General features: G+C 48.2%; 57 protein-coding genes and 1 pseudogene (2 of these 58 running past the window's edge). 48 read left to right on the top strand and 10 right to left on the bottom strand.

What is annotated here, in order from left to right:
• A protein-coding gene (locus GO003_RS18015) for a SulP family inorganic anion transporter (RefSeq protein ID WP_159658343.1) crosses the window boundary here: on the bottom strand, positions 1-1,216 show its 5' portion. The gene continues 449 nt to the left of window position 1, outside the view; only the first 1,216 of its 1,665 coding nucleotides appear in the window; it begins with the start codon at positions 1,214-1,216; the stop codon falls past the left edge of the window.
• 405 nt (positions 1,217-1,621) lie between these two features.
• Between GO003_RS18015 and GO003_RS18010 the strand changes: the two genes are divergently transcribed.
• The 15 genes from GO003_RS18010 to GO003_RS17940 all read left to right on the top strand — a co-directional run bounded on the left by GO003_RS18010 (position 1,622) and on the right by GO003_RS17940 (position 15,908).
• Positions 1,622-1,807, top strand: coding sequence for a glycogen/starch/alpha-glucan phosphorylase (locus tag GO003_RS18010; RefSeq protein WP_231089065.1), 186 nt, complete (start codon positions 1,622-1,624; stop codon positions 1,805-1,807).
• 9 nt (positions 1,808-1,816) lie between these two features.
• A complete protein-coding gene (locus tag GO003_RS18005) occupies positions 1,817-2,212 on the top strand; it encodes a glycogen/starch/alpha-glucan phosphorylase (RefSeq protein ID WP_331001667.1) in 396 nt (131 codons plus the stop codon).
• A 65-nt stretch (positions 2,213-2,277) separates the two neighbouring features.
• Positions 2,278-4,266, top strand: a complete 1,989-nt coding sequence (locus GO003_RS18000) for a sigma-54-dependent Fis family transcriptional regulator (RefSeq protein WP_159658342.1) — start codon at positions 2,278-2,280, stop codon at positions 4,264-4,266.
• A 271-nt stretch (positions 4,267-4,537) separates the two neighbouring features.
• Positions 4,538-4,687, top strand: coding sequence for a hypothetical protein (locus GO003_RS17995; protein ID WP_206444746.1), 150 nt, complete (start codon positions 4,538-4,540; stop codon positions 4,685-4,687).
• A gap of 32 nt (positions 4,688-4,719) precedes the next feature.
• Positions 4,720-6,639, top strand: a complete 1,920-nt coding sequence (locus GO003_RS17990) for a DUF3300 domain-containing protein (protein ID WP_159658341.1) — start codon at positions 4,720-4,722, stop codon at positions 6,637-6,639.
• The gene (locus tag GO003_RS17985) at positions 6,636-7,703 is read left to right on the top strand and encodes a DUF2950 domain-containing protein (RefSeq protein WP_159658340.1); all 1,068 of its coding nucleotides are present in this window, start codon (positions 6,636-6,638) and stop codon (positions 7,701-7,703) included. The genes GO003_RS17990 and GO003_RS17985 overlap by 4 nt, the downstream gene beginning before the upstream one ends.
• Before the next feature lie 138 nt (positions 7,704-7,841).
• Complete coding sequence (locus tag GO003_RS17980; RefSeq protein ID WP_159658339.1) at positions 7,842-8,741, top strand: polyphosphate kinase 2 family protein; 900 nt, start codon at positions 7,842-7,844, stop codon at positions 8,739-8,741.
• A 207-nt stretch (positions 8,742-8,948) separates the two neighbouring features.
• Complete coding sequence (locus tag GO003_RS17975) at positions 8,949-9,743, top strand: DUF3313 family protein (protein ID WP_159658338.1); 795 nt, start codon at positions 8,949-8,951, stop codon at positions 9,741-9,743.
• Positions 9,744-9,920: 177 nt separating this feature from the next.
• Entirely contained in the window at positions 9,921-11,219 is a 1,299-nt protein-coding gene (locus tag GO003_RS17970; protein ID WP_231089064.1) for a hypothetical protein, read from the top strand.
• A 208-nt stretch (positions 11,220-11,427) separates the two neighbouring features.
• Positions 11,428-11,760 (top strand): putative quinol monooxygenase, encoded by a 333-nt coding sequence (locus GO003_RS17965; RefSeq protein ID WP_269144422.1) that lies wholly within the window; start codon positions 11,428-11,430, stop codon positions 11,758-11,760.
• Between the two features lie 290 nt (positions 11,761-12,050).
• Entirely contained in the window at positions 12,051-12,668 is a 618-nt protein-coding gene (locus GO003_RS17960) for a lipid-binding SYLF domain-containing protein (RefSeq protein ID WP_159658336.1), read from the top strand.
• A 76-nt stretch (positions 12,669-12,744) separates the two neighbouring features.
• On the top strand, positions 12,745-13,449 hold the full coding sequence (locus GO003_RS17955; protein ID WP_159658335.1) for a DUF3313 domain-containing protein: 705 nt from the start codon (positions 12,745-12,747) through the stop codon (positions 13,447-13,449).
• 238 nt (positions 13,450-13,687) lie between these two features.
• Positions 13,688-14,155, top strand: coding sequence for a glycine zipper family protein (locus tag GO003_RS17950; protein WP_159658334.1), 468 nt, complete (start codon positions 13,688-13,690; stop codon positions 14,153-14,155).
• Between the two features lie 122 nt (positions 14,156-14,277).
• Complete coding sequence (locus tag GO003_RS17945) at positions 14,278-15,129, top strand: DUF2092 domain-containing protein (protein WP_231089063.1); 852 nt, start codon at positions 14,278-14,280, stop codon at positions 15,127-15,129.
• The gene (locus GO003_RS17940; protein ID WP_159658333.1) at positions 15,126-15,908 is read left to right on the top strand and encodes a hypothetical protein; all 783 of its coding nucleotides are present in this window, start codon (positions 15,126-15,128) and stop codon (positions 15,906-15,908) included. Before GO003_RS17945 ends, GO003_RS17940 begins: the two co-directional genes overlap by 4 nt.
• Positions 15,909-15,995: 87 nt before the next feature.
• Here GO003_RS17940 and GO003_RS17935 read toward each other — a convergent pair whose 3' ends face one another.
• Both GO003_RS17935 and GO003_RS17930 read right to left on the bottom strand, forming a co-directional pair.
• Positions 15,996-16,712: a YebC/PmpR family DNA-binding transcriptional regulator gene (locus tag GO003_RS17935; protein WP_159658332.1), complete on the bottom strand. Its 717-nt coding sequence runs from the start codon at positions 16,710-16,712 to the stop codon at positions 15,996-15,998.
• Between the two features lie 586 nt (positions 16,713-17,298).
• A complete protein-coding gene (locus GO003_RS17930) occupies positions 17,299-17,955 on the bottom strand; it encodes a pyridoxamine 5'-phosphate oxidase family protein (protein WP_159658331.1) in 657 nt (218 codons plus the stop codon).
• A 105-nt stretch (positions 17,956-18,060) separates the two neighbouring features.
• On the opposite strand from GO003_RS17930, the gene GO003_RS26780 reads away from it, so the two are divergent.
• The gene (locus GO003_RS26780; protein WP_456238217.1) at positions 18,061-18,624 is read left to right on the top strand and encodes a biotin/lipoyl-binding protein; all 564 of its coding nucleotides are present in this window, start codon (positions 18,061-18,063) and stop codon (positions 18,622-18,624) included.
• A 153-nt stretch (positions 18,625-18,777) separates the two neighbouring features.
• On the opposite strand, the pseudogene GO003_RS17915 reads toward GO003_RS26780, so the two are convergent.
• Positions 18,778-19,560: pseudogene (locus GO003_RS17915) on the bottom strand (IS5 family transposase); the annotation flags it as partial.
• Between the two features lie 578 nt (positions 19,561-20,138).
• On the opposite strand from GO003_RS17915, the gene GO003_RS17910 reads away from it, so the two are divergent.
• From GO003_RS17910 to GO003_RS17855, 12 genes are all read left to right on the top strand, one after another.
• Entirely contained in the window at positions 20,139-22,568 is a 2,430-nt protein-coding gene (locus GO003_RS17910; protein ID WP_159658330.1) for a mechanosensitive ion channel domain-containing protein, read from the top strand.
• Positions 22,569-22,570: 2 nt separating this feature from the next.
• Positions 22,571-23,368, top strand: a complete 798-nt coding sequence (locus tag GO003_RS17905) for a hypothetical protein (RefSeq protein WP_159658329.1) — start codon at positions 22,571-22,573, stop codon at positions 23,366-23,368.
• Positions 23,369-23,460: 92 nt separating this feature from the next.
• Positions 23,461-23,910: a hypothetical protein gene (locus GO003_RS17900; protein WP_159658328.1), complete on the top strand. Its 450-nt coding sequence runs from the start codon at positions 23,461-23,463 to the stop codon at positions 23,908-23,910.
• Between the two features lie 127 nt (positions 23,911-24,037).
• The gene (locus GO003_RS17895; protein ID WP_231089061.1) at positions 24,038-26,422 is read left to right on the top strand and encodes a fatty acid cis/trans isomerase; all 2,385 of its coding nucleotides are present in this window, start codon (positions 24,038-24,040) and stop codon (positions 26,420-26,422) included.
• A 682-nt stretch (positions 26,423-27,104) separates the two neighbouring features.
• Positions 27,105-28,172 (top strand): tyrosine-type recombinase/integrase, encoded by a 1,068-nt coding sequence (locus GO003_RS17890; RefSeq protein ID WP_231089060.1) that lies wholly within the window; start codon positions 27,105-27,107, stop codon positions 28,170-28,172.
• On the top strand, positions 28,172-28,813 hold the full coding sequence (locus GO003_RS17885; protein ID WP_159659122.1) for a hypothetical protein: 642 nt from the start codon (positions 28,172-28,174) through the stop codon (positions 28,811-28,813). Before GO003_RS17890 ends, GO003_RS17885 begins: the two co-directional genes overlap by 1 nt.
• 341 nt (positions 28,814-29,154) lie before the next feature.
• The gene (locus GO003_RS17880) at positions 29,155-29,484 is read left to right on the top strand and encodes a hypothetical protein (protein ID WP_231089059.1); all 330 of its coding nucleotides are present in this window, start codon (positions 29,155-29,157) and stop codon (positions 29,482-29,484) included.
• Positions 29,481-29,837 carry a CHC2 zinc finger domain-containing protein gene (locus tag GO003_RS17875; RefSeq protein ID WP_231089058.1) on the top strand — a complete coding sequence of 119 codons (357 nt, stop codon included), beginning with the start codon at positions 29,481-29,483 and terminating at the stop codon, positions 29,835-29,837. The genes GO003_RS17880 and GO003_RS17875 overlap by 4 nt, the downstream gene beginning before the upstream one ends.
• A complete protein-coding gene (locus GO003_RS17870) occupies positions 29,834-32,062 on the top strand; it encodes a DUF3987 domain-containing protein (protein WP_231089057.1) in 2,229 nt (742 codons plus the stop codon). Before GO003_RS17875 ends, GO003_RS17870 begins: the two co-directional genes overlap by 4 nt.
• 401 nt (positions 32,063-32,463) lie before the next feature.
• Positions 32,464-32,889, top strand: coding sequence for a P27 family phage terminase small subunit (locus GO003_RS17865; RefSeq protein WP_231089056.1), 426 nt, complete (start codon positions 32,464-32,466; stop codon positions 32,887-32,889).
• 756 nt (positions 32,890-33,645) lie between these two features.
• Positions 33,646-34,176, top strand: coding sequence for a DUF4136 domain-containing protein (locus GO003_RS17860; protein ID WP_159658020.1), 531 nt, complete (start codon positions 33,646-33,648; stop codon positions 34,174-34,176).
• A gap of 201 nt (positions 34,177-34,377) precedes the next feature.
• A complete protein-coding gene (locus tag GO003_RS17855; protein WP_159658019.1) occupies positions 34,378-35,172 on the top strand; it encodes a hypothetical protein in 795 nt (264 codons plus the stop codon).
• A gap of 183 nt (positions 35,173-35,355) precedes the next feature.
• Here the strand turns inward: GO003_RS17855 and GO003_RS17850 are convergent, their stop codons facing one another.
• From GO003_RS17850 to GO003_RS17840, 3 genes are all read right to left on the bottom strand, one after another.
• Positions 35,356-36,867: a cbb3-type cytochrome c oxidase subunit I gene (locus GO003_RS17850; protein WP_159658018.1), complete on the bottom strand. Its 1,512-nt coding sequence runs from the start codon at positions 36,865-36,867 to the stop codon at positions 35,356-35,358.
• Positions 36,868-36,869: 2 nt separating this feature from the next.
• Complete coding sequence (locus GO003_RS17845; RefSeq protein WP_159658017.1) at positions 36,870-37,469, bottom strand: c-type cytochrome; 600 nt, start codon at positions 37,467-37,469, stop codon at positions 36,870-36,872.
• A gap of 82 nt (positions 37,470-37,551) precedes the next feature.
• Positions 37,552-37,869 (bottom strand): hypothetical protein, encoded by a 318-nt coding sequence (locus GO003_RS17840; protein ID WP_159658016.1) that lies wholly within the window; start codon positions 37,867-37,869, stop codon positions 37,552-37,554.
• A gap of 304 nt (positions 37,870-38,173) precedes the next feature.
• Between GO003_RS17840 and GO003_RS17835 the strand changes: the two genes are divergently transcribed.
• The 3 genes from GO003_RS17835 to GO003_RS17825 all read left to right on the top strand — a co-directional run bounded on the left by GO003_RS17835 (position 38,174) and on the right by GO003_RS17825 (position 39,502).
• Positions 38,174-38,863 (top strand): Crp/Fnr family transcriptional regulator, encoded by a 690-nt coding sequence (locus tag GO003_RS17835; RefSeq protein ID WP_206444724.1) that lies wholly within the window; start codon positions 38,174-38,176, stop codon positions 38,861-38,863.
• A gap of 131 nt (positions 38,864-38,994) precedes the next feature.
• Positions 38,995-39,276 carry an RNA recognition motif domain-containing protein gene (locus GO003_RS17830; RefSeq protein ID WP_159658015.1) on the top strand — a complete coding sequence of 94 codons (282 nt, stop codon included), beginning with the start codon at positions 38,995-38,997 and terminating at the stop codon, positions 39,274-39,276.
• Entirely contained in the window at positions 39,269-39,502 is a 234-nt protein-coding gene (locus GO003_RS17825) for a VF530 family protein (protein WP_159658014.1), read from the top strand. Before GO003_RS17830 ends, GO003_RS17825 begins: the two co-directional genes overlap by 8 nt.
• Before the next feature lie 590 nt (positions 39,503-40,092).
• Here the strand turns inward: GO003_RS17825 and GO003_RS17820 are convergent.
• A complete protein-coding gene (locus GO003_RS17820; protein ID WP_159658013.1) occupies positions 40,093-40,848 on the bottom strand; it encodes a hypothetical protein in 756 nt (251 codons plus the stop codon).
• A 581-nt stretch (positions 40,849-41,429) separates the two neighbouring features.
• Here GO003_RS17820 and GO003_RS17815 point away from each other — a divergent pair.
• The 8 genes from GO003_RS17815 to GO003_RS17780 all read left to right on the top strand — a co-directional run bounded on the left by GO003_RS17815 (position 41,430) and on the right by GO003_RS17780 (position 46,786).
• Positions 41,430-43,439: a class I SAM-dependent DNA methyltransferase gene (locus GO003_RS17815; RefSeq protein ID WP_159658012.1), complete on the top strand. Its 2,010-nt coding sequence runs from the start codon at positions 41,430-41,432 to the stop codon at positions 43,437-43,439.
• A complete protein-coding gene (locus GO003_RS17810) occupies positions 43,436-43,768 on the top strand; it encodes a hypothetical protein (protein ID WP_159658011.1) in 333 nt (110 codons plus the stop codon). Before GO003_RS17815 ends, GO003_RS17810 begins: the two co-directional genes overlap by 4 nt.
• A 594-nt stretch (positions 43,769-44,362) precedes the next feature.
• Positions 44,363-44,500 carry a hypothetical protein gene (locus tag GO003_RS17805; RefSeq protein ID WP_206444723.1) on the top strand — a complete coding sequence of 46 codons (138 nt, stop codon included), beginning with the start codon at positions 44,363-44,365 and terminating at the stop codon, positions 44,498-44,500.
• On the top strand, positions 44,497-44,646 hold the full coding sequence (locus GO003_RS17800) for a hypothetical protein (RefSeq protein WP_159658010.1): 150 nt from the start codon (positions 44,497-44,499) through the stop codon (positions 44,644-44,646). The genes GO003_RS17805 and GO003_RS17800 overlap by 4 nt, the downstream gene beginning before the upstream one ends.
• On the top strand, positions 44,643-45,776 hold the full coding sequence (locus GO003_RS17795) for a restriction endonuclease subunit S (protein ID WP_159658009.1): 1,134 nt from the start codon (positions 44,643-44,645) through the stop codon (positions 45,774-45,776). The genes GO003_RS17800 and GO003_RS17795 overlap by 4 nt, the downstream gene beginning before the upstream one ends.
• Positions 45,773-46,369, top strand: coding sequence for a zeta toxin family protein (locus GO003_RS17790; RefSeq protein WP_159658008.1), 597 nt, complete (start codon positions 45,773-45,775; stop codon positions 46,367-46,369). Before GO003_RS17795 ends, GO003_RS17790 begins: the two co-directional genes overlap by 4 nt.
• Positions 46,356-46,541, top strand: a complete 186-nt coding sequence (locus tag GO003_RS17785) for a hypothetical protein (RefSeq protein WP_159658007.1) — start codon at positions 46,356-46,358, stop codon at positions 46,539-46,541. Before GO003_RS17790 ends, GO003_RS17785 begins: the two co-directional genes overlap by 14 nt.
• 5 nt (positions 46,542-46,546) lie before the next feature.
• A complete protein-coding gene (locus tag GO003_RS17780) occupies positions 46,547-46,786 on the top strand; it encodes a hypothetical protein (protein WP_206444722.1) in 240 nt (79 codons plus the stop codon).
• Between the two features lie 46 nt (positions 46,787-46,832).
• On the opposite strand, the gene GO003_RS17775 is transcribed toward GO003_RS17780, so the two are convergent.
• A protein-coding gene (locus GO003_RS17775) for an IS3 family transposase (protein ID WP_407942121.1) occupies positions 46,833-48,316 on the bottom strand; the annotation gives its coding sequence in 2 pieces (ribosomal slippage) (positions 46,833-47,905 and positions 47,905-48,316; 1,485 coding nt in all).
• Positions 48,317-48,433: 117 nt separating this feature from the next.
• Between GO003_RS17775 and GO003_RS17770 the strand changes: the two genes are divergently transcribed.
• Complete coding sequence (locus GO003_RS17770; protein ID WP_231089055.1) at positions 48,434-51,382, top strand: type I restriction endonuclease subunit R; 2,949 nt, start codon at positions 48,434-48,436, stop codon at positions 51,380-51,382.
• A gap of 90 nt (positions 51,383-51,472) precedes the next feature.
• Here GO003_RS17770 and GO003_RS17765 read toward each other — a convergent pair whose 3' ends face one another.
• Positions 51,473-52,333, bottom strand: a complete 861-nt coding sequence (locus tag GO003_RS17765) for a hypothetical protein (RefSeq protein WP_159654709.1) — start codon at positions 52,331-52,333, stop codon at positions 51,473-51,475.
• A gap of 719 nt (positions 52,334-53,052) precedes the next feature.
• On the opposite strand from GO003_RS17765, the gene nifV reads away from it, so the two are divergent.
• The 8 genes from nifV to GO003_RS17725 form a co-directional block, all read left to right on the top strand.
• A complete protein-coding gene (gene nifV / locus GO003_RS17760; RefSeq protein ID WP_159654711.1) occupies positions 53,053-54,177 on the top strand; it encodes a homocitrate synthase in 1,125 nt (374 codons plus the stop codon).
• A gap of 8 nt (positions 54,178-54,185) precedes the next feature.
• Complete coding sequence (locus GO003_RS17755; protein WP_164505710.1) at positions 54,186-54,335, top strand: hypothetical protein; 150 nt, start codon at positions 54,186-54,188, stop codon at positions 54,333-54,335.
• Positions 54,335-55,105 (top strand): serine O-acetyltransferase, encoded by a 771-nt coding sequence (gene cysE / locus GO003_RS17750; RefSeq protein ID WP_159654713.1) that lies wholly within the window; start codon positions 54,335-54,337, stop codon positions 55,103-55,105. The genes GO003_RS17755 and cysE overlap by 1 nt, the downstream gene beginning before the upstream one ends.
• A complete protein-coding gene (locus tag GO003_RS17745) occupies positions 55,105-55,605 on the top strand; it encodes a hypothetical protein (RefSeq protein WP_159654715.1) in 501 nt (166 codons plus the stop codon). Before cysE ends, GO003_RS17745 begins: the two co-directional genes overlap by 1 nt.
• Before the next feature lie 71 nt (positions 55,606-55,676).
• Positions 55,677-56,000 carry a (2Fe-2S) ferredoxin domain-containing protein gene (locus tag GO003_RS17740; protein WP_159654717.1) on the top strand — a complete coding sequence of 108 codons (324 nt, stop codon included), beginning with the start codon at positions 55,677-55,679 and terminating at the stop codon, positions 55,998-56,000.
• 3 nt (positions 56,001-56,003) lie between these two features.
• On the top strand, positions 56,004-56,504 hold the full coding sequence (locus GO003_RS17735; RefSeq protein WP_159654719.1) for a tetratricopeptide repeat protein: 501 nt from the start codon (positions 56,004-56,006) through the stop codon (positions 56,502-56,504).
• Between the two features lie 2 nt (positions 56,505-56,506).
• Complete coding sequence (locus tag GO003_RS17730) at positions 56,507-56,881, top strand: hypothetical protein (protein WP_159654721.1); 375 nt, start codon at positions 56,507-56,509, stop codon at positions 56,879-56,881.
• A 3-nt stretch (positions 56,882-56,884) separates the two neighbouring features.
• Positions 56,885-57,671, top strand: the 5' portion of a protein-coding gene (locus GO003_RS17725) for a DUF364 domain-containing protein (protein WP_159654723.1). 191 nt of this gene lie beyond the right edge of the window; the window shows 787 of its 978 coding nt (coding positions 1-787); it begins with the start codon at positions 56,885-56,887; its stop codon lies beyond the right edge, outside the window.

Raw genomic sequence — 57,671 nt, 5'->3', positions numbered from 1 at the left:
CGGCTAATCCGATAACTGACAAAATGATGGCGACAACGATTCCCTGCAGAGTGCCAAAAATTAAAACGCCGAGACAAGCCACGACAGCCCAGCGAAACTCCATCGTGCGAACCTTGAGTATATTGATGAATTCCACAGGCTGGATCAGTCCCGCCGAATAGACGATAACGACGGCAGCAAGCGTTGCGTGGGGCAGTAAACCAATCAACGGCGCAATCAGCAGCATGGTTGCCGCTGCAGTAGCTGCAGTAACCAGTGAGGTTTTTTGCGATTGACCTCCGGCAGCTCGCACAACAGCTGTTTGTGAGGTGCCGCCTCCGGCAGGCATCGCACCTGATAAAGCCCCACCCAGATTAGCCGCACCCAGGGCAAGTAACTCTCGATTTGCATTTATTGGAGGATCTGCGCTGGCGGTAAAGGCACGCGCTGCTGCGATCGACTCGGTAAAGCTCATCAATGCGATCCCCAGCGCGCCCGGCAGCATCTGTTCGATCAGCCCAAGGTCCGGCAACGTCAGTGACGGGAGTCCTTGCGGAATTATGCCTACCGTCGAGACGCCCTGTTCCGGCAGGCCGAAGAACCATGAGGCGGCTATCGCGCCTCCGGCTGCGACCAGAGGTGCCGGTGAATGCGGCCAGCGAAGGTCCATGCCAATCAGCACCAGCAGCGTTGCTGCGGCCACGGCCACTGTGATCAGTGACGTTTCCGGCAGAAGATGCACAATACTGAACAGATCGCGAAAGAAGCCTTGTTTTGTAATATGAATGCCCAGCAGTTTTGGCAACTGGTCAAATACAATTACCAGGCCTATCCCGGCCTTGAAACCGGTCAGTACCGGAGTGGAAATAAAGTTGGCTACAAATCCCAGGCGCAGCAGCGACGCGACTATCAGCAAGATGCCCACCAAAACCGTCAGTGTGGCCGCGGCAGTGATCAATTTCCCTGGATCGCCGTCCGGCACTGCCATCATCAGTTGTGTTCCGGTCAGAATACCCAGGGTGGTGGTGGAACTGACGCTGAGTACTCTTGATGAACCCATCAGCGCATAGATAATCATTGGGATAAAAGCGGTATAAAGCCCCGCTGCAACGGGCAAGCCTGCTACAGTTGCATAGGCCATTGCCTTGGGAAGAATCACTGCGGCGGCGGTGAGGCCCGCTACCACATCGAAGCGAATGGACTGGCTTGCCTCCGGTGTATTCGTATGAAGGTTCATGCGTATTGTCTCCAGTTACAACGCTAAATCAGATGGCTATTGTTGAGCGGGATTATGCAGCCCTTTGATGCCCGGTTCAATGACAATCCATTTTAAGCTTTTAAGGCGATCCTCTGTTATTTTGAGCTGAAGTTTCCCAATAATTTCAAAAACGGACTGTGCCATTAGGCTTGGGCTGCAGGGATTACCTGAGCCGATAGACCGCGTAAGCGAATCCAGTGCACAAGGACGTGCTACAGTCTTTGCCATCCATGGCTTCTGGGTTCCGGTAATTCCTACCGAAACGACGGCAACTATTAATGCAAATACAGTTCCCTAACAAGCTTGGATGTCCCTATTCAAACTTGGAAACTTCTTGAGGAAGATGTAATTAAAGTGGCTTGTAATTTTTCAGCCGAATTTCTGATGGGATCACAATTGGGCAGCAGTCTCGTCAATCTCGGTATCGAACAGGAAGTGCGCGTTGCGGTTGCAGAACTCGCTAAATATCTTGATGACCTGATCATTGTGCTATCTAACCCCAGGCTAAGCGATTTATCTACACGCTCAATGGGCGACACCTGGATAACCCGAACCGAGGCTGGCAAATAAGCATCAGGCATCGGTAAAATGAAATTCACGCAGAATGGTGCGTTGACTATCTCGGTACGCTCAATGGCGAGAATGATCGAGATCAGGGAAGGAGTTGGCGCGGAGGATTTCTTTCTGTTTGGCTTAACGGAGAAAGAGGTCGGTCGAATCCAGCGCGAAGGCTATAATCCATCGGCCAATATCGAAAAAAACCCTCAGTTGTCGGAGATTATTCATCTTATTGCTTCGGGGCATTTTTCTCATGGCGACACCCATGTGTTCCGTCCTTTACTGGATAATCTGTGCCGGCATGATCCTTTTCAGGTGCTGGCCGATTATGTGGCCTCTCAGGTAAACACAGGTCATGCACGGTGTAGTTTGCGGTTAGCGAGAGCCAATCCAACGTTTCAAGGTCACATGGCCTGAATTGTTGGGTTGCGAAAAGCTGGCTACCCAACCTGCGCTGAATAATTACAAAATTGAACTTTTTTATGGACAATCACGATAACCATCAGGCATTAATTCAACTGGAACAGCATTTACAATTTCAGTCTTTGTTAGCTGAGCTTTCAGCCGGTTTTGTCCATGTTTCAGCAGATAGGATCGATCAGGAAATACAGGAAAGCTTACAGCGTATTGCCGAAAATCTGGATTTGGACAGTATCGTGCTGGGATTAATAACCGGCGATGGCCAAGATTTTTACTCCCGATATCAATTCGCAAAACCTTGTAAGAAGGCTTGGCAAGCCGATTCTCTGCTATCTGAAGGACCCTTTCTGACAAGAACGCTGCTGGCCGGCAAACCCTTTATCATGCATGATGTCGATGCTTTGCCTCAGGAGGCATCGACAGACAGGGAAGGTTTTCTTCGCTACGGGACCAGAGCCGCTTTGGTTTTTCCGTTTATCGTCGGCGGAGCGTTGTCCGGGGGCATTGGCTTCGGATCTGTTCGCCCGCGGCAATGGCCGGAGCATGTGATACAGGGTCTGGGTCTTATCGCCGATGTTTATGCCAATGTCCTGGAACGCAAGAGAAACATGAAAGAGCTTCAATGGAAAGAAGAGCAGATGAGACTGGCGGCTGAATCGGCTGACATAGGTCTTTGGGTTTGGAATATTCCTCAGGATACCATCTGGGCGACCGACAGGGCGCGAGCGATTTACGGCGTACCGAATGAGGAAAAGCTGGATTTGCAACGGTTTTTAGCCTGTATTCACGCCGAGGATTGTGAGCGAGTTAAGGTGGGCGTTCAAAAAGCCTTTCAAGAAGTCAGTCATTTTCGGGAAGAATACCGGGTTGTGCATTCCGATGGTACTGAATATTGGGTTTGCGCTACCGGTAAATTACAGCTCGGCGATACCGGTCTCCCTGAACGCATGATGGGAGCCAGCCTGAATATAACCGATGTTCGCCGGACCAAGATTGAGCTTGAACGCGCCAACGATGAACTCAAAACGGCCTTCGAGGAAATTCGCCAACTTAAAGACCAATTTCATCAGGAGAATATTTACCTGCGCCGCGAAATATCAGAGCGCAAAGGGACTCAAGTCGTAAAAGGCAGCGCGGCAATGCAGTCTATTTTGTCACAGGTCCAGCAAGTCGCTCCGACACCGGCTACGGTGCTAATTATGGGTGAAACGGGTACCGGCAAAGAATTGTTGGCAACCGCTATTCACGAAGCGAGCCCCCGGAAAAACAGATCGATGATCCGCGTGAACTGTGCGGCCATTCCTTTGGCATTGATAGAAAGCGAGCTATTCGGCCGGGAAAAAGGGGCTTACACCGGGGCGCTTGCCAAGCAAATCGGCCGGTTTGAATTGGCCAACCATTCAACCTTGTTTCTCGATGAAGTGGGAGAGTTACCTTTGGATGCTCAGGTGAAGCTGCTGCGGGTCTTACAGGAAAAGCAGATTGAACGCTTGGGCAATCCCAAGCCGATCAATGTGGATGTACGGGTCATTGCTGCTACTAACCGTAACCTGTCTCAAGAAGTGGCCGAGGGCCGCTTCCGAGAGGATCTTTATTATCGGCTGAATGTTTTTCCGATTCAGGTTCCGCCACTGCGCGACAGACGGGAAGATATTCCCAAGCTGGTAGAGTCGTTCATAGAGGAGTTTGCCAGGATCATGGACAAATCCATTGATAGCGTCGACAAAACCAGTTTGCAAATGCTCTGTGGTTATGATTGGCCGGGTAATATTCGGGAATTGCGCAATGTGATCGAACGCGCGGTGATTCTTGCCAAAGGGCCTGTACTCAAAATCGCCCTGCCGGTCAGCACATCCGCGTCAACGATGCCTGCTAACTCCCATCAAGACTCTCTGAAGGAGATCGAACGCAAGCATATTCTTCACGTTTTGGAAGCCTGCGGCTGGCGAGTGCGAGGTATAGGAGGGGCGGCCACAACACTTGGACTCAAGCCCAGCACACTTGAAAGCCGGATGAGCAAGTTAGGAATCCGGCGGCCCTCTTCATCATAAAGTCATCTTCTTGATCGGAAGTGAGATTTCGGGTAAACCACGATATTTCGTGGGCTTTGTTCCCGAACTTATCAACAAATATTTCATTGGTTTAATGGTAAGTTATTGTTAATTGATAATTTATCACTTTGAGTTTGAGTGTATTTAAATTGGCTTGATTTCTGCTGATGTCTAAACCATGTCGAAGTTTTGATCAATTTTAGAGCTACCTCCAAGCCATCATTCCGGCCCCAAATCAAGAATACCTGAAAATCTCTGAGCTTAAGACTAGATGTCTGGATATTGCCATTCAGGCAAAAAAAGTGAAATACTTCGTGACGGCTTGTTATTGCTTGAAACTTTAAGTGAAGACGAACTGAAACACGCTATCGGTCAAGACGAAAATATTAAAACCGGCAGGCTGCTGAAACCGGCAGAATAGATTTCCGGGAATGCCTTTTTGAGAGAAGAGTAATGAAACATTTAAAATCATCCAACGATCACTCTTATTGCCGCGTTGTTTTATGTCGAGCACTACTGATGGCGCTGATCATTTTACCCGTGGGATGCAATAAGGAAGAGCAACAGCCAAGTAAAGCGCCGTCCGCTCAACCTTCTGCTACGCAGAGCTTGCCGCCTGCCGAGCCCGTGCCGACTGAACCGCCGCCCGTGGCACCGCTTCAGCCGATGACCAGTCTGGAATCTCTGGTAGCGCCGATTGCGCTGTATCCGGATCCGTTGCTGGCCGAAATGCTGGTGGCTTCGACGTATCCACTGGAGGTCGTGCAGGCTGCCCGGTGGCTTGAAACGAAGCCGGATATTGCAACGCTCAACACCAAGGATTGGGATGCCAGCATTATGCGACTTGCCAGCGTGCCGTTGGTTATCAAGATGATGAATGATCATCTGGACTGGACAACTCAGCTTGGAGATGCCTTTCTGGCTAAACCTTCAGAGGTTATGGGTGTGATACAAACACTGCGTAAACGTGCAGTGGACTCAGGGTACCTGAAAGATACCCCTGAACAGAAAGTAACCGCTCAAACGGTGTCAGTTGACGACAGCAAGCCTGAGTCGAATGCATCGTTGGTGACTCCGGCTGTATTGAAAAAAGAAATCATCACCATCGCGCCGGCCAAGTCCGATACGATTTACGTACCTCAATATAATCCGGAGGTCGTTTATCAGGCTGCGATGGCTCCACCGCCTGCCTCAGGCACCTCTACTGTTTATCCGGGTTCAACCGTAGTAAATGTCAATGCTGCGCCGGCGCCCAGCTATTACCCCGCCTATTATCCACCACCGGCTACAACAACCTCATCGAATGATGACTCCTGGGCTAACTTCGCAACGGGTGCCGTGGTTGGCGGTCTTCTGACTTGGGGGCTAATGGAATGGGCCGATGACGATGATTGGGATGATTATCACCATGTTAGCCATTATTACGGCAACAGCGTATGCCACAGTGGAAATTGCTGGCATGGAGGCGGTGGCGGTTATTACGGCGACCGCGGTAATGTCAATTACAACAAGAACGTCAATATTTCCGGCAATGAAATCAATGTCGGCGGAGGCAATAAATTCAGTCAGAACAATCTAAGGCCCGCACAACAACCCACGGGCTGGAGGCCTGACCCGCAGCATAGACGCGGACAGGCTTTTCCGGAGGCGACGCAAAATCGCTTGGGGAAAATCCAGCAACCGGCGCTAGCAGGGCAGAGACTCGGCGCAGCCCAAACGCTTCCGGCGACAGCGAGAGGGTTTGACGGAGCCGGGCAACGCCCATCCGCCGGCACCTTACCGGCCCAAAAAAGGCCGTCCACTGCCGACATACGCCAACAACTTGGTCAAAAGCCCGGGACTCAGGGCAAGCCTGGTTCGAAACTCAACGACAATAGGCCTGCGGTTCGTGACACTCAAGCACAGCTAGCAAAGGGCAGCCGGGGCAATGCTTTGCAGGGTATTAAAACTTCAGGTCAAGCTTCTCGGCTGGAAAGTCAGAGGGGATCAAACAGCCGGCAATCAGCTCAATCGGCCATGCGCGGAGGGCAAACAGCAAGGCCAAGGACATCTGCTACGAATAAGCAGCCTCAGATGGCGCAAGGGCGATTCGATCAATCAAAAATGCCAGCACGGACACAATCGTTTGGGGGAAGAGAGAGGACCCAGCAACAGATGGCGACACAGCGCCGTTCGGAAGCTTCCAGGCCCAATGCGTTTGAAGCACCACGCAATGCCGGTGCCACCAAGAACTTTAGCCAGCGTGGCGCATCTAGCAGAGACCGGGCGGCCAGTTCCGGAAATCTGCGTGCTTCCGGAGCTGGCGGAGGCGCTAGAAGCAGTGGAGGGGGCGGCAGACTTGGTGGCGGTGGCGGTGGAGGCCGGCGGCGATGATTGAAAAACTCATCAATCCTGGAAATTGTGCGTCCGATTTTGGAACGCAGATACCCCTATATTTTATTCAAGCAGTCAAGACCGAGGTTCCCACAATGTATCGCGAAACTAAAAACATACTTCTGGCCGCACTTATTTCAGCTCCTTTGTTCGCAAATGCAGCACCTCCGCCAGCCGCTGCGGCTGTTCCGGCCGAAGCCAAGAGCATAGAAGCTAAAGGCTTCCAGAATCCCGATGATGCGGCCAAGGCTTTACTGGAAGCCGTCAGTGGTGAGGGCACTGATCAGCTTATCGCTTTGTTCGGAAGTGATGAAGCAGAACTTCTATCATCCGGAGATGAGGTAGAGGACAAAAACAACCGTTTGAATTTTGTTGCCTTGGGACAGGAAAAAATGGGGATTGAGTTGATAGGGGAAGACAAAGCGATCATCCACTTAGGCAATACAGACTGGCCTTTTCCCATTCCGATTGTCAAAAAAGGAGATAACTGGTTGTTTGATGCCGAACAGGGCCGTCAGGAAATTCTCAATCGGCGTATTGGGCGTAACGAACTCAGTACAATCGGCGCCATTAAAGGCTATATAGAAGCTCAGTTTGAATACGCCAATGCAGACAGAGACGATGATGATGTATCGGAATATGCGCAAAAATTGCATAGCGAGCCAGGCAAATTTGACGGTCTGTTTTGGGAAGTGGAAGAAGGGCAGCCCCAAAGTCCGCTTGGACCGCTAATTGCCGAAGCAAGGGCCGTGGGTTACAAGGCCAAATCCGGAGCCGAAAAGCCTTCTCCTTACCATGGCTATTACTATCGGATACTGACACGGCAGGGCCGGAATGCACCCGGTGGCAAATATGACTATATCATCAACAAGAACATGATTGCCGGTTTCGGTCTAGTGGCTTTTCCCGCTCAGTATGGCTCCTCCGGCATCATGACTTTTGTGGTCAATCACCAGGGCAAGATTTACCAGAAAGACTTGGGACCTAAAACTGCTGCAATCGTCGAAAAGATAAATGAGTACAACCCTGATTCGACCTGGGAAGCGTTCCAGGCCGCCGAATAAGTCTCGGTAGTAATCTATTAACCCTGTTTTGTAAATGCTGTTCCTCCAAATATGAACTAAAAATAAACACCTCGCCGGTCAATTTTTGCTGGCTAAAAATGCCCAGTCAATCAGCCATATGCTATAAGGAGAATTAACATGATCAAAGAAGAAATCATCGATTTATTCAAGGTTAAACCGGATAAAAAAATCCGCCTAAAGGATTACCACACCGGTTGGGATCAAACTAAGGAGTTAAAAGCTTTTGGCAAAAAAGCGACCAAGGAGCGAGCAAGCGAAATTCTGCAAAAAAGTATTGAAGAGTTGTCCAGTTCTCAGGAACTGCTTTACGCCGATGATCGCTATTCATTATTGATCGTTTTACAGGCCATGGACGCCGCAGGAAAGGATGGCACTATCAAGCATGTCATGTCCGGATTAAATCCTCAGGGCTGTCAGGTATTCAGTTTCAAAAAGCCATCTGCGGAAGACCTGGATCATAATTTTTTGTGGCGCTACATGAAATCCTTGCCGGAACGCGGCAGGATCGGCATCTTCAATCGTTCCTATTACGAAGATGTTTTGGTTGTCAAAGTCCATCCCGAACTCCTTGAGCGTCAAAAGCTGGCCGGAGAAAAGATCGGAAAAGCATTTTGGCAGTCGCGTTATGAAGATATCAATGCTTTTGAGCAGCATTTGGTACGCAACGGGACGATCGTCTTAAAGTTTTTTCTGAATGTCTCCAAAAAGGAACAGAAACGGCGATTTATGGACAGACTGGAGCGCCCTGAAAAAAACTGGAAATTTTCATTGGCTGATCTTAACGAGCGAAGCTATTGGGATGATTATGTCGCTGCTTTTGAAAAAGCCATCAGTGCGACCAGTACCGAATGGGCACCCTGGTTTATCATTCCGGCAGACGATAAATGGGCGACGCGGGCCATCGTGGCCGATATCATTTCGTCAACGTTGGATAAACTGGATCTTAGTTTTCCTGAAATGAATGAGGAACAGCGCGCCTTGTTGGAAGCCGCTAAAAAGACTTTAGAAGAAGAATAGCTTCCGCGAGCTGTTTTTAAAAAATGTCACTATTTAGCGGTGAAACTTCACAAAGATTGTAAACCGCGTAGGTTGTAGTTGGCGATAGCCAACCCAACATTTCAAGGATATGGTCTTGATTGTTGGGTTGCAAAAAGCATGCAACCCAACCTACGCTGATAAATTACTAAAAAATAAACAATTCACTTTTTACATCAGGAGAAAACTTTGAACATAGATAGGCGAAAAATAAAAATACATTCAGCCGGACTAGGTGTTTTATTAGGCGTCATGGCTGCAGTGACAGGTTGCTCAACCGGCATCAAGGAAACTAATACGCTGAAGTCCGAGGTAGTCACGCCAGCCCCTGACGCCGGGTTTATTGATAATCCCGAGCGGCAGACCCGACGTGCCGATTTGCCTTTTCAAAAGGTTTGGATCAAGCCCGATTTTGATGCTTCAGCCTATAAAGAGTTGGTCGTTGCGCCCGTCAATACACAGTACGTCATGGAAATGGACTGGCTACATAAAGCCGGGTCTGCGAGTTGGTTAAGTGATGTCAAAAAAGATATTGCGGAATTAGCTCACTATTTCCATGATCAAGTGGTCAAGGAATTCAAGGAGGATCCAAATCAGCGTTTTCGGCTGATCGAGTTTGCGGGTCAACATAAAGAGCCGGCATTGCGGTTGGAGTTGGCACTGATACAGATAGACCCATCACAACCGGTACTGCACGCCCTAGGCTGGTTGCAAGTGGGAGGCGGAACAGCCGCAGGTGCAATTAACCAGCGGCGGGCAGCATTTGAAGGCCGGCTTCGCGATATGCAAACCGGTGAAGTGGTTGCCACATTTGCCGATAGGGATATGCAGGATGCAGGCCCACTGGATTTGACACGGCTGACCTGGTACGGTCCGGCCAAGGGGATTATGGACCGTTGGGCAGAGCAGTTCGTAAAAATCGCCAACCGTAAACCCGGCGAGATGGTAATCGATCCGGTTCCTTATACCTTGAAACCTTTCTAAGGCCCGTTTGAATAAGGCCATACATCCTTGCAAACAGGGAGTTCATTTGTCTTGGACTCCCTTACAGAACCTCATTTGAAAAAATGGGAAAACCATCTCAGTATCGTTTTGAAGGTGCAATCTTTTTTTAAAAACCAATTGATTTTCGCTTCGTGATAATTCTATGGACTAAAAACCATGAAACTCAGTGCTAACGTGCTCTTAAAAATCCGATACCTGTTGTCATCGCTTTCAATTGCCATGCTGTTATCCGGTTGTTCCAGTATCGGCAAGGGTATAGCCGAAGCTGTTTTGGAAAAATCCGAAACTGAAGATGCACGGCAATGTCAGGTATGGGGGCAACCTTTTACCGGCATTCAGGCAGGTCTGGGCAAGCAGAAGGGTAAAACCAAGATTTTATTCGTTCATGGTGTGGGCGATCACATGCCGGGTTATACCACTGAGTTCCTGGAAAAGTTAGCAAAGGAACTGAACCTGACTGCGCGATCCCATAGCCAAAAAAATATCGCGTTATCGGCGCCTTTACTTGGTAGAAAAGAGTTGGGCAACTTGCGGGTGACTCATCTGCTCAACGAAGAACGCGGCATAGACCTGACTTTTTATGAACTGACCTGGTCGGAAATCACGCGCAAACACAAAGAGCTGTTGGCTTTCGATAATTCCGGTGACTACGATTTTCGGCGAGCCAAGATTAACAGCTTGTTAAAAAAATTCAGTAACGATACCGGTCCTGATCCCATTATTTATCTGGGAGACAGTCGCGATGCAATTCTGGCTGCGTTTACACAGTCGTTTTGCTGGATGGCTACCGGCGATTGGGACGATCTTCCCGATAGCGGCATTCACGCCTGTTCGGGGCTCAACGATTCAAGTGCCGATTACATCGCCCATGATGAGTATGTGTTTATTTCACACAGCCTGGGGAGTCGAATCACCATTGACGGCATGCAACGCATCGCCCATATTCTGGCGAATGTTGCCAAATACGCGGATGCCGGCAAGAACGTGAATATCGCTGATAGTGCGATTGCCGCCTTGCAGAATAAACAGGTACCTATTTACATGCTGTCCAATCAGTTGCCGATGCTGCAATTGGGCCGAGAATTACCTGAAGTGGTAGGGGCACCCTCGGATTACTGCGATGTTAGCGGTGTAAACTATAACAAGCGAATGGTCAGTAAAACTGAAATTATTGCGTTCAGTGATCCTAACGACTTGTTAAGCTATGGAATACCGTCCGGATTCGCTGAGCAATATATCGACACAAGGCTGTGTCCCAGTATTACCAATGTCAATATCAACATCGCCAGTGTGATGGACGCCTTTGGTTTGACTGATCTTGCCAATCCGTTGGAAGCTCATGTCGGTTATGACAAGGATGATCGGGTGATCGCTTTGATAGCCAAAGGCATCGGCCATCCGAATGCCTCGCCGCTAGTCAATCAGCGCTGTGAGTTTACCAAAGAAGTTAGATGACGCAGTCTTGTCATAAAATCATCGGTGTCCTGTGGTTTGATAACGTTATAACGGTTTTTTCGGATAAACCACGATATTTCGTGGATTGTCCGTTGTTCTTCCTTTTACACTGTTTTCTTATTTGATTGTAAGCAATTGTTAACTAAACCTTTATCAATCTGGTTTTGAGTCTGTTGAATATGGCTCAATTACTGCTGTTATTAAAGCTATGATCGAACTACATCTTGTCCTAAGGGTGACTCCCAAAAAAACTCGCACCATGATTGACGCCTTGCAAGCGCTCGCCAAAAGCGCGCGTCTGGTTCAAGGTTGTATTGCAGTCGAGGTTTACAAGACAGCAGATAGCAGACACTACATTTGTTATGACGAAATTTGGGAGTCGGAAGCTGTACTGCGTCGCATGATCACCTCCAGGCATTTCAGTCAGCTGGCATCATTGATGGAGTTATCCAGTGAGCCGCCAGCCTGTGAATTCCGTTTCATTACCAAAACTTATGGGCTGGATTTTGCCGAGCAGGTCAGAGGTTGTGCCAACGATTAGATAGACGAGACGGCATCAGTCCGAGTGGGAGCAAGCCCAATGCCGTTAAGTTAAGTATATTTTGCAGGAGCAGGCCATGCCCGCGATTGAACCACTGTAGTGCGCGGGCATGGCCCGCTCCTACATTACTGCTTATTGATTCATTGCGACTAAAAAGACCGCAAAAATTAATAGAGACATTCATTTTCTATTCAATAACCTAGCCGGACGGTAAATACATTTAGGTTAGGTCTCAGAATGAAATCTGAATTAATGTACCGAATGATCCATTCATCACAGAGGAAAAATTTATGATACAGCTGCAATTCATTACTAATCGCCCGCCTCAAAATCAGGCGCAGCGCCAATCCTGGCCAATCATTGGCCTTTTGCTTGTGTCTTTATCGATACTGACTGGCTGCCAATCCATGGGTGGGAATGATTCAGGCTCAAGGACCAATGCGGCTCAAATTGATCGTGAAGTGGATGCTGCCCTGGCCAAGCTTTACGAAACAACGCCTTCGGCCAGGCATCTTGCGGCTAAAGCCAAGGGGATACTGGTATTTCCGAATGTTATTAAGGCCGGATTTATTGGGGGTGCCGAATACGGCAAGGGTGCTATGAGAAAAAAAGGCAGAACCAGCGGCTATTATAATATCGTTGCCGGCTCTTATGGTCTGCAAGCCGGCGTGCAATCGTTCGGATACGCGATGTTTTTCATGAACGATACCGCATTAGCGAGTCTTGACAGTAGCAGGGGACTGGAAATCGGCGTGGGTCCGTCTATTGTGGTTCTGGATGAAGGTATGGCCAAGAAAGTCACCAGCACTACGCTTCGCGATGATGTCTACGCTTTTGTATTCGGGCAGCGAGGCCTCATGGCAGGATTGGGTTTACAAGGTTCCAAAATTACCCGGGTAAATCCATAAACAAATCTGACACCATGGCAGTAAGCATAGAAAAATAGTTAATTATTGCTTTATTTATTCATCAGGAGATCTAAAAATGGCAGGTAACCTTAATCAAAACATCGTCAGTATTTTCGGGCTGGCCCTGATTTTAACCCTATCGGGATGTTCCCCAATTAAACAGGCACGCAATGTTACCGAATCCAGTTTTTTGGGTGATTATTCGCAGCTGAAGGAAGGACAGGACGGTGAGGCGCTCAAGCTTTATATCAACCCGAGTTATCAACAATCCTGTAATACGTATAACAAAGTGCTGATTGAGCCGGTCAGTCTCTGGGTTCGAGATAACAGCGATCTGGCGGATCTTGATTCAGAAGAAAGGTCAACACTGGTAAATCATCTGCACGGTTCACTGGTGAACGAGTTGGGTAAACATTACCAGATCGTCAACACGCCGCAACCAGGAACTTTGCGGATCAGAACAGCAATTACCGAAGCCGAAGGATCGTGGGTGGTCCTCGATACTGTCTCTTCATTTGTACCCCAGTTGTTGGTAATGTCAAAATTGAAGGAAATAGCTACCGGAACGGCAACCTTCGTTGGCCGGGCCAGCGGGGAAGCCGAAATTACTGATGCCGTAACCGGCGAACGGTTTGCTGCGGCTGTTGACAGTATCGTAGGCGCCAAATCGGTAACCGGCGTAACCAGTCAATGGGACGATGTCACCAGAGCCTTTGATGCATGGTCGGGTCGATTGGCCTACCGATTGGTAAATTGCGGCCAAAGACCTCCTGAAGAGTAACGACAGTGGCTTAAGCCCGGAAGGATGCGGTGAGGTACGAACCGCATCAATCGCGACGGGATCTGTATCTCGTCCATTGGGGTGACGAAAAAAACTTATAGCAGGTACCCGCAGGTTAATGGCGCGAACGATGCGATTCACCTTGTTTACCGCATCCTAAGTGTTTTTCAGTCGTTAAAATGGCTGGAGTGGGCCCGATAAAGTTGAACTATTGATTTAAATAGGGGATGAAAAAACAATGAATACAACTAGCAAAAAAATTCGTAACACGCTGATGATCAGTGCTTTGTTGCTGGCCGCAGGATCAATGAATGCCTGGGCACAGAATTTGATGATTTACCCTGCTGCCGGGCAAAGTCCTCAACAACAACAGCAAGACCGGTATCAATGCCATAACTGGGCTGTTCAACAGTCCGGTTATGATCCCAGTAATCCGCCTGTGCAAAGTTCAACTCAGCGAGGAGCTGCTTTACCGGAAACGCTCAGAGGGGGTGCTCGCGGTGCTGCTGCAGGCGCGGCTATCGGCGCGATTGCCGGCGATGCAGGTAAAGGTGCCGCGATAGGCGCGGCCGCAGGGGGGATGAAACGCGGATTTCAGGAGCGCGACCGTCAGAAACAAGCCGCGTCAGCACCGCCTCCCGGATTAGATAACTATAACCGGGGCATGAAGTCCTGTCTGGGAGCACTGGGATATACAGTCAATTGATGGCCCGGATAGTAGGGAAAGTTAGACTTTGCCGGTTGGCTAAAAGAGTTCAATAAATTGAGCAAGCAGCATGTCTGAGCCGGAAGCAAACTGATCATGCCATCACCCCTAGGAGGTGACCGATGAAAACAAATAAACAATCGTTACTCAGGACGGCCCTCTACGCGGCGGTTTTGAGTTCCACCATCAGCTGTGTTGGTGAGCAGGAAGTGATGCGCCACGAAACGCTGGCGGACGCCCTGCCTGCTGCCAAGTCTGTCGAACTGCAGCCCCCGGTAGCCGGGAACATACTCAAGCGCATGGCAGATTATCTGGCCAAAACTCCGCAATTTACCGTTAATTTAACCGATAATTTTGACGTCATTCAGGACACAGGCCAAAAAATCGAGTTCGGCGAGAGCCGGAAAATTACCGTCAGTAGACCTAACGGTTTGCGTGTCGAGCTTGAAGAAAGCAGTGGTGAAAAGCATACCGTTGTCTATGACGGCAAGGACATCACCGTGTTCAATCCATCTCAAAACGTTTATGCACAGACTGCCAAACCAGGCGGTATCGACGAGGCGGTCATGTATTTTCTAAGGGATTTGCATATGCGTTTGCCGCTTGCCATGCTGTTAACCTCCCGCTTTCCGGCCGAAATTGAAAGCCGCACCCAAGCGCTGGACTATGTGGAGATGACTTCAATACACGGGATACCTACTCATCATCTGGCCGGACGCACTGAAACAGTGGATTATCAGGTTTGGATTGCAGACGGTGCTCAACCCTTACCCATCCGCATCGTGTTGACCTACAAAAATGCAGAGGGCCAGCCTCAGTTCAGAGCGCAATTTTCTGATTGGAATCTGACGCCTCAAATCAGCGATAAACAGTTTGCATTTACGCCACCCGAGGGAGCCCGGAAAATTTCTTTTGTCGCCCAATTACCCATCGGCACGGCTATAACCCCGGCTCATTCTGGAGGTAAACAATGAATACGAAACTTCTTCCGATTGTTATGGCTATTACAGCGACCTTTGTGATTTTGACGGGTGCCGATCAAGCCGCGGCGCGTGGGTTAGGAGGGGGGGGCGGTGGAGGCTTTTCCCGCGGTGGCGCTGCGGCTAGCGGCAGTTTTTCTTCCGGTGCCGCACGCAGTTCCATGAGCACCGGTGCTTCTGCTGCATCTGCCTCCAGGACTTCCAGTCGGACGCAGGCCGCTCAATCGGTTTCTGCAGATCGAACCCAGGCTTATTCTACAGCCTCTGCAAACAGGGCCGCGACTCAACAAAGCCGTCAGACCACTTCGACGGGGAACCAGGCTCAGAGACAGGATTCAAAGTCTCAGAATCAATCTCAGCGGCAGCAATATTCGAATGAAAATGTAGAGACACGGCAGGAAGGAGCAACGACTCGAGCCCAAGATCGTCAACAGGTTGCGCAGTCCTATCATGGCGGCTACTCCTCCGATTACCATGATGATAATAACTGGGATGATGGCGAAGTCGCCGCTGTAGCCATTGGCGCGGCTGCCATTGGTGCGATGGCGGGTTATGCTTCCGGCGAATCCAACACCACGCAAACTGCGGCACCCGCACCGTCAACGACGGTTGTTTATCCTGCGCCTGCTCCTGCCGGAAATGCGGGGCTACCTTGTACACCTAATACCACGGTTGTGGAAGGCGTTACCTATTATCAATGCGGGTCATCCTGGTATACCCAGGCTTATGGCAGTAACGGTGTGATTTATATGCCTGTAGCACCGCCTTATTAATCGCATTGTTCGTGTAATTGGTTGACATCGTGCCCCCGGCAGACCTTGCCGGGGGCACGATGTCATGAGTGACGAAGGCTTTTTACATCAAAATTCGGCATCATGGAAAACATTTTGCACGTCATCCAATTCATTGAGCATGTCTAAAAACTTTTCAAACATTGCCACATCATCGCCCGTAAGAAGCGTTGTGCCTTTTGGCAAAAATTGAATTTCGTCCACATCATAATCAATTTCGCCCAAGGCATCCGTTAAGGCTTGTTTGGCTTTAAAGTAGTCGGCCTGGGGAGTAAAAACGGTGATCTTACCGGCGTCCGTCTCGATATCAATAACATCAACATCGGCGGCCAGTAAGGCTTCAAGAACACTTTCATCGTCATCCTGTTTAAAGGCCAGGATAGCGGCATGATCAAACATATGACTGACGGTGCCTTGGGTGCCGATTTTACATTTTGTTTTGGTGAAACATTGGCGAACATCCCCAAACGTCCGGTTAGGATTGTCGGTCAGACAATCCACAATCACTTTACAACCGCCCGGGCCAAAACCTTCGTAGCGCGCCGGCGCGAAATCCTCACCGCCACCGCCTTTTGCCTTGTCTATGGCTTTTTCAATAACGTGAGTAGGCACTTGATCTTTCTTGGCCCGCTCAATCAGTCCGCGTAATGCTAAATTTCCGAGCGGGTCAATGCCCCCTGACTTAGCGCACACATAGATTTCACGGCCATATTTGCTGTAGACCTTCGCCTTGGCATCAGACGTTTTAGCCATGGAATCTTTTCGGTTTTGATACGCTCTACCCATTTGGCTGTTGCTCCTTTGACAACAATAATAAAGCGGTGGATTTTACAGATAACTATTTGTAGAGTGAAACTTTTAAGGCGCAGCACTAAAATTTAGTGGTCCATTAGCCGTATTGATTTTATACGTTTCGCACTTCAAATTTCGGCAGTGCCTAAGGAGGCAACAGTCGGGGAGTCGCTATTTTTGCGAAAGCTTGTTTTGGGCATCCCAGCCCAATCAAGCAGCAAAAATTACGCGACCACTGATGCCTCCGGCGGCCCCGATTCGTCCGCGTCGCCTCGTTTCGACCCAACAAGGGGTCGAAACATTGGCTCTCGCATGACTTAACGCCGTTTCGCGATGCCTTGCAGGTTTTCTCCGCACGCTACGAAAACCCGCCCGGCGCTACGGCTATCGGGGACTAAAAATCTTCACTTCGCTAAAGCTCCGTTTCCAAGATTTTCAGCGAATGTTCGGCAAAGGCTTTGCCAGCATGGATGCTGGCATAAAGCCTACAGGGATGGTTTTACGGTGTCCTTTGACGGGCACCCCGGTGCCGAATTTCGATCTACGAAGTCCATATATGGGTATATTCCAGCCTCAAAAATCAATCATCACTTTTGACGACCCTATCGCTATATTCTTCGATAGTGATGATGCCGCCCAAACGCTCGGCAATGTGCCGGTCACAGGCGGGTAACGCATCTTGCAATAGATCGATGCGTTTCCACTGGGGCAGGGGTGTTTCCTTATCCTCCTGAGGGACATAGCTTGACGAGGCGATGCGGCTCATTCTATGGATATAACGTGGACAGTTGATGAAGAGTTCACTTATTTTTACCCGGACAATCAATTCTGCACCCGGATATTCCGCTAAAAGAGAATCGTCTGAATGCGTGGATGCATCGCCATGAACGCGTATACGGTGCGGTGTTTCAAAATCGATAAACAGCATGCCGATTTTGGCATTGCCCTGAATATTGCCCATTGAAAGAAACATGCCATTGCCGTCGTAGCTGGGAAAAGCCAGTTCACCGGGATTGACCACTCTTACAAGACCTGGATTGCCGCCCTTATAAGAACAGGTGGGGTAGCCTCTATGATCAATCGTGGTAAGAAAGAAAAAATCCCGGCTTTCTATAAAGGGTTGATGTTGCTCATTGACGTGCCGTTCAACGATGATCTGCTGCAGTCTGTCCGCCAATTTGCGTGTGTCGTGCTCGTCCTGCATTTGGCGTTGCTGAGGGCTGAAAAAGTCATTCATGCTTTGATACTCCTGTCGGTTCGAAAAATTCATCCACATAGCTTGGTGCGGTTTATTTCATTTTAATGCATTTGAAGCTCTGCTGTTTGAGCTTGAAGAGAGCTATTGGGTAATGAGTTGCTGAATAAATTAGTGGTTCCAGCGAACAACCAGCCATTTTCGTTCTTCCACAAGCAGCAGCATTCCGATTGCACAAGGCATCATGAACAACCAAAATTCCGGGGCAAAAGGGGCAGTGCCAAAAACGAATTGTCCCCAAGGGGTATAGACAATTATCAGAATCAAGACAATCTCTACGGCAACACATTAACAATCTGCATCAGGATGAAGAATCGGAAAAAAACGTTTTTGTCGGCGTTGGTATTTTGCAGTACCGTGGTTTTGAAGGGTTGTCAGGAACAACAAGACACGGTAGCCAATGAGCCGCCGGTTAGACCCCTTAAGTTACTAACAATTGGTGACATCTCCTCCGATAAATCCCTAAAAATGCCAGGGACCGTAAGAGCTTCGGATCGTGTCGATCTTGCTTTTCAGGTGTCAGGCCCCTTGATTGAATTACCGGTCAAGGAAGGTCAACCCGTCAAAAAAGGCGATCTGCTTGCCCGCATCGACCCTCGCGACTATGAAACCAATCTGCGTAACACGATGGGTACTTTAGGGAATCGCTGAACAAATCATAATCCTAGCCATTCCTGTCTGCTAAAACGCAGTATTTTTAAAAAATGCGGCGGATGGTTTGGGCAAATAGCCCTCATTCACCACCTTTTGTCGCCGTCTAGCGCGTTTGGGCGCACGGTAGACGGATTTCGGCCTATAGGCCTCCATCAATTGGCGGCGCAACAGATACAAATTTGCCAATCCCACCAGCCAATTCACTTGGACGGTGTTTTTCTCCAAGCCCCGATAACGCGTTTTGCGAAAGCCGAATTGGCATTTGATGATTCGAAAAATATGCTCAACTCTGGCGCGGACAGGCGAGTATTGGCGGTTGCGCTTAAGTTGGCTGCTCGACAGGTTTTTTACCGGGCTTGCGTTTGTCGTTGACGCACCAGCTGAGACCCTGATGGCGTGAGCCTTTTTTATACTCATCGCTGGTGTAACCAGCATCCCCAAAGATGACTTGATCGTCTTCGCGCAGTAGCTTGGGCAGTTCCGCGTTGTCAGTGGTTTTCGCCGCCGTCACCGTCACGCTATTGGAAACCAACAAGCCTTGATCCTTCAGGTGTTCGTTAATAGCACCTCCGTCAGCTTGTGCTTTAGCCAATGCCGAAAATTCAGAATCGTCGTCTCGTCCGGCAGTGCTTCGGTGACACTGCCGAAGCCGGCAAAACGACGGATGCTGTCGATTTCATACAATGCATCTTCCATTTGACGATCCGAATATCTGAACCATTGTTGCATGCAGTGGATGCGCAACATGCAATCCAATGACATCGGTTGTCGGCCTCGGCGACTGCTTTGCGGGTAATGGGGTTCGAGCTGGAGTAACAATAACGCCCATGGCACCACTTGCTCCATTTCCGCCAGAAACTTTTCCCGCCGGGTTTGGCGCTTTTTACTGGCGTATTCAAGTTCAGCAAAACTGGTTTGGGTCGGTGTGCTCATCTGATAGTCCTGGCTGAGATCTGATGCCGCATAACTTGAGCAACTTAATGATAAATGGCTTTGCCTCGCTCACCTCATCCTGCTGCTTTTTAACAGTTGCGATAGCAATAAAGACTGCCTGATGTTGCGCCTTCGCTGGCCGCCACGGATGGCGGAAATACAGATTTTGCAGGGGCAAAAATCTGTCCACATTCATTATTTTTGCCCTTTAGAGTACAAATGGTTCCTCGCTACTACGAGCAACTCCGCCCACGTATCACCGTCAGTTTGTGTGCCTGTGGCACCCTCCAAAATTTAAGCGACTGCGTTTCATGGTGATTTTTTTGTCGTCTACGTAGACCATAGCTTCAGTCCTAAAAAGATCGTACTTCCAAAGTTCTGAGGTTGAAGCATTCCCAAATTCCAAGTAAGGTACTGAAGAAGGCATTTATGAGGCGGGTAATTACACAGTGTAAAAATGCACATTATTTTTCTTTCAGCAGAGCCTTCAAAAGAACTTCGCTCAAAAACGCTTGATTGCAAGACCCAGCCCCATATTGATTTTGATGGGCAAATTTATGAACCAGTCGGTTAACTGAATGAATAATCTTAATTCGAACAAATTGCGAGCGGATCCGAGAAATGCGATTCAAACAGGATTGACTTCTCGGGTGTCGGTGCGTTTGGTTGTCGTTGTTTGTTTGACTTTGCTGATTCCTTATGCTTGGGGTGCAGGTGATTCGGCGGTGCGCAAGGGTGTGGATGCGACCGGCGACGAACGCATAGCCTCAATCAAGTCAAGGCTTGCACAAATACAAAGCCATCTGTCCACTCTGGCTGCCGATGGCTTGGCGGCCCCTCCGGAAGCGGATGGCGACGAATGGTCAGAGTACAAGCGATTGCTTAACCTGATCGCCAATACCTATGAAACTCATCTTGATGCTTTGAATAAATTGAATGCTGTGCGCATTGCTCGGCAAGATTTTAATCAGCAAGCATCGGCTTGGTTGGGTTTTCCGGACCCCGGACCTTATTCTGTCGATTTTGTCGATGATTTATGGAAGCAGCTGCGAGCCAAGGAGCGAGAAATCGAAGCAGTCCGTATCGAACAAGCGATGTATGCCAGTCTCTTAGAATCTCGACGGCTTGCGCTTCGTAGTTCCGAACAGGCGTTAAGGAAAGCTCAAGAACAACTGGAAGCGGCCTTACCTGCAGCGGCTGACCGTTTGCGTTGGTATAGGGATCTGAGCGCGCTTCGCAATCAATTTGATCAAGCGCGCGTCGCATCAATCGATACCGAGCGCGAACTTCGGGACGAAATGTTGAGTTTGCGCAGTGGTCAAAATGAACTGCTGCTTCGCCAAGTGAGGACCGCAAGTTTGGTATCGCCTCTTAGCGAACAGGATCGCGACGCCAAGCTAGCGGTCTTAACTCAGCTGCAGTTTGAATTGGATAAAGAAACTCAGCAAGCGATTGAAAGTGATCGGATGCTTCAGAAGCAATGGCATCAAACCAGCGAGCGAATACGGGAGGCTGAGGCATTCTCCAGCGCCCTACTTCCGGAGGTGGCCGAACAGCAGAAGCATAATATCGAACGATTGAAGTCCGCATTAAGTACGCAAGTCATCGAAGCCGAGGCATCGAGTTCGACGCTCAAGGTCATGCGGTTGTTGGGCAGAATAGTGGTCGCTCGCCGTCATCTTTGGGAAACACGCTATCGAATCGAAAACGACAGCGATCCAAAAACGCTTGAGGATGCATTGGATGAGATTAATAAAGGACATGATCAATTAATATTATGGCAGCAGTTTTTCCTTTCCAGTTTCAATAAAACGCGCAGCCTTTTGGACAATCAGGAAAAAAAGCTAGCCGATTGGAAACCCGAATACGGCGATCGCGAATTGGCAGAGCGAGAGAGGCTGGCTTATTCCCTGCAAGAGTCGGTTTTACGGCGCATAGCCGGCGAAGTTGATGAGTTGGATGCGATGCTGCGCAGTTTGAAGCAATCGGTTCAATTGCGTTATGAAGGCATTACTTTAAGCGAACGTCTGAATGAACTCTATATCAATGTTGGCGGTTTGGTCGGTAACTTGTGGGATTTTGAGCTTTTTACGGTTGCCGACAAAATCGTTGCCGAAGGTAGGGAGATTGTCAGCCAGCGCAGCGTAACTGTTGGCAAGATTGTCCGTATGTTATTGATTTTGGGAATCGGATTATGGCTAGTCGCCAGAATAGCCGATTGTGGCAATCAGTTGATGTTGAAATATCTGCCCGGACGAGAAAGTGGGATACTGCTAAGCTTAAGGTTATTTACGTTATTCGCAGTCATCGCAATCGTCGTGTATGCGTTAGTTAGAGTTCACATACCGCTCACAGTATTTACATTTTTCGGTGGCGCATTGGCAATCGGCATCGGGTTCGGCGCGCAAAATATTATCAATAACTTTATCAGCGGCTTGATCTTATTGGTGGAACGCCCGATTAAGTTGGGTGATATCGTCGATGTTGAGGGAGTACGAGGTACGATAACGCATATCGGCAGTCGCTGTTGTCAAGTGCATTGTTTCGACGGTATCGATATGCTGATACCGAACAGCAGTTTCTTAGAAAAGAGCGTCACAAACTGGACGCTCTCCGATCAGTCTATCCGCTGCTCGATTACCGTCGGCATCGCTTACGGTTCGTCGGTTCGCGAAGCGTTACTATTGGTTGGGCAAGCGGCCGGTGAACATGGATTGGTGCTCAAATCGCCTGCTCCTGAAGTCTATCTGGAGGAGTTCGGTAACGATGCGCTCAATTTGACCTTGGACTTTTGGGTCGGAAATTTGAAACAAATCAACCGCCGCCGCGTGATGAGCGATATCCGCCATCGCATCGTCAAACTGTTTAACGAACGAGGTATCGAGATTGCGTTTCCTCAGCGTGACATACATTTGGATAGTTCAAAGCCATTCAAAGTAGAGCTTGTCAAGTCGGAGAACGAAACACCATCCAAATTGAAATGCACAATCGATAGGACGGAAGCATGATTATGGACTCATGGAATGTATCAACTCACTTTTTTTTGATGATGATGCTTCTTCTATTATCGGTTTTATATGCAATGCCGACAGCTAAGGCGGATGAAAATGCGGGTAATGCCGGACAGGATTTTACGAGGCCGCTGGGGAGAGTTGATGTTCGCTGGACTTATCGGGATCTGTCTGATGGCGTGGAATCGCACACGACAACGTTGCGTGCAGAACAACCCTGGGATCTGTCGGATCAATGGAAACTGAATACGCGCTTTGATATTCCCGGTATTTACAAAACGCTACCGAACGATAACCAAGGAAAGTGGGGATTAGGTAATGTCGATGTCCAAATGGGCCTGATTCATACGTTCAATTCGCGTTTTGCAATGGGCAGTGGCGTTCGAGGTATTTTTCCTACCGCATCCGATGATCGATTCGGTACCGGAAAATACCAGTTATTGATTGGCGGCGGCGGTCGAGTAATGCTGCCGGAAATCAGTTCCGGCAGCTTTATCGCGCCGCAGTTGCAGTACAATTTTGATATAGGCGGAGATCCTTCGAGTTCAGCAATCAGTGTGCTTCGCATTCAGCCGACTCTTCATGTCGGTCTACCGAAAGTTCAATTTTTGACTTTTTTAAGCAATGCCGATATTCGTTACAACTTCAATAACAAAAAATGGTTCTTGCCAATCGATGTGACCTACGGTAAACGTTGGGGCGACTTAATTTCATCGATTGAAGTTTCATATCCGATCATCGATGATCTGGATTTATATGAAGTCAAGACACAGCTCCGTGTCGGGTATTTTTTCTGAATGACGGTTGTTTCTAACCTAGCTATACCGAGCGCGGTCAAGCATGCGGAAAATGATAGGGGAATAACGGACGATTTTACAGTTTCAAAGACATGCTCCAACCCCATTTTACAGAAGAGGAAATTGATCAACATTACCGAAGATTGCGAGCGTGTGGACAGCGTATTCCGCCAATGCGTAAGCGAGAACAGCTCGGCATGTTTGGGAACGATGATGTACTTTGGTGTGCAGATCGGCGGCATGCCTTGGCTGCCGTTTCCAAGGCACTGGGGATAAGGCCGGAACAGTATCCGGCTACGATCTTTGTCGCCACGGTTGAAATTTTGTTGTTTTACACGTTTATCACAAGAATGCCAGCCTTCTTCGTATCAGGAGGTACGGCGTATCCTTCACCTCCACGGGAACTCATTGGAAATCGCAGGACTCGAGTGCGGCTCCAACGCACGCCGATCGGAACCGACTCCTGGACTATAATTTCTAGGCCTATGTTTGAGGAGGAAGAGAAGGGGCAATCACCGATTGTCACGACCCTGGAATGTTAAGTGTTAGCAACACAGGAACCTGGGTTGTTGATATATTCGATGACAGAACAGATAATAAGCCCCAATTGGAATCAATTGGCTGATCAGACCGGTAATTTTCCATATTTTAAAACTGGGCCTATTTGAAATGATGAAGTATTTGATTCCGCTTGTATTACTTATTATTTCCGGTTGTGCATCGGTTCTTTATAAAACCACCGATTATGCTGCCTTATATGGCCCTTCAGCGCCGAAAACAAGATTGATTACCCCAAATGAGCGGCTTGCTTCAAGCGTCTCTTTTTCCAAAGACGTCAAACCCATACTCGATTCCCGTTGTGTCGTTTGCCACGGCTGTTACGATGCACCTTGCCAGTTAAAGCTGGGATCAATCGACGGCATCGACAGAGGTGCAAGCAAACAAGTTGTTTACGATTTTGCCCGGCTTAAAGCGGCTGATCCAACTCGTTTATTTGTTGATGCTCAAGATACTGCCGCCTGGAGGAAAAAAGGTTTTCACTCGGTATTAAATGAGCGCAATGATTCAAAAGACGCCAATCTGGACAATTCTGTTCTGGCTAAGTTAATTCAGTTGAAACGCCTTAATCCCCAGCCTGTAGCAGGAAAATTGAGTAATGATTATGATCTGGGATTTGATCATTCACTGGAATGCCCAAACATGGATGAATTTACCCAATACCAGCATCAGCATCCAAATTGGGGAATGCCTTACGCCATGCCCGGTCTGTCTCTGAAAGAGGAGAACATCATTTTGCGATGGTTAGAACAAGGGGCAAAAGTGGAACCTCTGGAACCCTTGTCCAATCAGGCGATTAATGCTGTAAAAAAATGGGAAAATTATTTCAACGGCTCCAGCCTGAAACAGAAGCTTGTTTTTCGTTACCTGTATGAACATTTGTTTATTGGACACATTCATTTTAAGGGCCATCCTGATAATGAGTTTTTCCAATGGGTGCGTTCTAAAACGCCTTCAGGGCAACCTATCGTGGAAATTAACACTATCCGGCCCTATGACAATCCTGGGCCGGATCCTTTTTACTATCGCTTGAAGCGTGTGACTGAGACGATTGTAGACAAAAACCATTTTGTCTATGAGTTAAGCCATGACAAGATGAAGCGTTATGAGGCGCTGTTTTTCACTACCCCTTTTGAAGTCACCGATTTACCGGACTATAAAGCAGAGATAGCGGCAAACCCGTTTAGAGCATTCCATCAGATACCTCTGACAGCACGATATAAATTTCTGCTGGATGATGCTTATTATTTTGTGTCGGGATTTATCAAAGGGCCTGTATGCCGCGGTGAAGCGGCAACAGGCAGTATCCGTGATCACTTTTGGGTTGTTTTTAATCAGCCGGGCCAGATGGATCCGGAAAAAGTCAGCAAGGCTTTAGCTGAAAATAATCAGATATTGGGTTTGCCTGGGGAAGAATCCGATGGGATTGGTTTGTTCGGATGGAGCAAATATGACGAATTCGGCAAGCAATATCTGTATAGAAAAAATGAATTTTATGAACAGGTTCTTCCTGGCAGCCAGGGTTTTGGTTTAAATAACATATGGGACGGTGAGGGTCAAAATACGAATGCGGCGCTCACCGTTTTCAGACATTTCGATAGCGCAACGGTAACCAAAGGTCTGGTTGGCGATACGCCGCATACCGGATGGGTGGTCGATTACCCGATACTTGAACGTCTGCATTACTTATTGGTGGCTGGTTATAATGTTTATGGTACGGCGGGCCATCAATTAGCCAGCAGAACCTATATGGATATCCTGCGTCAGGATGCCGAAAATAATTTTTTGCGGTTTATGCCGGCCATGCAAAGACAGGTTATATATGACAGCTGGTATATGGGTTCAAAAGGAATGCTGACCGCTGATCCTTTGTTCAATATTGACCATGAAACCACAGTCCAATACCAAACTACTGATTATAAAAAAGAATTTTTTGATCAGGTCCGGTTGAGATTAGGCAATGCAGCCGGTTTGGCCGATACTATCAACCGGTGCGAGCAAGCCGATTGCGTCAGGACAGGTGTTAATGCTGTTCAGCGCTCCGTCGATAGCCAACTGCGTCAACTGGCAAGATTGAAAGGTCTTGAGTTAAGTGCTTTGCCGGAAATGTCTTTGCTGCGAGTAAAAACTGGCGAACCGCAGGGGGATCTGGTATATACACTGATTGTCAACAGGGCCTATAGCAGTCTATCAAGAATTCTCTTTCAGGATTCCCGCCGTGTTCCGGAATACGACACATTAACAGTGGTTTCCGGCTTTATCGGCAGTTATCCCAATTTTTTCTTTAGTGTCGATAAAAACCGGCTCGGCGAATTTATTCAGATGACACGAACGACCAGAACTGAGGCTGACCGGGAAAAATTCTACAGTGACATGGGAATACGAAGGACTAACTCCGCTATCTGGCCCTATTCAGACTGGTTTAATCGTGAGCATCGAAAAGAAAGAGGATTGGAAGCCGGGCTTCTGGATATGAATCGCTATCACAATTTGTAATTTGAATGAGTCTGAAAGTGATTGATCAGCAGATTTCCGATGACTTGCAAATGAAAAGGAGGTTGTCTTCGGAATAACTAATCCGTGATCAACCAGATTGGGTTATTTATAATGAGGAAATTATCATGCAACTAAAGCACCTGAGTTACCTTTTTCTGTTAATCACTAGGTCGGCGGTTCGAGCCCGTCCGGGGGAGCCAATCAAAACAAGGGCTTAGCAAAATTGCTAGGCCTTTTTTTTTGCCCATGGGACACTCACGGGACACTCAGGAAAAAAAAGCCACAATAAACGGCAATAATTACAGGTATTTTATTTTCCTGTAAATACGTCTACCCCCTACCTACAAAACCTACTAAAACCCCTGTTAAAAAAGTTTCAAATGCGCTTACCCCCTACCAGCTAAACCAGCTAAAACCCTTTTTTATTGCCCCATTGGGGAACCGTTTTACTTTCAGGCTTTGAATATCAAGGGAAAAACAGCAATGTACAAGTGATTGTTATTTGTTGTTAATTTTCGAGGGTTGTTGTAGTATCTTTTTCGAAGCAAAAAAAACGGGCCTGGAAGTGCTACCAACACCACCAAGCCCTTACCGATTCACTTAACGGCATAGGTTAAGCAAATGGCTAAACGTATCTTATCAAAAAACGCTAATTGCTTGCCTTCATATTGGAGCAAGTAGCATGGCAACTATCGAAACCCGCACCAATGACACCGGGGAAAAAAGCTATCGCGTAAAAGTCCGGTTAAAAGGCTTTCCACCACAAGCCGCAACTTTCGAACGCTTAACTGATGCCCGCAAATGGGCCGCTTCGACTGAATCAGCAATTCGCGAGAATCGACACTTCAAAACCGCCGAAAGCAAAAAGCATACATTTTCCGAAATGGTGAACCGATACGTTAAGGATGTTTTACCCGGCAAACCTAAGCAAGCCGTCAAACAAAAGCAGCAGCTTGAATGGTGGGCCGAAAAAATGGGCGTTTATGTCCTGGCTGATATAACCCCGGCTTTAATTGTTCAATACCGCGACGAATTAGCCAGCGGCGAAACCTACCGAGGAACACAACGAAGCGGGGCCACTGTGGTTCGATACATGGCAGCGCTAAGCCACGCCTTCACAATTGCCGTTAATGAATGGGGTTGGCTTGATGATAACCCCATGCGGAAAGTTAAAAAGCCTAAAGAGTCACGCGGGCGGGTTAGATACCTGGATGATGCCGAGCGTGAACGCTTTTTAGCCGCTTGCAAAGAATCTAGCAGCAAAGAACTTTATTTGTGTGTAATTTTGGCGCTTAGCACTGGAATGAGACAGGCTGAACTAATGGGCCTGAAATGGCAGGACGTGAACTTAAAAGACGGTTTTATTATCCTTCATGAAACCAAGAACGGCGAACGGCGGCGCGTTCCACTTTCCGGCCATGGCCTTGAATTGCTGAAACAACACGCCAAAGTTAGGCGGCTTGATACTGATTTACTATTTCCTGGAACCATTCACGCAAATAAGCCGGTAAGCCTTAGACGGCCATTCGAGAACGCCCTACAAGCGGCAGAAATAACCAATTTTCATTGGCATGACTTAAGGCATTGCACCGCGTCTTATTTAGCCATGAGCGGCGCGTCACTGGCTGAAATATCCGAGATTTTAGGGCACAAAACCTTATCCATGGTTAAGCGTTACGCCCACCTATCAGACGGTCATGTTTCGAGCGTAGTTAGTCGAATGAACGATAAGATATTCGGGGGCGCTTGATGAAGCTAGACGAGAATTTAAAGCGGCGCGAAATTCGCCCAAAAGAAAGGGAAAAACAACAGCGGTTATTCAGCGCATGGCGTAACCGTCAAAAAGACGAACTTGAATTAATGGCTACACATAAATTATTACCTGAATTTTTATGTATTGATGACATTGCTACCCTTTCCGGCCATTACACAGGGGCGTTAGAAAGCATAATCAGACTTTCAGGGGTTGAATTTGAAGAGCAAGAAATTCAAGAAGGGCATGGACTTTTAAAAGGATTTACCCGGCAAAAATACAAAGAGTTCCTTCAAAGTTCCGGACAATGGCCCCCTAATGGGTTGTTGTTTAATTGGTGGAGCCTGGAAAAGCCAGATGTTTTGCCCAAAATAACCACCAAGAGCAAACGAGAACATCAGCTTCATTCTTTGATTTGGCGCGTTTGGCAATCCCTTAACAAAGACGGGCATGCAAATGTGAATCGAGTTTGGAATGAATTGCAGAAAAATTACGAAAAATACGACACTGAAGAAATTATTCAAGAAGTAACGGCTCAAGAGATTTTATGGATATCAACTTACGGAACTGAGCGGAGAAATAAAAAAACGGGCTTAAACAGCGTAATTAGTCGACTGAAAAGAAACCCACCTATCTAAAACATTTGCGGCTAAGAGAACATTTTGCAATGCAAGCTTAGCCGCAAAAGTCACAAGTAACAATTGCCCCAAGCCGTAAATGACGGCGAATAACGAACAAGGGCGATTATGAACGCACAGATACAAACCACCCAAGAACCTACACAAAAACCAAGCCGGTTAATACCTGTTACCAACTGGAACGACTTTCACCCATGGCCCCCAATCGGCGGCTTACGTCACTTAATATTCAACGAAAAAACAAACGGGTTCAAAACTGCGTTTAAGCGGGTTGGTAAACGCGTTCTGATTGATGAGACTGAATTTTTCGCATGTGTTGAACGGAATAACGGCGGTTCAAAATGAGAGCGCCGTCATTCCCTAAAACCAACACATTAACAGGCCGCGCATTGATGCGACTATTACAGGGAAAAAAATTTACGCATAGGGACTTTTTTAGCGAAACAGCAAGCTACAGACTTTCAGGTTATATCTTGAATCTTCGGAACCGGCATGGCTGGCAGGTTGAGGCAATTAAAGAAACTTCACCAACAAATGATAAGGGCCGTAAAGCAACTTACGCGCGTTATTCAATTGAAAAGGATGTTTTAAGATTGGCTAAGGCTGAATTAGGAGCTGAACGAGTCACTAACTTCATTCATGCGGTTCAGAAATTTGAGGCGGGCGAATGAGCTATTTAAAACGAAAACCGAACCGGGCGAGCGAAACCCGGAACGGCATATATCAAAACAAAATCAATCGGCGGCCTGATTATATCAAACAAAATTTAAAGCCAATAGACTTTTACCGCCATGAATTACCAGGGGCAAAGTTCAAGCGGCCCGGCTGGAATAATGGGGGATTATGTCCCTTTCATAGCGATACAAGGCAGGGTAGTTTTCACGTTAGCCTTGAGACTGGCGGTTATAAGTGTTTTGCTTGTGGTGCGGCTGGCGGGGATATTATCGCCTTCACAATGAACCGTTACGGGTTAAGTTTTACTGATTCGCTGGAAAAGCTGGCTAATGATTGGGGGCTTACATGAACACGATACCCCGAACGTTTGAAGGAAAGCCATTAAAGGCGAGCTGGAATTATCTTAACCAGGACGGCGAACTTTTAGGGATTGTTGGCCGATACCAGAACGGCAGCGATAAAAAAGAAATCATTCCCTATTTTAAGCGGAACGGCTCCGGTTTTGCGGCCGGTATCGAGTTAAACCCGCGGCCCTTGTTTGGCTTGGATAAGTTAGCAGCTCACCCAAAAAACAAGGCTGTTTTTATTTGTGAAGGTGAAAAACCAGCGGCGGCCCTGCATAGCTTAGGCGTTTGCGCGGTTACCAGTTTGGGCGGTTCTCAATCGGCTTTAAAGTCTAGCTGGCAGCCGTTAAACAGCTTTAAAACCGTGTTTATTTTGCCTGATAACGACGAACCAGGGCAACACTATGCCCGGGACGTTTACGCGGCCCTGATGCGCTTGGAAGAGTCCCCAGAGGTTAAACTGCTTAGGCTTTCCGACTTACCTGAAGGCGGTGACGTGGTGGACTGGTTACAAGAGTTTTCCCCCGATTGGGACGGCTTGCAACCATTCCCTGACACCGAAAAAGCATGGGCGCTTACTGACTTCAAAGCCGAGCTGAAAAAGGCTGAACCCGTTCCTGAAGAATGGGCCATGACTGACAAAGCTGATAACACCGGCTTTATCTGGGAAACTCCGGGCGAAATTGAAAGCAACACGCCCCCGGTTGATGCGTTCCGGCTTGAAATAATGCCGGAACCTTTCCGGCCTTGGCTGGCTGATGTTAGTCATCGTATGCAATCACCGGCTGACTTTGCGGCGATTAGCCTTGTTACGGTTATTGGCTCGCTCATTGGCGCGGGTTGTTCTATCAAGCCGAAACGCTTCGATAGTTGGGAGGTTGTCCCGAATCTATGGGGGGCATGTATCGGCAGGCCTTCGGTTGTCTTGAAATCGCCTAGCATGAAAGAACCTATGCAGTTCCTGGAACGTTTGCAAGCTGATTATTCGAAGCAATTCGAGCAAGGTATTGCGGCTATGGAATTTGAGCACATTAAATACAAAGCCGTTGAAGAGGATATTAAAGCCAGAACCAGCAAGGCGGCAAAGGGCACGAAAAAAGACGGCGTTATTTCGGATGAAGAAATGGCAAAACTGGAAGCGGATTACCTAAGCCTGAAAGAAAAAACACCACCCGAACCAGTTAGGCGGCAATTCAAGACGAATGAAACCAGCATACAGTCAATGACTGTTTTACAGAACCAAAACCCGAGGGGCTTACTGTTTTTCCGGGATGAACTCACCGGCTTACTTGCACGATGGGAGCGGGAAGAACATTCGGACGAAAGAACCTACTTCATGACGGGATTTAATGGATATGGCAGTTATACCGATAACAAAATCGGCAGGGGCTTAACTGACTGTCCAAACGTTTGCATATCGTTACTGGGAGGCATACAGCCGGATAAGCTAAAGATTTATTTATATCAAGCAATGAAGGGGCTTAACGATGGCTTAGTTCAACGCCTACAGTTAGCCGTCTGGCCTGATGAACCTGAAACCTGGGAGCTGGTAGACACCAAGCCAGACAATGCCGCAAAGAATCGAGTTTATGACATTTTTAAAGTATTGGCTGAAATTGATTTTACCAGATATGGAGCTAATCAAGGGGACGATGACGACCGGCCATTTTTTAGATTCGACGATGCCGGGCAAGCTGTTTTCAATAGCTGGCTGACTGAATTGCAAACCGTAAAGATTCGAGGCGATGAACACCCGGTAATGATTGAACACCTTGGAAAGTACGGTTCTTTGATGCCTAGCCTTGCCGTTATATTCCATCTGGTTGAGGTTGCAGACGGCAAAGCCCCCGGCCCGGTTACAGAGCGGGCGGCATTGCTGGCGGCTGAATGGTGCAAGTATCTGGAAAGTCACGCGCGGCGAGTTTATGCCATGGCTCAAAGTCCCGAGCATGAAGCGGCTTTAAGGCTGGCTGAAAAGATACGGGCAAAAGCCTTGCCTAGTCCGTTTACCCGGAAACATGTTTATGACAAAGGCTGGCATGGGCTGAAGGATAAAGAGGAAATCGAGGCGGCTTGTAATGTTTTGATTGAAGAAAATTGGTTAGTGGTGATACGCAAACCGATGACAGGAAGCAGAGGGCGGCCCCCTTTACCGGAATATCATATTCACCCCGTTTTTCCCCGTAAAACCCTAGAGTATGAACCAGCTAAAACCGCTAAATTATTTTAGCCATTTTAGCGGGTTGCTACTAGGCACATTCCAGGGAAAATTTTTTACTGAATAGCAGAATGAGAGAACGATATTTTTTCCTGTAAATCCCTAGAGCATGAACCTACAAAAACTACAGAATTATTTTTGTAGGTTTAGTAGGTTGGCACTCTAGCAATTCCAGGGAAATTTTTTACTGAATTGAAAGCAGAACGGAACAAGATTAAATCGTTACACGATGGAAAGATTAAAAACGGACACGCGTGTCCGATTTGAGAATGACAGGGGCTATACCCCCCCTACCAGGGTAAAAAATCAAAGAGTTGTTTTATCCTGACCACGCCCGAAACTCTTTCCACGCGGCTTATGCGTTTAGGGGAAAAAACCCAATAGATTTTTAACAACAAACCGAGAGATAAAAAATGACTACATCAAAGAAAACACCCTATCAATCATTTAGTGACGATGACGCCTTGACATCCGAGCGCATTAAACCGGATTGGCTAACAGGTGATGCGTCAAAGATTTGGGATAAGTGGGCACCGGGTTGCGTTGCAAGTGGCCGGTTAAATGGAGACTATGCAGAACTCTTTGGCGAGCTGTGCGAATTGCGGCCCAGGCTTTTGAAATTCAGACAACAACTTGATGCTGAGGGTTGGACTTTCAAAACCGAGGGCGGCAGAAACGGCGATTTATTAAAGCCTCACCCATTGGCGCAACTTCACAACGAAGCACACCGGCAATTTGTGACATTAAGTAACAAGTTTGGATTGAGTCCGAGAGGTGCGGCAGGTATCAAGCAGATTGAGCAATATGACGCTGAAGATGCGGCTTTTGAGGCGCTGTGATGTGCAATATTTAGTAAACAATCAATTCCCTAGCTATAAACCATGCCAAGACGCTAAAACCTAATAATATCAAGGCCTACAGGCTGGCATGATTAATGTAATAGGCGATTGTCAACCAAATGAAGCACTACCCCGCATAACATTTTTTCAAAACTTTAGTGTCCCATGGGACACTGGCGGGACACTTGCCAGAAAATAAGGGCAATTATTAACAGCAAACCACAACTAACAAAATAGACAAAGTATTGAATTATCTATTGTTATTTGTTGTGATAATTTACGGTTTATTGACTTCATGGGACTGTTAATGCCTTGCTCAGCAATATCAGCTTAATCGTTAAAATTAAATTAAGACCCAGTTACCTGTTAATCAGCAACTCATGCGCTGTTGTTCAATAGTGAATGGTTGTTTTAGTCCTTCTGGTTATACCTATACTTCGCGCGGTCATGTTTGCGGCTTATATGACAAGGCTATTTTGTTTGACGCTTACAGGGATGTAAGCGGTAGACTGCGTCGGGAACTGGCAGTCGAGAGCAAGGCGCGGAAACAGGCGCATTGCAAGCTCTGTAACTGTTTTCGCAAAGCTTCCGTTCCCTGCTCACGCTCCTTACCTACATCCATGTAGGTAACGCCGCTATCGGACAAAAGAGCGCGTCAGAAAACCTCAAATGTGGTCGCGCGAAGTATATACCAGACATTGAGTACTGAAAGGCTGTAAACCTTTCAAAACTCGCCTATTAATTTGGAACATAATAATGAAAAAAATCTCTCTTCTCGCAATGTTTGCTTTTCTGCTGGTACTGTCCGGATGCACCTCTGTTACATCAGGTATCAACGTCAGTGCTGAAGTCGACGAAACGGTAAAATTCAGTGGTTATAAAAGTTATGCCTGGATCGGTGATGTAGCCGTTTTAGACGATCCGGAAAACAAATGGCAACCGCCGAAAATGAATGTCGCTGAAGACATAAAATTCCTTATTGACCGTGAATTGCGTAAACGTGGTCTGGTTAACCACGCGGAAAACCCTGATTTAGCCGTCATCTATTTTATGGGCGTTGATATGGAAGCGATGAAATTGAAAACCGATCCGAAAACCAAAAAGAATATTCTTAAAAAAGTCCCTGGTGCGTCACTGGTGGTTGCTCTAATTGACGCAAAAACCGAATACGCGATCTGGGTGGGTGAAGCAAGCAGTGATCTGACCGAAAATCCAAGCGAAGATACGTTACGTAAACGTCTGGATTATGCCGTTACAGAAATGTTTAAAAAACTGCCGAAAGATTAAGCACTGCCCGGTTTAAGATTTCAATGGACGGCCGATCAGGCATCGGTCGTCTTATTTTCAGACCATTCGTCACGACGAACTCCTTTGTCGAGACTGATTTTCTTACCTGTAAACAACGTTTTGGACAATGCGTTAAATGACGTATAGGGATAAATCCGGCGTCAGCGTAAAGTAGACTTTACTGTTTAAGAGGTTAACTTCATGATTTCTTCATTCCACGTTCAAATTGTCAAAGCCGGTTTTTTAAGTACGGTGATAGCAGCATTGACGATCAGTTGTACGGGATTTTCTTCAAGCAAACCGGTCACATTTGATGCGGCTTCAGTCAAGGGCATGGTCTTTGCCTTACAGCGCAATTCAGTCACTGAGGATATTTCTGAAAGTGACAATCAAGCCATCGCAGCACAAGTATCTGCCAATTTATCAACTTGGGGCTATTCGGTAAGCGAAATCTCGGGTTCGCAGGCGACGCACCGATTGGAAGGCAGTGTCGGTGAAATCAAAAAAAGCTCGACACCGACCGGTTTTTCTTTCTCATCCGGAAATTCAGATCCTCGAGCCTTGGATTTTCAAAAAGCCAAGATCGTACCGGTAAGCTGCTCTTTAATTGCCATCGGCAATGGCGAGCTGCTTGATACTTATACGATGGAATTCAGCGCAGCATCGGGTTGGAGCGGCACTGAGCTGAGCATGACATCAGACAAGTTGATTGACTGGGTCAGTACCACTTGTCTTAATCAGCTCAAAGAACTCAATATCAACAAGATCAACGTGACCACACCGGATGAACAAAGCAAGCAAACCATTAAACCAGGCTGGGCACCCGATGTGCTGATTGAAGTTGAAACACCGTTAGAGGTAGAGGAGCCGTTACCTAAAACCGCTGAACCGGTTAAAAATATCCGTGTCGAAAAAGAACCGCGCAAACAAATGACCATCCATAATCAAGGTACGCCGCTGATATTAAAATTCGGCAGAGACCGGCATGGCAATTAATAAGTCACTGTTAGCATGAGGCGTTGATCGTTTGACAGAAGCGTCACTCCGGCAGAGCGTGCCCCGGCATTCCCCGACCGGGGCAGGCTCTGCCGGAACGACGGCAACTATTAAAGCAAACTAATAAGCCTGGCTATCCCTATAAAAACCGGGAAACTTCAGTTAAAAAATCTTCCTTAGTCTTTACTCAATGACTTGGGCTTTCCGGGTTTCCGTTTTGCCTATGGTCATCAAATCCCAGACCAGCAGAACAAAGCCTGCTGCGGTGACCAGTCCGAAAAATAACCGCCACGCCATTGCACTGACAAACGCAGGATGATTTTGAGCATCGAAGTAACCGCCCCATGTCGAACCGCCCACTGCACGTTCGATAAACGATTGTTCATAGCCTGCAATCAATAACGCAATCGTCATGCCCAGTACGCCGGCGTTTAACAAGCCTAACGCCCATTTCCAGCGCCAGTTATTGACCATGCCGCCGCCCATCCAGACATTACCCCGCCAATGCTGGATTGCCAGATAGAAAAAAGCGATATTGATCGTTGCATACGCACCAAAAAATGCCAGATGGCCATGCGATGCGGACCATTGTGTTCCGTGCGTATACAAATTGATTTGCGGCAGGGTATGCATGAAACCCCAGACACCGGCACCGAAAAAATTTCCGAACGCTTGGGCTATGATCCAGGCAACCGCAGGATGATTGCTGTTTTTAAACGAATGCGTACCGGCGTCATAAAGCGCATGGACGACCATTGCCACCAGAGGAATCGGTTCCAGCGCTGAGAAAAAGCCGCCTATGGTCAGCCAGTATTCCGGCGTGCCTATCCAGAAATAATGATGCCCCAGTCCGAGAATACCGGAGCCGAACATCAATGCGACTTCAATATAGAGCCAGATCTCGACAATCTTGCGCTTTACGCCCAACAGCTTCATCAACGACCAGGCCATGATAACGCCAACCAGCACTTCCCAGGTTGCTTCAACCCATAAGTGAATAACCCACCACCACCAGTACTGGTCATGAGTAATGTTGGTCATATAAAACATGCCCGCGACATAAAGACCGGCCAGCGCAATCAAGTCCAGGGTCAATACCCCGGCGATGCCGGACCATTTGCCTTTGCTGAAAGTTGCCACCACGTTATAGAAAAAGATCAAAATAACGACGACGATGCCGATATCAGCCCATCTTGGTGCTTCAATGTACTCGCGGCCCTCGTTGATCAGCCAGAGACTGGAATCTTTGCCGGGACCGATCTGTACCAGCAAATAAACCAGGACAACCAGCGTGACGGCTGAGGTGAGTACCCAAAATGCGATATTGCCGAGTTTTAATCCGACGATCTCGGTGCCGCTTTCTTCTTCCAGCAGCCAGTAGACACAGCCTATAAAACCATAGAGCATCCATACCACCATGGCATTGATATGCACCATCCGGTTGACGCTGAAATCCAAAATTTCGTACAAAAATCCAGGTGCTAGAAATTGTGTTGCCGCCAGTAATCCAAATAGGATTTGCGCAAAAAACAGGATGACGGCCACGGTAAAGTATTTGACCGATAGCTGCCTGCCCGGGCTTAAATGACTGCTGTCCAGTTCCAGCCAGGTATTGAAATTCTGCCATTGGGTACGTGCTTTATCAAGCCACCCCGAGGTATGTTGAATGACCGCTTCTGATCCTTCTGTGCTCATGATCACTCCTCTGCTTCAATGGTTTTAAAGTTATATGGAAAGCCGTTGGTGTCGATGCTGGACATCCACTTTAAAAAGGCCACGATGCCTTTTGCTTCCGTTTCGGTAATTTTAAGATTCGGCATTTTCCGGTTACTGCCGAAGGTCCTGGCGTTTTTTTCGGGATCCATCAGAAACTTGACCATGAGGTCCTCGCGCAGTTCTGGCGATACCCAGCCCTGATCCAGCCAGGCTTTGGTCAGATCGGGTGCATAGTAAGCCCCGTTGCCCAACAAGGTGTGACAGTTCATGCAGTTTTTGGATTGCACGGTTTTTTTGCCCAAGTCGACCAAGGCTTTGGCGTCCTCTTCAGACAAGGCTTGACCGAACAGCAACTCATCATCGCCTATGACCGGCATAAACTTGTTAACCGCTTTATCAAAGCGGTAATCAATTTTCTTATTGATTACGGCATAGCCGGGCACACGCTTGCTGCCGGCCGTAGTTTGACTTAAAGAATCAAAGGTCAAAACAACCAGAATCAAAAATGATCCTGCAGTGACCCAGATGGCCGTTTTTTTCCAGAATGACTCTGAGGCCCAAAGGGGTGGGGTTTCAGTCATCGGATGTTCTCCTGTAGGGTTAGATTGGTGGTGAAGGTATTAAGGCGGTTGCTAACAAACACGTTTTTGCTGGGCTAAATAGTTATCGATCGGCCGGTGCTTGTTCAGACGGGTGCGTTTTAATGCAAAGATGCCAAATGCCGATCGGTGCAAAAAAATAACCCACGAGCATCGCTACTGAAATCAGTAACCAATACCCTGAAAAATTGGCTGCCCGACTTAACACCACGACGGCAATCACTAATACGGCATACGCAAGATAGGACAAGAGTCTGTAAGTCCTTTTTTGTGAAAGATGCGACCAGGCATAGAGCAGGGCGTAACTCGCTCCCGCCAGAATGACCAGGGCCGATGAAAAAAAAGTAATAAAAAAATCTTTAAGTGCAACAGGTTCGAGCATCACTGGATGAATCTCCCGGCCTGAGCCATGGTTAGGAAGTGGATTCGATTTTTTGCGGCTTGTTGAAATGGTTTTGCACCGTTCGGTTGATTATAAGAAGTCAATTTGAAAAAACTATGCGTACTAATACGTACGTACTTCTTAATGACGGCGTTGACGCCCTTTCAACGACTAACGCGAACAGTATCTTCAACCAATCCAGCATCACTTTGCTAGGCCTCTGATTAAGGCTGACCATCTTTTAATTGTCAGAATAACGGCCCTGCGGTTACATTGTCCTTGATCTAAATCAAGTGAGTTTCAAATGAATGAACAAGGTCTGAATGATTTACGGCGTAATTTTTTATTTGCCGGATTAAACGATGAACAATTTGAACAAATTCGGGAGACGGCTCGTCTGCTTGAAGTTAAAGAAGGTGAGCATTTATTTCATTGTGGCGATGTCGCCCGCCATTTTTTTTGGTTACAGCAGGGGTTGGTTCAACTGTACCGGTTATCACCCGCGGGCGAAGAAAAAGTCATTGATCTTATTCAAGCGGGTCAAACGTTTGCAGAAGCGGTTATGTTTTTTAAACATAATCAATTCCCGGTCGGCGCAAAAACGGTTCGCGACAGTCAATTATGGATGATCGACATGAGTGTATTTCTGGGGTTTTTACAGGAATCCAATGAGCTCTGTTTGCACATGCTCGGTGATATGAGTCGGCGCTTGCACAACGCCATCAAGGAAATTGATCAGTTGACCTTACAAAACGCCAGCGTTCGCGTGATTCAGTTTTTGTTACAATCAGCACCACCCGGCCAGCCGGATCGCTATACCCTTGAATGGGACACGCCTAAACAGGTGCTGGCTTCCCGGCTGTCCGTAAGGCCTGAAACATTTTCACGCATACTTCAGCAGTTGATAAGGCAGCAACTGATTAGCGTCAACGGTAAAACGGTAGAAGTACTCGATCATCAAGGCTTACGCAAGGTCATCACACTCAACGAATAGCAGGGGGTCGACGCAGCAGTTCTTAATAACATCAGTGAGCTGTTTTGAATCGATTCAGGTCGTATCATTAGAAGTGAATGATTGATTCAGAAACTGTATAGTGCAGCTCTCCACCCTAACGAATTGAATACATGAAATTATTAATCCGCAATCTTGCACGTTCCACAACAGAAGCCGAACTGCTGGTCATGTTCCAGGCTCACGGTAAAGTCCAATCTTGTACCCTGGTTAAAGATAAAGAAACCCATTTGTCCAAAGGGTTTGGCTATGTTGAAATGCCTAATCCGGGTGAAGCCAAAGCGGCCGTTCTTGTTCTTAACGGCAAAAATGTCGCCGGTAACAAGATACGCGTTAAAAAAGCCGAGCCCAAAAAGGATGACAGCAAACCTGGAAAATCCCCGTCCAATGCCTAAGTCCGAGATTACCGATCCACTGCACGGCGTTACTCTGGAAAGGGTCGTTACCCGCTTGGTCGAGCATTACGGCTGGGAAGAATTAGGCAGTCTAATCAACATCAAATGTTTCACCAGTAATCCAAGCGTTGCATCCAGCCTCACGTTTTTGCGCAAGACGCCTTGGGCAAGACAAAAAGTGGAGTCGCTGTTTGTCAACACCGAGTGGACGCAGGATAAAAGTTGAAGGGGAGGGCACAAAATCAAAAAAACTGACTTGATTATAAATCTGAAGTTTCCCAGTTTTTATAAGGTTGTCCAGGCTTGTCAGAGAACCATGTTTGCCTTAATAGTTGCCGTCGTTCAGGCAGGGATTGCAGGAACCCAGAAGCCATGGATGGCAAAGGCTGTAGCACGTCCTTGTGCACTGAATTCGCTTACGCGGTCTAACGGCTCCGGCAATTCCTGCCGGGATGACGCCGCTGCCTAACGCGAACAGTGTTTTATTAAAAAGTTTGCCACCGTTTATGCAGACCCTGTCGATAATTCATGCAGCCCAAGTGAGTAGGATGCGGTGACGATAGGAACCGCATCAATCGCGAAAGATGCGGTTCGTTCCCCACCACATCCTAAAAAGTTGACCTTGATGATTGGTTTAGCCTGCGTAGGTCTGAGTACCCAAACTGGAATTTGGGTACTCGAAAATAAAAGCGTAATTATTTTGCGAATTAAAGCTAAGCATTGTCAAATGCCGGCTTGTCGAAAAGTACGATCAGGCGATCCACCCCTTAGATAGCCACCATTCGTCGGATCGCCCATACCACTTGTACAAAGGGATTACATTTCCACCCAATCCGCGACATTACCGGCGGCAGTATCGGCTGTGCATGCCACTTTACGGCCCGAAGTAGAGATCATAATAATTTCCCAAAATCCTGGCTTTAGAGCTGAAATGGTCTGGATATGGGCTGAGTCGCCCAATTTATTCAGGCAGATTTGTTTCGCGGCCTCAACGCCACCCGCTGGTGTATATCCAGACGGGTTCTTTTTATTGCAAGCTTGCCAACCTTCCTCGTAAGTTGGGCCTGCATTACCACTCCGGTCATAATTGCCATTTTTAGCATCTGAGCAACCGCGATTCCATTCTTTGTCGCCACGGTTGAAATTTTGTTGTTTTGCATGTTTATCACAAGAATGCCAGCCTTCTTCGTATGCCGCACCGGCGTTGCCGCTACGGTCGTAGCTAGCTGCTTCCGCATCGGCACAACCGCGGTTCCATTCCTTGTCTTTAGAATTTTTTGATAGTTGGTTGTTATGGTGCTTATTATTGTTACAGGCTTGCCAGCCTTCTTCATAACCGGATCCAGCATTGCCACTACGATCATAAGAGCCCACTTTCGCATCGGCACAACCTCTATCCGCCTCTTCTGCATTGACGGCATCCTTTTGAGAATTCAAGTGCTGGGTCTGATTCTGGGCAGTGTTATCGTTATAATATTGCTGATTGCCGTCGGGAGTGACAATACATCCAGTCAGCGTTACCAGGCCGCCGACCATGGCAGCTAAAATTAAAGCTTTAAAAGGTTTAGACATGAAATTCCACTTTTCGAGAGAGATGAAGAATAAAGAACAGTTAGGTTTGGCAATTAAATTAAAAAGGCATTTTCATTAAAACCGGCATGCTATCGGTGTTCGATTGCTCGTTTTCTACCAATTAAGCTGATATAGATTTGTAATCCTTTAGAGTCTGAAGACATATTACCCGATTTTCCGAATCAGTTGATAGATTGCCGTTGTCCGTGAGAAAGGGAAATGAAAGTCCATAGGGTACGGTGACAATAGGAACCGCATCAATCGCGAAAGATGCGGTTCGTTCCTCACCACATCCTACAATTTGCTATTCATCATTAGCCCGCGTAGGTCCGATTAGCGGATCCGATAAATGTCAACGTAGTTGCCGCCTCTTAAACTTTATAGGGTCAATAAAATGCTGGCCCGCTATAATGTCGCAACCCAAGAGCAAGCCTTGATCACAATCATAAAAGCGGCGATAAAAGCATTGAATCGATCGTCTATGGATTGGATCCCAGTGTATAAAAACAGGCTAAAAACCGCCTTAGATAGTGAATGCAGGATAGAAGATAAAAAGAACCAGGCAACGGAGTAGATGCCAAATGGCACAACGAGAAATCATCGAAGCAATTGAAAAACGTCTCTGGAGCAGCGCGGACAACTTAAGAGCGAACAGCAACTATGCCAGCAACGAGTATTTCATGCCCGTTATGGGGCTGATTTTCCTCCGTCATGCTTACAGCCGTTATCTGGCTGTCAAACCGGACATCGAAGCCACTTTACCCTCCCGTGGCGGCGTTACCAGACCGCTCACCAAAGAAGACTTTTCCAGTAAAGGGGCCATTTTCCTTCAGGAAAAGGCGCAATTCGATACGCTGGTTAATCTGACCGACGCCGAAGATAGAGCCCAAGCCATTATCGATGCAATGGAAGCCATCGAGGCCGACTATGAAACCCTAAAAGGCATCTTGCCCAAAAGCGAATATCAAGAGCTGGACAATGATGTGATTGGCAATCTGCTGCGCACTTTCAACGATCCGGCACTGAAAAAAACAACCGGCGATATTTTTGGCCGTATCTACGAATATTTTCTGACCCAGTTTGCCAACCAGAGCGCGCATGATGGCGGCGAATTTTTCACCCCCGTTTCGCTGGTGCAAATGATCGTCAACTTTATCGAGCCGGATCATGGCTCGGTCATCGATTCCGCTTGCGGTTCCGGCGGCATGTTCGTGCAAAGTGCGCATTTTATTGAACGCATGCACCTTAACCCGCAAGACGTGGTCACCTTCTACGGTGCAGAAAAGAACCCGACCACCATCCGCCTGGCCAAAATGAACTTGGCCGTGCATGGACTGGAAGGCAAAATCCTCAAAGCCATCAGCTATTACGAAGACCCGCACGACTTTCTCGGTAAAGCCGATTTTGTGATGGCCAATCCGCCGTTCAACGTCGATGACGTGGATGCAGAGAAAATCAAAAACGATCCCCGCCTGCCGTTTGGCTTGCCCGGCGTCAATAAAAAAGGCGCGGTATCCAACGGTAACTATCTTTGGATTTCCTATTTCTACAGCTATTTGAATCAAACAGGCCGCGCCGGTTTCGTCATGTCCTCGCAAGCCTCCAGCGCCGGAGGACAAGAAGCGGAAGTCCGGCGCAAGCTGATAGAAAGCGGGCATGTCAGCGCCATGGTCTCTATCCGCTCCAACTTCTTCTATACGCGGTCCGTGCCCTGCGAGCTGTGGTTTTTCGATAAAAACAAACCCGCACAACTGAAAGACAAAGTGTTGATGCTGGACGCACGGAATGTTTATCGCAAGGTCACGCGCAAGATTTACGACTTTTCCCCCGAACAACTGGCCAACCTTACATCCATCGTCTGGCTTTATCATGGCCAGCAAGATCGATTTTTGGCTTTGGTGGAAAATCATCTGCAACGCACACTCGACGATGCCAAGGCCGCCCAACAGCCGATGGCTGAATTTGTCGCTGGGCTGGATGGGTTGATGGGCAAATTAGCTGCCGTCGATTCAGAAACCTGCACAGCGTTTACGCTGCTAGGGAATGACATCACAGCATTTGCAAGCACGATTGAAATCGAAAATAAGGCTTGGGAACCCGCGGCAAAAGACAATGCCGGGTTGCTTGCCGCAGCGAAAGCGTTAGAGCCTATCGCTGAAACCAGCCGCGATCTGATCAAGCAGATCGATCAACTCTTTAAGTTTGGTGAAAAACAAGCCAAGGACAGTGGTGAAAAAGGCCTCACTAAACTGATCAAAGACCTGGAAGAACAGCGCAAAGCCGCCGTCGAACAGCTCAAGCAAGTTCGCACTGTCTTCAAACAAGCCCACTGGCTGCAAGAGCGCTTCCCCGATGCCGAGCTTCGTGATGTGGAAGGCTTGGTAAAGCTGGTTGATATTGCTGAAATCAAAGCCAACGACTGGAGCCTCACGCCGGGGCGTTATGTCGGCGTCGCGCCAGAGATCGAGGACGAAGACTTCGACTTTGAAGAAACCTTGCGGGACATTCATATCGAACTGAAAGGCTTGAATGAAGAAGCCGCAATACTCGCCGCCCAAATCCAGAAGAATTTTGAGGAGTTGGGGATATGAGCGATAGTTTTGGGAAATCGGCTGCGGTGGAAGAATGCGAAAGCCAACAGATCGCGATCTACCAAAGCGAAGACGGATTTGCACAGGTCGAAGTTAATGTCGTTGATGAGACCGTCGGCTGTCACAAGCACAAATGTGCGCTTTATTCGATAAAAATAAGCGCACGGTTTCCGAGCATCTTCGCAACATTTTTAAGGAAGGCGAACTCTTGGAACCGGCAGTTGTCCGGAAATTCCGGACAACTGCCTCCGATGGCAAGTCATTCGCAATACAGTCATGCGTTAAGCAGGGCAAACGCATTAAAACACCATAGAAAATCAGATAGTTAAACTATTCCTTTATCCGGATTAACTATAAGATTTGGTTTTTTTGAAGCCTAAAAAGGCTTTGTGTCGCTATCGCGACGCTTAAGTGGAGTCGGTTCGCGGACCGACAACCGCGATACTTTTCTTTGCTTGTCCAAAGAAAAGTATCCAAAAGAAAAGACACCCGGAGGCCGCTGCATCCTGCGCGCTGACGATTTTACCGAGGGTTTTCGGATGGGCTATCCCTCGCCCTCCGAAAACGAGCGGCATCCCTGCCGCTCCCCTAGCGGGCAATTCTCGGCAAAATCGCCAGTGCTCGGCGCGGCCTAACGGGCCCCAGGGAGGGACGCCCTAAGTTAAGCCAAATTGATTATGCGTTCTAAGCAACCAGATAACATATTGATATTGATTATTTTAATGCGTTAACCCTGATGCGTTAAGCGTGTTGGACGACGCCTTTCATCCTAATGTGTTAAATTCTCGTCATTCCGGCATGGATTGCCGGAAACCAGACTCCATGGATGGATCGAAGTTTACCATCCATGGCACTGGATACCCGCTTCCCGGCGGGTATGACGGGCTAGTGAACAAATTTGACAAAGTAAAATTAAAAGCCATTTGTTTGAGTATGGCAACAAGCACATTGCCGACAATGCCCTGGTGGCGTTTACCTTACTGATTGCCGAGAGCAAGCCGGAAGAAATGACCACGATAGTTAAGGTCATCATTAATCTGATCAATGACAAAATCGAATGAGTGAATGGGGAGGTCGTGTGATGTTGAGACGGAAGGATTTAGAAAAAACCTTGTGGGATATTCATATCGAACTGAAAGGCTTGAACGAAGAAGCCGCAATACTCGCCGCCCAAATCCAGAAGAATTTTGAGGAGTTGGGGGTATGAAGTGGCCTGAAGTACCAATTAAGGATGTTTGTTTATTGGCTGTAGATTGTGTTAACAAAACAGCGCACGTAGTAGATTATGAAACACCTTACAGGATGTTACGAACCACAAATGTTCGAGGAGGATTCGTTGATGCTGAAAACACACGTTTTGTTACTGAAGAAACTTTTCTGAAATGGACTAGAAGAGGTATCCCACAAAAAGGGGATGTCATCTTAACAAGAGAAGCACCTTTGGGTGATATTGGAAGGCTCACATCAGATAATACTGTGTTTCTTGGTCAGAGACTCTTTATGTACAGGGCTGATCCCGAAAGACTTAATTCAGAATATCTAGCCTATGTTCTCCAATCACCCTTGGTTCAAGGACGCATAAAATCAAAAGGCTTCGGAGCTACTGTTGAACATGCTCGCGTTGGAGATTGTGAAAATCTTTTAATTCCAGTTCCTGACCTTCGTATTCAGGAAAGAATTGGGGAAACTCTTTCTGCTTACGACGACCTCATCGAAAACAATAAACGTCGAATTAAATTGTTAGAGGAATCGGCTCGGCAGCTTTATAAGGAATGGTTTGTGCGCTTCCGCTTCCCCGGCCATGAGCATGTCAAAATCATAGATGGTGTGCCGGAGGGGTGGAAAAAGAAGCCTCTAAGAAAGTTGCTGACTCTAAACTATGGGAAAGCATTAAAGGCGGAATACCGCATTCCGGGCAATATCCCAGTTTATGGCTCTAGTGGCGTTGTAGGAACTCACAACAAACCACTTGTAAAAGGCCCAGGTATGATCGTCGGTAGAAAAGGAAATGTAGGAAGTATTTTCTGGTCGCATTTAGATTTCTTCCCCATCGACACCGTATATTTCGTAAGTGCGGATGAGAGCAATTATTTTATTTATTATGCACTCTTACATACCGTATTTATAAGTACGGATGTAGCAGTTCCCGGCTTGAACAGAGACTTCGCATACAGTAAGGAAATTCTTATACCCACAGAAACACTTATTTCCGACTTTGAAGAAAGCGTTGCGCCGATCTTCAAACAATGTGACGTACTTTCAAGGTACAACGAACCGCTAGCAAAGGCACGCGACCTCCTACTTCCAAAACTAATGAGCGGAGAGATTGCCGTATGACCAAGCCCGACACGCTGCCTTGGTGCGCCATTATTGCTGGGCCCAACGGCGCGGGTAAAACAACCTTTGCCTTACACTACCTACCCTCTGTTTTAGGGTGCCGAAGCTTCGTTAATGCCGATGCCATTGCAGCGGGTTTGTCGCCTCTGGCACCGGAGCATGAACGAATTTCGGCGTCACGCCTGTTTTTGAAAGAAATTGAGCACTATATAGGCAAGCAAGAATCCTTTGCTTTTGAAACCACACTGTCAGGCAAATCATACTTACGACTGATCAGACGTTTGCAAGCGAAGGGTTGGCAAGTGGCGTTGTTTTATTTATGGCTACCGGATGTTGAACTTTCGATTGCTCGGGTAAAAGAGCGTGTAGAACATGGTGGACATGCTATTCCCGAAGAGGATATTCGCCGCCGCTTTCCACGCAGTATTAAGAATCTCCAAAGCGATTATGGAAAGCTGTGCGACATCACCTTGTGTTTTGACAACAGTGCTGAACCCGAGTTGATTTATACTCAGCGGGGTGAGCAAATCAAGATTGAAAACACCCTGACTTATAAACGGTTATTGGAGCAAGCTGAATATGAAACTCGATGATGATTTAGCAAAACAGGCGCTAACCGCAATGCGGCAAGCGGTTAACGAAGCACTACTTAAAAAGCAAAAACTGGGACAATATGCCGTGCGCTACAGCGGCAATACAGTGCAGCGTGTCGAAGCCCCGGATATCGCTCTTGTTGAAGAAAATACCGCTAAGCAACAAGGTTGAAGCCGATGACTCCACTCAACGAAGACACGCTGGTTCAGGCCACCGCCGCCGATTATCTGCACACTCAACTCGGTTGGAACAGTGTCTATGCCTTTAACTCCGAAACCTTTGGCATTGAAAGCACACTGGGGCGGCTATCGGACAAAGATGTGATCCTTACTCGCTATCTGGGCGAGGCTTTGGTGAAGCTCAATCCCGGTTTGCCGCATGCGGCTTATCAGGACGCACTCGGAATGTGTCAATGACATTGAGACACCAAGTTGTTTTATTTAGTGTCTAACTGTTGTTTATTTATGGGTCAAGTTTCTCCTTTGTGTTATTAGGCGGATTGATCCAAACGGCGTTGGGCAAGCGGGGCGGCAAGGGGCACTGTCCTTTGAATCGCTTTGGGTTGGCAAGGAAAGCCGTTTCCAGGGTTTTGGCGCGGGCTTGGTATACCTTAGCCGCTTGGTCGAAGTGGACGGTGGCCGGGGTCATGTAACCGATGCCCGAGTGGCAATGGGACTGGTTGTACCACTGGAAGAAGCGTTGGCAATGGCTGCGGGCATCTTCAAGGCATCCGAAGCGGACGGGGAAATCAGGCCGATATTTCAAGGTTTTGAACTGGGCCTCGGAATAGGGATTGTCATCCGAGACATAAGGCCGGCTATGGGTCTTGGCGACATCCAGATCAACCAACAAGGCGGCCACCGGCTTGCTGCGCATGCTGGAACCGCGGTCGGCATGCAGCGTCAGCGTATGCGGCGGGATGTTGTGCTTGGTCACTGTTTCGGCGATCAGCTGCTCGGCCAGTTCGGCGGTTTCCCGCGGAGCGACCATCCAACCGACCACATAGCGGCTATAAATATCCAGGATCACATACAGGTGGAAACAGGTCCATTTGGCCGGGCCTTTGAGTTTCGTGATATCCCAGCTCCAGACTTGATTGGGCGCGGTGGCCAGGAGTTCCGGTTTGGTATAGACCGGGTGTATCCGTTGGCGCCTGCGCTCCGCCGACAGGCCGTCCGCCTCCAGGGCGCGGTACAAGGTGCGCACCGAGCCGATGTAGCGCCCCTCGTCCAGCAGGGTGGCATAGACAAAATACGGCGAGCAATCGGCGAAGCGTTCGCTGTTAAGCACCGCCAGCAGTTGCTGTCGCTCACTGGTCGAGAAAGCCAGCGGGGCGGGTGGACGAGGCACCCGCGTTACCGGCACAGGCACCAGGAGGCGCCGGCGGGCATCCTCGCGATAGACCGAACTGCGGTTCAAATTCAGGGCCGCGCAAGCCGACGCCAGGCCGACCTCCGGGGCCAACTGGTTAAGGGCTTGCATCAGCAGGACTCGCTCGGCGTCTCGTCCGTCGGCAGACCGAACAAGACGCAAAGTTTTTTTTGGACCTCAATAATGGCATTGGCCTGAGCCAGTCTGCGGCGCAGACGCTCATTTTCCTGAGTAAGTTGGTGCACACGACGATCCTCGGCCTGAGCCGGGTCGGCCTTGCGCCCACGTTTTTGCGGCGCCAACGCGGCGCGCTCATCGGCAGCGCGCTGCCTACGCCAAGTTGACAGATGGGAGGAGTAAATCCCTTCTTTGCGCAATAAAGCGCCAATCTCACCCAGCTGTGTACAGCGATCAGCGGCCTCCAGGATACGGCGCTTGTCGCTGCTGGTAAATTGTCGGCGCTGGGCGGTGGCAACCACCTCTGGGTCGGGCCGCGCGCCGGAGGTCGCGTTTTCAGCCGCCCTACGGGCGTCTTCCAACGCGACCTCCGGCGCAGTTACTTGTGGTGATTCCATGGTCTCTGCTTTCGATTTGCTCATGATTCTGGCCTACCTTTATACTCTAATTTCCGAGGGGTAGGTGTCTCAGGTCATATTGGCACAGGGGGACTGCGGCAAATCACCGAAGCGCCGGTGACGGAAAACACGCTGCAAATTAACCATGAGCAGTACGAACGGGTCAAAAATGGCGTGTTGGTTCAGTACCGCAACGGCAAGGGCGAACTGGAGAAAAAGCGGCTCAAAGTTTTTGATTTTGACAACCCCGAAAACAATCACTTTCTGTGCGTGCGCGAGCTTTGGGTCCGCGGTGATATTTACCGCCGCCGCGCCGACATTGTTGGCTTTGTGAATGGCCTGCCGCTGATGTTTATCGAGTGCAAGACCCTTCATAAAGACATTCGCCATGCCTATGAGAAGAATTTTTCCGATTACAAAGATACGGTTCCGCACCTGTTCCACCATAATGCCTTTGTGATCCTGGCCAATGGGGTGAATGCCAAAATAGGTTCACTCTCCAGCAAATTTGAGCACTTCAACGATTGGAAGCGGCTGGCCGAAAATGATACCGGCGTAGTGGATATGGAGACTTTGCTCAAGGGCGTGTGCAACAAACGGGATTTTCTCGACCTGTTTGAAAACTACATACTGTTTGATGAAAGCAAGGGGAAACTGGTCAAAATCGTGGCCCGAAACCACCAGTTTTTGGGTGTCAATCGCGCCATCGAAGCCGTTAAAAACCGTGAGGCACGGCAAGGAAAGCTGGGCGTATTCTGGCACACCCAAGGCTCGGGCAAGTCGTATTCCATCGCGTTCTTTACCCGCAAGATACACCGAAAAATCGGCGGCAATTTTACCTTTCTGATTTGTACCGACCGCGAGGATTTGGATAAGCAAATCTACAACACTTTTGCCGGATGCGGACTGGTTGATAACGACCAAGACCCTTGCCGGGCAGGGTCGGGCGAACATTTGCAAACTTTACTTAATCAGCATAAAGCCTACGTTTTTTCGTTGGTGCAGAAATTCAATAAGGATGTTGACCCCGCCAAGCCTTATTCCGACCGCGACGACATCATTGTGATTACCGACGAAGCGCACCGTACCCAGTATGGCCGGTTGTCGCTGAATATGCGCAATGCGCTGCCCAATGCCAGCTATATCGGCTTTACCGGTACGCCATTGTTCAAGGACGATGAAATCACCCGCCGCGTGTTCGGTGATTACGTTTCGACCTACGACTTTCAACGCGCTGTCGAAGATAAGGCCACCGTGCCGCTGTATTACGACTCTCGGGGTGAGAAGTTGGGCATTGCGACCCATTCACTGAATGAGCGTATCGCGGAAAAGCTGGAAGCGCTAGAGATAGACGATCAGGACGTGGCGGAACGCCTGGAGCGGGAGCTCAAGCGCGATTACCATCTGATTACTGCGCAAAGCCGTTTGGAACAAGTGGCCGAAGACTTTGTGGAGCATTACAGCACCGGCTGGGAAAACGGCAAAGCCATGCTGGTGTGCATCGATAAGGTTACTTGTGTGCGTATGGAGCAGATCATCCATGACAAGTGGCTAGTGAAGATTGCCGAACTGGAAAAACAGCTTCGCTCATTGGCGGATGAACAGGCGATCATGGACATGACCCGCAAGCTGGACTGGATGCGCGAAACCATCATGGCCGTGGTGGTCAGCGAGGAACAGGGCGAAGTCGATAAGTTTCGGAAATGGGGGTTGGACATTACCCCGCATCGGAAACTGATCAAGGAAGGCTTTGAAACACCGGATGGCAAAAGAATCGATATTGAGAACGCTTTTAAAAAAGGCGAGCACCCGTTCCGCGTTGCGATTGTCTGTGCCATGTGGCTGACTGGTTTTGACGTACCCACCTTATCGACTTTATATCTGGATAAACCGCTGAAAGCGCACACGCTGATGCAGGCGATTGCCCGTGCTAACCGCGTGTATGAGGGTAAAAACAACGGTCTGATCGTGGATTACTGCGGTATTCTGAAAAACCTGCGCAAAGCCTTGGCGACGTTTGCAGGGCATACCGGTGTAGATGGTGGCAATGGCGAACCGCCGCCAGAGCTAGACCCGGTTAAGCCAGAGGAAGAACTCTTGGCTGATTTGGCGGAAACCATTGAAGCCGTGCGCTCATTCTTGAGCGCCCAGTCTTTCCGCTTGGAAAGCGTCAGTGAGTTGCGAGGCTTTGAGCGTAATAAAGCCATTATAGATGCTAAAGAAATCGTCAATCAAAATGACGAAACCAGAAAACGCTTTGAAATCATCTGCCGCGAAGTCTTCAAGAAATTTAAGGCCTGCCTGACGATCAAGGCCGTTAACAACTTCCGCGCCGCACACGACGCCATCAGCATCATCTATAAAAGCCTGCAGGAGGATGTGGAGAAAGCCGATATTTCGGAGATCATGCGCGAGCTCCATGCCATTATCGAACAAAGCATAGTGCCCAATAAGGGCATTAAAGAGCCGAGCAAACTTTACGATATCAGCCAGATCGACTTTGAACGCTTGCGGAAAGAATTCGAGCGCTCTCCAGCCAAAAATACGACCGTTCAGAGTCTGAAAGACATCATCGAAAGGAAGCTGCTCAAAATGCTGATGCAAAATCCAACCCGGACGGATTTTCAAAAACACTACGAAGCCATTATCGACGAGTACAACAACGAGAAAGACAGGGTGACCATCTTAGCGACCTTCGAAGCTCTGCTAAAGCTGGTGGATGCCTTGTCCGAAGAAGAGCAGCGGGCAGTCAAGGAAGGTTTGTCTGAAGAATCTCTGGCTTTTTTCGACTTGTTGTTAAAACCAGACCTTAATAAGGCGGAAATTGATCAAATCAAAAAAGTAGCTGAGGGTCTTTATACAACGCTGAAGGCGGAAGTGGACCGCATCCAAAACTTTACCGCCAAACAAAGCACCCGCGACGAGATAAAAATCAAGATTAAAGATTATCTGTGGAATGAGAAGACGGGGCTTCCAGAAATCTTTGCGCCGGAGGAAGTCGACGAAAAGACAGAGCTGGTGTTCAAGCATCTGTTAATTGCCAATAAGAACAGTATGTACGTGTAAGTCTGTAGGATGCGGTGACGACAGGAACCGCAATAATCGCGAATGATGCGGTCCGTTTCTCACCACATCCTACAAAATTGCGGTCGCAGTTCAGTTTTGAGCGCTATTTACTCTCACCCGAAATTTATCAAAACGGGCCGCGTAGTTCGACCGGTTATTATCCTCACCACCAGAGGCATCTCCGTCTGGACGAGCATAGACAACCATGGCGACGCGTGCTAAGACATTGGATGTGCTCGGGGCGTCAACTGTACCTAGATATTGATCGTCGATGTAATAAGATGTAGTCCGGTTCTCGTAGTCGATAAGCATACTGATGTGATGCCACTGGTTTAAGGAAATGGGCGTAAAGAATGTCGGTGCCGCGCCCGGGATTGCATTGAAGTCGAAAGCTTCTGCCACTCCCTCGGAAGACAGCCCAACTTCGCCCAGTGTTTCGCCATTGCCTGAACGAGCGGCGATTGTGAGGGAGAAGAACTGGCCTGGCGTCGCGTCCTGATTCGTTTCAAGTAGTAGGTCGGCATCGACATGTACCCTGGAGTTTTTGGCGTTTATAGTCTGATCGAGCGGCCTTCGGTACGATCCTACCGCATCATAAGGGGCTGTGATGCCCTCTGATCCAATCAGATCAGCACCAAAGATTTCCACGGACTGTTTTTGGTGACTCGCTGCGTCGCGCGTGATCTTCGCAGCCTCGGGATTCAAGAACGGCGGGATAGCCGTCGACCAATTGTCGAGCCCCAGTAGCTGATCACCAACCTGGAAAGTCGGTTGCTCGAAACTGGTGGAGTACAGCGTAATCGTAGGTTTATTGTCGTTGCTAGTCTTCGCCATGACAAATGAGGAAGTGACTGCCGCGAACGCGATGAAAACTACGCTTCGAAAACATATGTTTCGAGCGAATATTCCTAATGTTTCAACTGCATTTTGAGCTTTTATGTTTTTTTTCATGATTAGTCCCCTTGTGCGCTAAGTGCATGTTATTTTTATTTAACTGTCTCTACTACACTGCGTTTTTCTCTCTCACAGTACAAGGCAGAACGATCAAACAAGCCCAAAGTCCGTTAAATCTTATGTTGGTGATCGAAAAGCCCTAACCGGCATCTCATGTCATGAAGCAATTGGTTACTGGGTATCGCTGAAAGTCATTTATGTTGAAAAAATGAAGTTTCCCAATAATTTCAAAACAGTTTTCCATTGTGCTTGGTCTGCCGGAACGACGGTAACTATTAATGCAAACATAGTTCTCTAACAAGTCTGGATAACCTTAAAAACAGGAAACTTCAGTTGAAAAATAATTCACGTCAAAATAAAAGTAAATAAGAGCAAATACTTAGAAGCTTAGAATGCGGTGACGATAGGAACCGCATCGATCGCGAATGATGCGGTTCGTTCCTCACCACATCCTACAAAATTACCATTTTTGATCGGATATAGGTTCATTCTTGATGCTTGGATTTAAACACAGGCCTGATCCGCACCTCTTTCCTTTGTAAGTTTTACTACATTACCTTTGCTGTGTACTGCGTTGTCTTGTCGTAATCATCCTCTTTTTGTCTTCAAACCCGCTAATACAGCCACTTGTGTTATTGGCAAGTGTTTTGCTTTAGATCAGGTAAAGGCGTCTGATGCCTGATGACAAAACCTGGTCTTAGCGTTGAGATTGATGCATGAAACCCTACTCTCGAACCATCATCATTGACGACACCACACTCAGAGACGGTGAGCAATCAGCGGGTGTTTCTTTTTCTGTTGATGAGAAACTTGGCATTGCCAGGCAGCTTGCAAGTATGGGCGTACCGGAACTGGAAATCGGTATTCCTGCGATGGGCGAGCCTGAGAGAGAAGAGATCAAGGCGATTGTTGAGCTTAACTTGCCCAGTCGTCTGGTAGTTTGGTCCAGAATGCGGGAAGACGATTTACAGCACTGCTTGAATTTGAATGTCGATCTGGTGGATTTATCGATTTCAGCGTCCGATCAACATATCCGTCATAAATTAAAACAAAGCCGGGCATGGGTTCTGGACACGATAGACAGACTGGTCAAAACGGCAAGAGATGCCGGCCTCAACGTCTGCGTAGGTGCCGAAGATGCCTCCAGAGCTGATCCTGATTTTTTAGCCAAAATGGCTGAAGCCGCGCAAAGGGCAGGGGCAGAACGCATTCGTTTTGCGGATACTGTCGGGATAATGGAGCCTTTCGGTGTCCTGGAAAGCATCAAGCAACTGCGTTCCGTGACTGATCTGGATATTGAAATGCATGCACATGATGACTTGGGTTTGGCGACCGCAAACACGCTGGCTGCAGCGATTGCAGGGGCCACTCATCTGAATACCACCGTGAACGGGCTGGGTGAGCGGGCCGGAAACGCGGCTTTGGAAGAAGTGGTGCTTGGTTTAAGGCAATTGTATGGCATAGAAACCGGTATTGAACTGCAAAACTTTACTGAATTGTCGGGTCTGGTCGCCAGAGCCTCGGGCGATACTATCGGTTCACGTAAAAGTCTGATCGGCAGTGCGGTGTTCAGTCATGAGGCAGGCATCCATGTCGATGGCTTATTGAAGGACCCGAACAATTATCAAGGCATTGATCCGGCAGTTGTGGGTCGTAGCCACCAATTGGTGTTGGGCAAACATTCCGGAACCCAGGGCGTGGTTCATGCCTACCGGCAGATTGGTATCCAACTCAGCCGGACTCAGGCGTTATCGATTTTGCCGCATATCCGGCAATTTGTAAGTGTGTACAAACGTATTCCGCAACGCGGAGATTTAAATCATTTTCTACAACAAGTGTGAGGTGTGTCATGAACGAGGACCGCGAACAAGAGCGAACCGAGGAAGAAGTTGAGCATCAAACGATAGATTTTCTTGATGGGGATGATGATTTTCCAGGTTCATTTTTCAGGATTCCCGGTACACCGGTACCCGGAAAAACGACCTGGAGCCTGGTGTAATGGTAGCCTTCATTCCGGACTATGCGATGAATCACGAACATAGCTTAACGCAACAATGGCGGGAAGATGTTGCTTGCGTTTTCGCCCGCGATCCTGCCGCTCGCAGCCGGATTGAAGTATTACTCGCTTATCCCGGAGTTCATGCGGTGCTGTTGCATCGCGTCAGTCATAAGTTATGGCGGTCAAACTGGTTTTTGACCGCAAGACTGCTGTCATCGTTTACCCGCTGGATGACGCATGTCGACATCCACCCCGGTGCCTCTATAGGCCGACGGTTTTTCATTGATCACGGCGCCGGTGTCGTGATCGGCGAGACGACCATAGTCGGCGACGATGTTACGCTTTATCACGGTGTCACGTTGGGTGGAACCTCCTGGAACAAGATTAAACGCCATCCGACGTTAGGTAATAATGTGTTGATCGGCGCCGGTGCCAAAGTGCTGGGCGCCATTACGCTGGGTAACAATGTCAGGGTTGGCGCAAACTCGGTAGTGGTCAAGGATGTGCCGCATTGTTGCACCGTGGTCGGGATTCCCGGACGTGTGATTCAGAGTAAAGGTCTGAAGATTACCAATGAATACGGCATCGATCTGGATCATCATCTGGTGCCTGATCCGGTTGGCAAGGCGATTAATTGTGTGCTGGAGCGTTTGGATAAATTGGAGTCACAGCAAAAACGGATTGACGAGGAAGCCTGTGTGAGCTGCGATGCCGAAACTGTTTGCCGTTCCGAACTGGTCAAAAGCCAAGTGGATAGGGTAGGCCTCTGATGGACTTACTCGATTTCGATGCGCAGGATTTGTATTTCGAATGCGAAGATTCTGCTGAAGTACAAACCTTAATCGGACTGGCAGCAGAGCTTTACGGTCAACAAGGGGCGGAATTGCCGTTGTTGCAGGCTTATTTAAGGGCGCCCGAATCGCTTAATGTCCTGGTGGCATTGAACCGGTTTTATTATTACCAGCACCGTTTGACTGAAGCCCTGCTGATTTCTGAGAAAGCGCTGGACATAATCCGCTGCGGCTTGACCTTACCTGACGATTGGCGTCAGATGAACCGTCAGTCTATCACCGAAGCATCGGCCGAACAATTGACCCGGATCAGGCTTTATTTGTTTACGTTAAAGTCCATCGGTTTTTTAAATATGCGCCTTAATAATCTGGTTTTGAGCCGGAGTATATTCGAAAAACTGACGGAACTGGATGCCAAGGATCGTATTGGCGCCCAAGGCCTTTTGGAGTTAGTTATCAACCGGCAGGCCGAGGCTTGAAGGCGTGTTGTACCGCTCATGGTAAAAGCCTGTGCTGCCATCGTTTTTAAATTTTTTTCAGGAAAGAGATCATGCCAAGACCGGAAAAACATGTGTTTGTCTGTACCCAAAACAGACCCCAGGGTCATCCGCGCGGCTCTTGTGCAGCCAGTGGTTGTGCCGAAGTGATGAACGAATTCATGAATGAAATACAAAGCCGCAATTTATTCGAGAAGATCGGATTAACTAATACCGGTTGCATGGGGCCCTGCACATTAGGCCCTAGTGTGTTGATTTATCCGGAAGGCCTGATGTACGGCAAAGTTAAAAAAGAAGATGTCAAACAGATCATTGATGAACATCTTCTGGGTGGCACGCCCGTCGCATCACTGGTCGTGCCTGCCGAGGTCTGGTAGGCCATGACCGCTTTGCAGCTCTTTGAAGAAAGCGTGCTGTTTGCTCCAAATATACCCGAAGCCGTTAACCAAATTCTGCAATCAGCGGTGTCTGCCAGTCATGATGATGAAGTGACGGCAGAGCGGCTTTTTATAAAAGCTCGGAAATTGGATAGCCATTGCTTACAGACCTATTTTGCGTTGTACAAATTTTATTTTTACCGGGCGCGGTTGGCGGAAGCCGAATCCACCGTTCTAGCCGCATTGGAGGAAGCTGCCCGTCAGGGCCGTTTCCCTTCAGATTACAAGCGACTGGTCAGGGAAAAGGAAAAATGGAATTTGTATTCCAACGAAGTCGCCCATTTTTATCTGTATTCCTTAAAAGCCTTGGCCTTTATCAAATTACGCAGCGGACAGGCCATTGAAGCCCGGGTTATTTTGACCTGTCTACAGGAGCTTGACCCTGAAGACAGGTCCGGCTCATCCGTGATCAGCGATTTAGCGTCCGCCTTGGAGATTGAGTAGCCATGAATACACTTCAGCAAAAAATCAACGAATACCGGCCACTGGGCGACGTTATCTGTCAGGAAATCACCCAGGCCATTCAGAAACTGGGCTTAGAAGAGCTGGGTGAGTCGGGTTATCCTGTTTTTGAGCAAGCTGATTTCCGTTTGGTTGTCGATCCTTATTCGCGCTGCGAAGATTTGGCCGGCTATTGGTACGGCGCGCATAAACGGCTAATCGGGCAAATTCAATTTCACGGCGACGGCAGTTTCTACGCTGAATACGATGTACTGAAGCCGCATCCAACCAAAAAACATTATTTTATCGATGTCATGAATGCCTGGGGGAAGGAAGGGTATATCAAGACAGAGCCGAAACTTTTGGAAATGCCGGAATAAGTGATGGATGACCCCAAGCGCATCTATGAACTGTTACTGGATTATTGTACGGATAACCTGCCTGTCGACCGCTTGACTGTCGGTTTGGTGTGGACCGTTTGTCAGACAGCGGGCGATGGAGCCAAACAAGCTTCGATAGGATTAAGTATGAGTCCCGGCATTCCCACGCGCTTATTGCCCTGGGCAGGAGCATTGACAACACGGACCTTATGTGATCTGGCTCCCTGGGTCAACTCCTGGGATCCTTATCAATCTACTGTCGCGATGGCGGCGATCAATTGTTGCATCAATGCTCGCGCAATGCCCGATTCCATTGCGCTGGACAGCCATTCAGACAATCAAAACCTTGCCGTATTTGATTATTTTTTGCCGCAATTGCAAGGTAAAAAAGTGGTTGTGATTGGCCATTACCCTGGAATTGAGGCTTACCGTAATCGCTTCGATTTAACCGTTTTAGAGCGTAAGCCCGGAGGAATTGACTGGCCGGACAGCGCTTGCGAATTTGTGATACCCGGCGCTGACTGGGTATTTATCACCGGCAGTTCACTCGCAAACAAAACTTTTCCCCGATTGGCCGAATTGGCAGCCGATACCACCACTGTGTTGATGGGACCTAGCGTTCCCTGGTTGCCGCAACTTTATGAATTCGGCATCGATTATCTGGCCGGAGTAGAAATAACCGATTCAGAAAAATTGTACCGGACCGTCGAACAAGGCGGTGGGGTAAGGATTTTCGGAAACGGTCTGCGCTACCGCATTGCTACCTTGTCTCCTCAAAACAATCAAGCGT

Origin of the sequence: Methylicorpusculum oleiharenae, assembly GCF_009828925.2 — a bacterium.
In the GTDB taxonomy this organism is placed as follows: domain Bacteria; phylum Pseudomonadota; class Gammaproteobacteria; order Methylococcales; family Methylomonadaceae; genus Methylicorpusculum; species Methylicorpusculum oleiharenae.
This window is presented reverse-complemented; position numbering and strand designations above follow the sequence as displayed.

Coding starts and splice junctions, on each gene's coding strand:
- GO003_RS18010 (WP_231089065.1), top strand. CDS start 1,622: ATGGGATCACAATTGGGCAGCAGTCTCGTCAATCTCGGTATCGAACAG.
- GO003_RS18000 (WP_159658342.1), top strand. CDS start 2,278: ATGGACAATCACGATAACCATCAGGCATTAATTCAACTGGAACAGCAT.
- GO003_RS17995 (WP_206444746.1), top strand. CDS start 4,538: ATGTCTGGATATTGCCATTCAGGCAAAAAAAGTGAAATACTTCGTGAC.
- GO003_RS17990 (WP_159658341.1), top strand. CDS start 4,720: ATGAAACATTTAAAATCATCCAACGATCACTCTTATTGCCGCGTTGTT.
- GO003_RS17985 (WP_159658340.1), top strand. CDS start 6,636: ATGATTGAAAAACTCATCAATCCTGGAAATTGTGCGTCCGATTTTGGA.
- GO003_RS17980 (WP_159658339.1), top strand. CDS start 7,842: ATGATCAAAGAAGAAATCATCGATTTATTCAAGGTTAAACCGGATAAA.
- GO003_RS17970 (WP_231089064.1), top strand. CDS start 9,921: ATGAAACTCAGTGCTAACGTGCTCTTAAAAATCCGATACCTGTTGTCA.
- GO003_RS17965 (WP_269144422.1), top strand. CDS start 11,428: ATGATCGAACTACATCTTGTCCTAAGGGTGACTCCCAAAAAAACTCGC.
- GO003_RS17960 (WP_159658336.1), top strand. CDS start 12,051: ATGATACAGCTGCAATTCATTACTAATCGCCCGCCTCAAAATCAGGCG.
- GO003_RS17955 (WP_159658335.1), top strand. CDS start 12,745: ATGGCAGGTAACCTTAATCAAAACATCGTCAGTATTTTCGGGCTGGCC.
- GO003_RS17950 (WP_159658334.1), top strand. CDS start 13,688: ATGAATACAACTAGCAAAAAAATTCGTAACACGCTGATGATCAGTGCT.
- GO003_RS17945 (WP_231089063.1), top strand. CDS start 14,278: ATGAAAACAAATAAACAATCGTTACTCAGGACGGCCCTCTACGCGGCG.
- GO003_RS17940 (WP_159658333.1), top strand. CDS start 15,126: ATGAATACGAAACTTCTTCCGATTGTTATGGCTATTACAGCGACCTTT.
- GO003_RS17935 (WP_159658332.1), bottom strand. CDS start 16,712: ATGGGTAGAGCGTATCAAAACCGAAAAGATTCCATGGCTAAAACGTCT.
- GO003_RS17930 (WP_159658331.1), bottom strand. CDS start 17,955: ATGAATGACTTTTTCAGCCCTCAGCAACGCCAAATGCAGGACGAGCAC.
- GO003_RS17910 (WP_159658330.1), top strand. CDS start 20,139: ATGAATAATCTTAATTCGAACAAATTGCGAGCGGATCCGAGAAATGCG.
- GO003_RS17905 (WP_159658329.1), top strand. CDS start 22,571: ATGGACTCATGGAATGTATCAACTCACTTTTTTTTGATGATGATGCTT.
- GO003_RS17900 (WP_159658328.1), top strand. CDS start 23,461: ATGCTCCAACCCCATTTTACAGAAGAGGAAATTGATCAACATTACCGA.
- GO003_RS17895 (WP_231089061.1), top strand. CDS start 24,038: ATGATGAAGTATTTGATTCCGCTTGTATTACTTATTATTTCCGGTTGT.
- GO003_RS17890 (WP_231089060.1), top strand. CDS start 27,105: ATGGCAACTATCGAAACCCGCACCAATGACACCGGGGAAAAAAGCTAT.
- GO003_RS17885 (WP_159659122.1), top strand. CDS start 28,172: ATGAAGCTAGACGAGAATTTAAAGCGGCGCGAAATTCGCCCAAAAGAA.
- GO003_RS17880 (WP_231089059.1), top strand. CDS start 29,155: ATGAGAGCGCCGTCATTCCCTAAAACCAACACATTAACAGGCCGCGCA.
- GO003_RS17875 (WP_231089058.1), top strand. CDS start 29,481: ATGAGCTATTTAAAACGAAAACCGAACCGGGCGAGCGAAACCCGGAAC.
- GO003_RS17870 (WP_231089057.1), top strand. CDS start 29,834: ATGAACACGATACCCCGAACGTTTGAAGGAAAGCCATTAAAGGCGAGC.
- GO003_RS17865 (WP_231089056.1), top strand. CDS start 32,464: ATGACTACATCAAAGAAAACACCCTATCAATCATTTAGTGACGATGAC.
- GO003_RS17860 (WP_159658020.1), top strand. CDS start 33,646: ATGAAAAAAATCTCTCTTCTCGCAATGTTTGCTTTTCTGCTGGTACTG.
- GO003_RS17855 (WP_159658019.1), top strand. CDS start 34,378: ATGATTTCTTCATTCCACGTTCAAATTGTCAAAGCCGGTTTTTTAAGT.
- GO003_RS17850 (WP_159658018.1), bottom strand. CDS start 36,867: ATGAGCACAGAAGGATCAGAAGCGGTCATTCAACATACCTCGGGGTGG.
- GO003_RS17845 (WP_159658017.1), bottom strand. CDS start 37,469: ATGACTGAAACCCCACCCCTTTGGGCCTCAGAGTCATTCTGGAAAAAA.
- GO003_RS17840 (WP_159658016.1), bottom strand. CDS start 37,869: ATGCTCGAACCTGTTGCACTTAAAGATTTTTTTATTACTTTTTTTTCA.
- GO003_RS17835 (WP_206444724.1), top strand. CDS start 38,174: ATGAATGAACAAGGTCTGAATGATTTACGGCGTAATTTTTTATTTGCC.
- GO003_RS17830 (WP_159658015.1), top strand. CDS start 38,995: ATGAAATTATTAATCCGCAATCTTGCACGTTCCACAACAGAAGCCGAA.
- GO003_RS17825 (WP_159658014.1), top strand. CDS start 39,269: ATGCCTAAGTCCGAGATTACCGATCCACTGCACGGCGTTACTCTGGAA.
- GO003_RS17820 (WP_159658013.1), bottom strand. CDS start 40,848: ATGTCTAAACCTTTTAAAGCTTTAATTTTAGCTGCCATGGTCGGCGGC.
- GO003_RS17815 (WP_159658012.1), top strand. CDS start 41,430: ATGGCACAACGAGAAATCATCGAAGCAATTGAAAAACGTCTCTGGAGC.
- GO003_RS17810 (WP_159658011.1), top strand. CDS start 43,436: ATGAGCGATAGTTTTGGGAAATCGGCTGCGGTGGAAGAATGCGAAAGC.
- GO003_RS17800 (WP_159658010.1), top strand. CDS start 44,497: ATGAGTGAATGGGGAGGTCGTGTGATGTTGAGACGGAAGGATTTAGAA.
- GO003_RS17795 (WP_159658009.1), top strand. CDS start 44,643: ATGAAGTGGCCTGAAGTACCAATTAAGGATGTTTGTTTATTGGCTGTA.
- GO003_RS17790 (WP_159658008.1), top strand. CDS start 45,773: ATGACCAAGCCCGACACGCTGCCTTGGTGCGCCATTATTGCTGGGCCC.
- GO003_RS17785 (WP_159658007.1), top strand. CDS start 46,356: ATGAAACTCGATGATGATTTAGCAAAACAGGCGCTAACCGCAATGCGG.
- GO003_RS17780 (WP_206444722.1), top strand. CDS start 46,547: ATGACTCCACTCAACGAAGACACGCTGGTTCAGGCCACCGCCGCCGAT.
- GO003_RS17765 (WP_159654709.1), bottom strand. CDS start 52,333: ATGAAAAAAAACATAAAAGCTCAAAATGCAGTTGAAACATTAGGAATA.
- nifV (WP_159654711.1), top strand. CDS start 53,053: ATGAAACCCTACTCTCGAACCATCATCATTGACGACACCACACTCAGA.
- GO003_RS17755 (WP_164505710.1), top strand. CDS start 54,186: ATGAACGAGGACCGCGAACAAGAGCGAACCGAGGAAGAAGTTGAGCAT.
- cysE (WP_159654713.1), top strand. CDS start 54,335: ATGGTAGCCTTCATTCCGGACTATGCGATGAATCACGAACATAGCTTA.
- GO003_RS17745 (WP_159654715.1), top strand. CDS start 55,105: ATGGACTTACTCGATTTCGATGCGCAGGATTTGTATTTCGAATGCGAA.
- GO003_RS17740 (WP_159654717.1), top strand. CDS start 55,677: ATGCCAAGACCGGAAAAACATGTGTTTGTCTGTACCCAAAACAGACCC.
- GO003_RS17735 (WP_159654719.1), top strand. CDS start 56,004: ATGACCGCTTTGCAGCTCTTTGAAGAAAGCGTGCTGTTTGCTCCAAAT.
- GO003_RS17730 (WP_159654721.1), top strand. CDS start 56,507: ATGAATACACTTCAGCAAAAAATCAACGAATACCGGCCACTGGGCGAC.